Raw genomic sequence first — 48,350 nt, forward strand, 5'->3', positions numbered from 1 at the left:
GGCGACGGCGAGCGCGTCGCAGCCGGTGCGCTCGACGAAATCGGCGGCCTGGTCGACGTTGGTATAGAGATCGGAGGTCTGGCCGTCGCCGTCCGCGGCGGTGCCCACGTGGCCAAGCTCTGCCTCGACGCTCATGCCAACGGAGTGCGCGACCTTCACGAGCTCGGCGACCTCCGCGACGTTCTGCTCATAGGGGAGCGAGGAGCGGTCGACCATGATGGAGGAGAAGCCGGCGCGCACAGCTTCGATGTGCTGCTTGAACTCGCCACCGTGATCGAGGTTCAGCGCCACAGGCACGCTCACGCGATCGGCGAGGTACTTCACGATGTGGGCGAGAAGGGTGATGTCGGGACTGGCGGAATAGATGAGATCGAGGATGATGGGCGAGTTGGTCTCGGCGGCAGCCTCGATGGCAGCGCGAGCGCTGTCCTCGTTGCAGATGTTGGGCGCGATGACGCCGTAGTGCCCCTCGCGGGACTTCTGCAGGATCTCGGTCATGGGTACGAGCATGGATTCCTCCTTCTCTCGAGATGGCAATAATGCCATCTCACAATAAGAACCACAGGTGATTGAGTAACCGTTATTGTCTCTCAATCCATCACATAGACTATTTCTCAGTTCTCTTTTGTGTCAATATAAAACTAGAAAATGTTTTAGTTTCATATTAATATAACAAATAAAAAAGATACAACGTGAAGAAAAGACCAGCTAGAAGCAAGGTCGATTCGGGAACGACCGTCTCACTCGCTGTCGGTCTCGGGTATCTCCGCAGCTCCGTTGGCGATAGCGGCCTCCTGAGCCTCATCGACGACAGGCATGTTCTTCGGCTTCTTGACATGCTTTGCCATCTTGTTCGCCATGAGGATGACGTCGAGCGAGCTGATCAGGTTGCCGAACTTCGATCTGCTCATGCCTTTCTGTTGGAAGTATGCGACGTTTTTACCGCCGAAGTCTGCAAGGCAGCCGAACTCATTCGCGCGAACGCGCTTGAGATCTTGCAGAGGGTACGCGCCGACCTCTTCGCCATCTGCCGTCACGCGTACATAACTATCGGTGAACGTCGTGACGCATTTGGTATTGACGATCTTGCTGAGGGAGGATTTCCCGATCTTCTTGCGTTGTACGCGCGCCCAGCTCGTCGCGAGCGTCGAGAACCCTGCTACGACAACAGCGCAGATACCGAGCAAGATAATCTGATCCGGAAGCGCGAGAGCAAGCAGGATAAGAATGACGAGCATGGCCAGTGAAAGAACAGAGCTCATGCTCTTCAAGCGAACGCTACCATACAGCTCGCTAGCGTCATCAAGTGTTAGCTCTGTGGCGCGATACTTTGAGGTGAAGAGCGTTTCCTCTTCATGACGGTCAACACTGTCCTGACCTGCGGAACTCTTTTCAACAGTCGACATATTGCCACCCTTCTCAAGAAATAATGACTCTAGAATGTACTGTCATAGTGCATAATAACAGATAATAATGTATCTTATATACATGTCCATAGAAGAAAAAAATAGAACCATTTGGAGGAAAGATATTGACAAAAGAAAGGGATTATAACTACCGTATGTTAAGACCAGAAATAGATACAAGAGAAGCTGCCGATTAAGCATATAGAAGAATCATTCGTTTTTCTATCAAAGGTGCAGGTAATGAGGTATCCGCCTCGTTCGAAAGGAAGGAATTGAGATGGCTGAGAGCAACGTTGCAATGACGCGAGTCGATTTCCGCTTGGTTCACGGGCAGGTTGCAGCGCGGTGGACGCGCACGCTTGCCGCCACGAAGATCATCGTGATTGACGATGGCACCGCGAAGGATCCCTTCATGCAGAAGCTCTTCTCGATGACTGCTCCCGCAGGATCGAAGATCTTCGTCTATACCATCAAGCAGGCAATCGAGAAGTGGAACAAGAACAAGTTCGGCAAGGGCCCGATCATTGTCATCTTCAAGGATATCGCGAGCGCGAAGAAGGCTTACGACGCCGGCTTCCAGTATGAATCGCTGAATATCGGACAGGTGCCGAAGGCCGAAGGCCGTGTCCAGGCTTATAACACGGTGTGCCTTTCCGACGAAGAGCTCGATACGCTCGTCAATCTCGGTGACTCGGGGGTGGAGGTCTACTTCTGGCCCACTCCTGACGACAAGCGTGAAACGCTTGAAAACGTTGTCAAGAAGCTGCGCGGATAGAAGAAGGTGGTTGCGAAGAGAACAGGTCTTCATGAAGAGCGACGGGTCTTTGCATCCGCCTGCTCGGCAAGCAGTCTTATGTACGCATAAGACATCAGTGTTTCCTTGAAGGAGGTAAGCATGAGTTTAGGCATTGCCTTTATTGCCGCCCTGTACTACTGGTTCGCCTGGTGGGACATGGGTATGGTGGGCAACATCACCACGAACTGCACCTTTATCGGTTTTATCTTCGGTGTCATTCTTGGTGATGTGACGACCGGTATCATCATCGGCGCTACCATCAACTCGATGTATCTGTCTACGGTTGCTGCTGGCGGCAACCTGCCCAACGACCCCGCGCTTGCGTGCTGCATCGCGCTGCCGATCGCGCTCACCACGGGTCTCGACACGAACGCTGCGGTGGCTCTGTCCATCCCGTTCGCCGTTCTGGGCACCTTCCTTGACAACATCCGTCGTACGCTCAATGTGTACTGGAGCCGTCGCGCCCCCAAGGACGCTCGTGCGCTGAACATCAAGATGTTCAAGATCGATGCCATGTACGGCCCGATTGCGACGCAGTTCATCGTCCGCGTGCCTATCATCACCGCTGTGCTCTTCCTGCTCGGCTCGGGCGCCGATGCCATTATGTCCAGCATCCCCGCGTGGGTCATGGCTGGCTTCACCGCCATCGGCGGCATGCTCCCTGGCATGGGTATGGTGCTCTGCGCGACCATGATCGGCCGCACCGAGCTCCTGCCGTTCTTCGTCATGGGCTTCTTCCTGTTTGAGGTTTCCGGCGTTTCGCTCGTCGTGCTCGCTATCCTCGCCGCGATGGTCGCCATCGTGTACGTCATGCTCGCCTTCCCAAAGTCCGCTGTGACCGACGATGACGAGGACGACGAGGAAGAGGAGCAGATCGCGACTGCCGAGCAGCACCTTGGTGGCGCTTTCGACACCGCGTTCCAGATCAAGACCGCTATGCGCGTCCTGTTCTTCCATCGCTTCTCGAACAACATGGAATCCCAGTTCGGCCCCTCCCTCTGCAACGCCCTGTATCCTGCGCTCAAGCGCATTTACGGTGACGACAAGGAAGGCCTTGCCGAGGCTCTCGAGCGTCATACCCAGCCCTACATCTCCGAGATGACCTGGGGTAACGTGATCATGGGCGTCGTACTCGCCATGGAAGAGCAGAAGAAGGCTGGCGCTCCGATCTCCGGCGAGGACATCACCGCCGTCAAGTCCGGCCTCATGGGCCCGTTCGCCGGCTTCGGCGACAGCCTGAACTGGGCGACGATCGCCCCGCTCATCCGCGGCCTGTTCCTGCCCTTCGGTATGTCCGGTAGCTTCATCGGCGTCCTCATGGAGCCCTGCGTCCGTCTGTACGCCATCGTGCTCGGCGGCATCACCTTCCACCTCGGCTACACCCGCGGCCGCGACGCTCTGACCGACCTGCTCCAGGGTGGTTGGTTCGAGAAGGTCATGACCGGTGCTGGCGTCATGGGTATGTTCATGCTCGGCGTTATGGCGAACAACTACACCTCCATCACGCTCGCTCCCGTGATCACCCTTGCTACCGGTGAGTTCGTCCTCAACGACCTCATCAACAGCGTGGTGCCCGGCCTCCTGCCGTTCATCCTCGTCATGTCCACGTTCGCGTACCTCAAGAAGGGTGGCTCCTTCATCAAGGCCCTGCTCTTCATCGTGGTGCTCTGCTTCGTCTGCGCGTTCCTCGGCATCTTCTAGTCGAAATAACGTGTCGGATGTAGGCGCCCTTGCCCTGTGCGAGGGCGCCTTTTTTATCATGTAGGAGGGATTCGAATCAATGAAAGGGGCAACCATGTCGAAGCATCTGCTATGTCCGAGTATGAACTGCGCGAATTTCGACTGCCTTCGTGACGAGGTGCGCGAGCTCACCGAAGCTGGCGCAGATATCTTCCACCTGGATATTTGCGACGGAGAGTTGGCTCCGCGCTGGTCAATGGGAATACGCGACGTGCAAGCCGTGCGCCGCAACACCGATGCCCTGCTCGACGTGCACCTGTACTGCTATCATCCAACGCCCTATATCGAGGAGTTTGCCAAGGCCGGTGCGGATATCATCTACGTGTTCCCCGAGGCGGAGCACTTTGCGGCTACGGCGCTTTGCATGATCCGTGAGTTGGGCAAGGCTCCCGGCCTTGCCGTCGGTTGGGGCGCGTCGGTCGAAGCGCTATCCGGGCTGCTTCCGCTGGTGGACTACGTAATGGTAAACGTAGCCAACCCGGTCTCGAAGAAGCGGATCTTCATGCCCTCCGCTTGGACGACGCTGCAGAAGCTCGTCGATGCGCGCGAGGCGTTGGGTAATCCGTACAAGATTCTCATCGATGGCGCGGTATCGCCCGAGGTTATCGTACGCGCGGCGGCAATGGGCGTAGACGGCTTCTCGATGGGTACGCAGTGCCTCTTTGGCCAACCGGGAACATACGCGGAGATCTTCCAGCGCATCCGTGCCTCACTTGGCGACGAGTAACACACGAAATATAAGAGTGGACGAAGTATCCATGTTGCAATAATTATAAGATGTACTATTATTGCAACATGGATAACCTACATCATATAAAGAAAATCGAGGAACTCGCCTCTTCGGAAGGTGGCGTGTTCACAAGCGGCCAGGCTGGGCGCCAGGGAATCCCCCTCTATGCGCTGTCCTATGCTCACAGGGCTGGCCGCATCGAGCGTGTGGCTCACGGTGCCTATCGACTTTCGTCTTCGATCTCGGATGGGCTCGATACGCTGCGTGCTGCATATAAGCTAACCGCTCCGCGTGTGTTCACCTATGAACGGATGGGATCCGGGTTCGACGGCGTTGCAGCTCGAGGAGCATCTGCAGCATATGTGCTCGAAGTGGGAGACATACGGCCGCGCCCGTGGGATCTTGCGGTTCGCCAGCGGTTTAACAGCCGGATGAAGGATGTACGGTTTCGGGTTGAATATCTGGAGCGACAGGATGTAACGTGGGAGTCGGGGCTGCCGGTAACGAGGCCGGAGCGTACCATAGCCGATCTCCTGCGCGATGACTGGGATGTTTCGCTCGTTTGCGACGTCTTCATCGATGCGGTTAAAAAATACGGTGCAACCTCATTCGATATGCGCTACCTGCAGGAACTTCTTGGAACAGCTGGTATGGAGGCTCTTTTAAGCGCGTCCGGTTTATGTGATGATGGACCCTACCAGTTGATTGCGCTCGACAATGGCGGGCATGTTGCAGTATCCGAGGCAAGGTGATGGTGCTGTACGCATCTCCTAAGGCTCTTGAAATGGCTGTCAAAGAGGCGGCGAAGGCGTCGCCGTTGAATACGAGTGAGGCCATTTCGAACTTCTACTACCATCGATTGCTGTATCGAGTGTTTTCCAATGGGAATTCGCCCTTTGTTCTGAAGGGTGGCCTTAGCGTGCTTGCCCGCACGCTCGATGCGCGAACAACTAGGGATATAGATCTTGTTACCGATCAGCTCGATATCGATAAGGCGGTCAAGGAGCTTATCGAGCTTGTTTCGTACGACGCGGGCGACTTCATCACCTTCGAGTTCATTTCGGATAGAGCTATCAAGCAGGAAGACGATTATCGCGCCGGCAGATCCGTTCTATTCGATGCATATCTTGGCGCAAAGCGCATCATGCCGGTTTCCGTCGATCTAGTGTCTGATGAGATTCCGCTCGAGTATATCGATATACTCGAGCCGATCGATAGGATGCAGGTAGGCGATTTGGATAGCTGCGACTATCCAGCGTATCCCGCCGAGCGCGCGATTGCCGATAAGGTGTGCGCTATCATCGAGCGCCATGGAGGCAGGCCATCGTCGCGGGTTAAAGACTTCGTGGATATCATCATCTATGCCATGTCGGTCGATTTTTCATACAACGCGCTTGTCCGTGCATTGTCTCGGGAGGCGGCATCGAGGCACCTTGCACTAGGGGATGAGTTTTTGCTTCCTGCTGAGTGGGGAGCAATGCATGAGCGGCAGTATCGATCTCTGTTTGTAAATAATCGTCTGTTCGAAGCGGCACCTTCTTTTGAAGAAGGGCTTGCTATAGCGAAACGATTTCTCGACCCCGCCATTCGAGGGATGGATAAGTGGGAGTTCTGGAGCCATGTAGAGCTTCGATGGCTCCCTGATGGATGCGCGTGAGCGATACGAGCGATTATCTCGCGATGACATTGTGAAAGAAGACGATGCGGGGAGCAAATAGATAACGTCGACTCATGTTGTTGTGGAGTAACTCCTGCTATGCGTGCGCGGCGTGCGATGCTTCGGACTTCCAGGTGAAGACGAAGTCCATGACGTCGGTGTTCGCATGGAGATCCGAGTACTTCACCGCGCGCCCGGAACGGTCGTGCGTAGTGCTCTGGATAGAGAGCAGGGGCTTGCGCTGGCTAACGTTTAGGAGCTGAGCCTCCTCCTTTGTGGGGAAGATGGGCGTGAGCACCTGCGAGGAAAACGCGATGTCGATGTGGAACTGCTCCTGCATGATACGCAAGATGGATTCGTGCTCGAAGATGAGGGGATTAAGTCCCTCGAACATATCGGCGGGGAATACCGTGAGTCCGTAACCGTATGGCACGTTATCGATCATGCGCAGGCGATGCATACGTATCACGGAATCACCGGGATTGAGGTCAAGCCTAATCGCCTCTTCGGGCGTGGCGTCGGTGATCTCTACAGAGAGGATTTTTGCCGAGGGCTCGCGGCCGGTCTCGCGCGCTGCGTCGAAAAGGCTGAGGTTGCGGATCTCACTGCTCTTATTAACAGGGCTTTTAACAAAATGACCGCGCTTACCCCTGTGTTCGGTGGAACCCGACTCACAGAGCTCTTGGAGCGCTTTGCGCACGGTGGTGCGGCTCACGCCGTAGCGCGCCATGAGCTCACTTTCGGTCGGAAGTTTCTGTCCGGGAATGAGGGTGCCGTTATCGATGGAAGCCTGAACATCGAGAACGATCTGATAGTACAGGGGTTGAGAAGAGGTCTGTTCTGTCATACCAATGCCTACTCAGTGGATAAAACGCCTTGTAACGAGTTTAACACAGCCGCTCACGGATGCTGAGGTGGGTGAATCAAATTCTGATACTTTTTGATGGAAATGTATCAAATATTGTTGTTTCTATGTCACGAGATAAGTTGTAAAAACGTAATCGATATTTACGCTCAGAAAGTATATATTAGATACAAGCTGGTAGCTAAATCGACAAAGGAGGATACCGTGGATCTGAATCTGAAGGGGAAGACCACCATCGTTACTGGTGGCTCGAAGGGCATCGGCGCCGGAATCTGCGAGGTGTTCGCTCAGGAAGGCTCCAACCTTGTGATCAACTACCATAGCGATGCCGCTCCTGCCGAGCAGATGTGCCGTGACTTTGCCGAGAAATACGGCATTAAGGCCGTGTGCGTCAAGGGCAACGTGGGCAGCGAGGAAGACGTCAAACGGATCTTCGATGTGGCCGAGGAGAATTTTGGAACCGTTGATGTTCTCGTGAACAACGCCGGACGCGGTGGCACAAAGCTCGTTCAGGACATGACCATCGAGGAATGGAACGCGTCGCTTAACGACAACCTCACCGGTCAGTTCCTCATGTCGCGCGAATTCGCTCGCCGCATCATCCCCACCGGCAAGCCCGGTTCGATCGTGAACATTCTCTCTAAGGCAACCAGGACCTCCACCACCAAGGGTCGCGTGGGCTATGTTGCGAATAAGGCTGGCGAGGAAGGCCTCGTGCACGCGCTCGCCGTGGACCTCACCGAGCACAAGATTCGCGTGAACGGTGTGATGCCCGGCTTCGTGCTGGCGCACACCCTTCTCGACCAGCAGCAGAACAATCCCGAGGAGTTCGAGCGCCGCGTGAACCGCGTGCCCATCAAGCGTGTCGGCCAGCCGTGGGAGATCGGCACCATGTGCGCCTTCCTCGCGAGCGACAAGTGCGAACTCGCCGTGGGCACCGTCGTCGATATGACCGGCGGACTGCTCTTGGGCTTCTAGTTATGTCGTTGGAATCCAGCGTCATCTGTTGCGATCTTGACGGGACGCTCCTTACCTCAAGTAAGGGGATCACGCCGTATACGCGTGAGGTGATTGCAGAAGCGCGCGCTCGCGGGTGCCGCTTCTGCCTTGCCTCCGGTAGGAGTCCGGGTGTCATCAGGGCGTATCACAAGATGCTCGGCCTCGATACCCCCGTTATAGCTCACAGCGGAGCGGTCGTCTGGCTTCCAAACGATGGTCGCGTGCTGTCCGAGCGGCGTCTTCCTCAGAAACCCGCTCTCGACTACATCGACTTTTGCATTGAGGAGGATCTCGACTGGAAGCTCTTCACCTTTGATGCCGTGTATTATCCGTCACGCGAAGGCAGGCATGGTTTCTATGAAGACTACAACGCCCTCGCCCGGAAATATGGTGTGCCGGAGTTCGCGTATCACGATGGACTTACGCGCGATCAAGCAGCCGAGCTTGTAGCGCATGATGCATTTCGCATTTCTGTCGTTAACCCAACGGAGCGGCAGAGGAGCGTGCTGGAAGCGCATGCTGCCGCGCATGCCGAGATGACGTTCGTCTATTCGATGCGCACGTCGTTCGACGCGCTTCCGCTGGAAGTAAACAAATGGCAAGGCGCCCTGAAGCTGTGCGACTACTTTGGAATAGATGCGAGCGAAGTTGTGGCATTCGGTAATGACGAGAACGACATCGAGATGATCCGTAACGCTGGTCATGGATTCATCGTCGAGAATTCCGACTCCAAGCTCTTGGCCTGTCAGGCCACCGTTATTGGTAGCAACGACGCGGATGGCGTCGCACATGCGATCCGCTCGTTCGTTCTACAGGAACAGTAAGAACCGCTAGCAAGGAGGAACAAGATCATGCAAGATTTCCAGTTCTATAGCCCCACGCGCTTCGTCTTCGGCCGTGGAAAGGAGAACGAGGTCGGCGAGATTCTCTCGCAGGCTGGCGCCACCAAGGTCATGCTCTGCCACTACGGCGAGGGCGCCGACTACGAGAAGCCCATCATCGAACGCGTCGTTGCGTCGCTCGAGAAGGCCGGCCTCGCCTATGTCGACTTCGCCGGCATCCAGGCGAACCCCTCCGCAGATCGTTCGCAGGAGGGCGTGGAGATCGCCCGCTCCGAGGGCGTCGACTGGATGCTGCCCGTGGGCGGCGGCTCGGTCATCGACACCGCCAAGTACATCGCCGTGGGCTACTACTACGAGGGCGATATGTGGGAGGACCTCTACGCCGGCAATGGCAAGGTCGAGAAGGCGCTTCCCGTCTGCACCATCAACACCCTGCCCGGCACGGGTTCCGAGGGCTCGAACAGCTCCGTCATGGGCAAGGGCGTGCTCAAGCGCTCGCTCAACGACGACATGATCCGCCCGAAGATCGCCATCATGGATCCCGAGCTCGCCTTCACGCTGCCCCCGTTCCAGACGGCAAGCGCTGCGGTCGACATCATGGCCCATGCGCACGAGCGCTACTTCACCATCACGGACGATAACTTCCTCACCGACGGCCTGGGCGAGGCGGTCATCAAGACCGTTATCAAGTACCTGCCCATCGCGCTCGAGGATCCCACGAACTACGAGGCGCGTGCGCAGCTCCATTGGGCGAGCGTGCTCGCGCACAACGACTCCTGCGGCGTCGGCCGTGGCTTCGTGGACGGCACCGTGCACGGCATCGAGTCTGAGATCGGCGGCATGTACCACTCCGCTCACGGCGCCGGCTGCGCGTGCGTGACGCCCGCGTGGATGAGCTACGTGTGGAGCGAGCATCCCAGCCGCTTCGTGCGCTACTTCGAGAAGGTCTGGGGCGTCGAGAACGACCCGTTCGACCAGGAGGGCATGATCAAGGAAGGCATCAAGCGCATCAAGGACTTCTATGTCTCCGTGGGCATCCCGGTGCACTACGGCGAGCTCGGCGTGAAGGAAGAGGACATCCCCACGCTCGCCTCGACCGTGCGTCGCGGCCCGGACGGCATGGCCGGCCATTTCAAGAAGCTCTCCACCGAGGACATCATCAACATCTACGCCCTCATGAAGTAGCTTCTAGCCATAGCTGGGCTACGGCAAGCGCCGGCTAGACGCAGTGTTCTAGCCGGCGCTTTTTATTGAGCTGAAGTGCTGTGCCGCGGGCACAGCCGTTTTGGTGCCTACCAGTTGAAGCGGAAGACGTAAGGCGTGACGTCGGTGTTGATCCACGACCGCGTGAAGTCGACGGGCGTACGGTCTTCCTTTGTGCAGACCATCGTGGTCTCGAGCAAGAGCGACCGAACGGGAATCTCGAGCAGCTCGGCCTGTTTCTTGTTGGCGGTTATGGGAACGACCTTGCGTACCGAGTTGGTAATCGTGATGCCGTAGCGCCCGCGGTACACCTCGATGAGGGAGGTGTCAGTGAGTTGCCAGGGATCAAAGTCGGGGGCATAGCGCTCGGGAATGAAGGAGTGGGTGATCATAATGGGGACATCGTCCGCATAGCGCAGGCGGTGAATCTCGAACGCGATGTCGCCTGCTTCGCTCCCCAGGATGTTGCGCAGCTCACCGTCGATCTCCCGGCGTGCGAAGTAGAGGATCTTAGATGAAGGCTTGACGCCGATCCTTGCGAGTTCGGCAGAGAGGCTCAAGGGGTGGTCGAGATCCATGAGGCGGCTGTAGCGAACGTAGACGCCCTTCTTCGGCCGGCGTTCGACAAGTCCCTCTGCTACGAGCTCATCGATGGCACGACGAAGCGTTGCAGTGCCCACATGGTAGGTTTCGCAGAGCCACTTCTCGTTGCCCAAGCGCTCGCCATAGCGGTACTTCTGGGCGAGAATGTCGTTCTTGATGTCGTTATAGACATTCAAGTATTTCGGATTTGGCGAAGCAGTTGTCATCGATACAAACTTTCATTCGAGCGAACGGAAGCAGATGCATACCATACAGCAGTATAGACGTTCGAGCGAGAATTCGGCATCGCCGTGCAAACCAAAGCCGAGAAATATCGAAAAGAGCGAACTAAAGAATCCGGATACGTTCCCACGCTCCGTAGCAGAAAGAGGGGGCGTGGCGCGTGGCGATACGACGCGCATGTCACGCCCCCTGGGAACGGTGGACGCGCAATTACAGCATGTTGCCGCCACTCACATCGACGATCGAACCGATGCACTGGCGAGCCCGGTCGGAGCACAGGAAGGCGATGACGTTCGCGATATCGATGGGCTTGGCGAACTCACCGGTGGCAAGGAGCTTGCGATTACGCTCCGTGCGCGGGTCTCCATCGGGGTAGGTATGCTCGGTCTGGACGTAGCCGGGCACGACGCCGTTAATGTAGATACCTTTCGCGGCATATTCGTGCGCTGTGCCGCGCGTGAGTCCGGCGACACCCGCCTTTGCCGAGATGTACGAGGTGTTGTTGAAGCCATTTGTAGTGAACGCAGACTTCGAGACGAGGTTGCAGATGCGTCCGCCGCGATCATGCTCGCGCCAATAGGTGATGACCTCGCGACTCATGAAGTAGGCACCATTCAGGGTGATCTCCTGCACGCTGCGCCATTCCTCGGTGGTGAGCGTATGGAATTCCTTCTGGATCGACCCCTTGGCAGCGTTGTTCACCAAGATGTCGACGGTGCCGAAGCGCTCGAGTGCGGAGGCGACGATGCGTTTCACGTCGTCCTCGTTGCTGATGTCTCCGCGAACGGCGAGCGTCTCTACGCCGTAAGTGTCGGCGAGCTCTTGCGCAAAATCCGGCCCTTGGTTGCTATCGACGAAGTAGTTCACCACCACGTTGGCGCCTTCTTCGGCGAACAAGCGGCTCGTGGCACCGCCGATGCCCTCGCTACCGCCCGTGACGATGACAACTTTTCCTTTAAGTCCCAGATCCATGACATCCTCCTCAACAAAACGGCCGCGCGTAAGCGCGCGGTCGCGGAGGACGCGGTGCGGTTTCAACAAGATAGGCAACCTTTTTGTACCACAGGATTACAGCGACAACAAGCGCGATTTCGCAGGTTTCACACGCCTACTCATAGTGGCATGAACCTTGCTTGCTAGGTGAGTGCGGGCGAAACGGGATGCGAGGAAATGCGGCGGACGCGGCGTGGTTTCCAGATAGACAAAGCGCATCCCGTGCGCCTTTGATCGGACGAGGAGAGGAGACGATCCGCCGTATGAAGCGAATCGATCGAGTCCTTGAATTCGTGAAGAGCGAATACGAGTCTACGGGTGCGGGGGTAACTGCAACACAGGTCGCTGAAGCTCTTTCGTGTTGGCCAAACGATGCCTCAGCCGATTTGAATCGGCTGTACGAGCGCGGCGATGTCGAAAAGCAAGGCAAGAAGCCTGTGTATTACTCACCGACGCAGACTGTGGACGAGCGTGACGCATCGGTTTCCGTGGACGACCCGTTTGCTTTGGTGGTAGGTGCCAACGGGAGCATGAAAGCTCAGGTTCAGCTTGCGAAAGCGGCTATAACCTATCCGCCCCATGGATTGCATACACTCATCAGTGGTAATTCTGGTGTGGGTAAGACGCTGTTCGCCGAGACCATGTGGAAGTACGCGAAAAGCATCGGGGCGTTCGGCGGGAAGGACGTTCCATTCGTCACGTTCAATTGTGCCGAGTATTCCGATAATCCCCAGCTGTTGTTGGCGACGCTCTTTGGGTATGCGCGCGGTGCATTTACCGGTGCTGTGGGAGAGAAGGAGGGCATTGTCGAGGCTGCGGATGGCGGCGTCCTCTTTCTCGATGAAGTGCACCGTTTGCCCCCAACAGGCCAGGAAATGCTATTCGTGCTCATCGATAAGAAACAGTTCCGCAGGCTCGGCGAGACACGAGATCGCACCGCTGAACTCATGATCATCTGCGCCACGACGGAAGAGCCTTCGAGTGCACTTCTCACGACGTTCAAGCGGCGCATACCCGTGCAGATCAACTTGCCCGACTTGGACGAGCGGCCGCTGCGCGAGCGCGTGGAGATGGTCGAGTTCTGCTTCACGCGGGAGGCGGCGCGTCTGCAGACGCCGATTTTCATCGCAGGGAAAGCGCTAAGACGCTTCGTGAACGGAAGATATCGCGCAAATGTCGGCGATTTGAAGAACGCGGTACAGCTTGCCTGCGCGAACGCGCTTTTGCGTGAGCGCTTGGATTCGTATCGCACGATAGATGTTCTGCGCATCGATGCCTACGATATCATGCAGCCGTTTGTGAACGAATCGAGTGAGGTCGCCCGGCTGAACCCGTTGCTCAAGAACGAGGTCTTCAAAGAGGGCATGATGATTCAGCCCGGCCAACAGCGTGAGGGTGCGGTGCTGGCGGCGGAGGACGAATCGGGGCAGGACATCTTCGATTTCCTTGCGACGCGCGTTGGCCAATATCAAGAGCTATCGCTTGCGCCGGAGGACATCGCCTACTTGCTTGCTCAGGATATTGAGACCTATTGCGAGAACGAGATCTCGATACTGCTTTCCGACACCTGGCAGGAGCGCGACGCCTTGGAAAGCACGCTTTCTAGTGAGGTTATAGAGGCCGCTGGCTGGCTTATCGCTCGCGCGGGAAGATACTTCGATAAAGATTTCTTCACGGCAACATCGACAGCGCTTGCGCGGCATCTCCAAGGAGTGCGCAGGCAGCGGAGGGCGACGCTCAGCCTCGATGCCGGCAGCCTGTTGAGGCTCGATCAGATTGTGCAAGAGCGCTACCCAGACGAAGTGGCATTCCTAGGTGAGCTGCAGCCCCAGCTCGAACGGCGCCTAGGCGCGATGCTGCACGATCAAGATTTAACAATTCTTGCGGTATACCTCGGCATTGCAAACAACCTTACCGTTACCACGTATGCGGTTATCGTCGTCGGATTCGGCGTTGGGTCTGCGAGCGGAACGGCACGATTCGTGAACACCCTGCTCTCGACGCATCATATCTATGCCGTTGACGTGACGAGCAGCATGACCGAGCCCGATATCATTGCCGCCATTGAGGCCCTGCTTGCAAAGATCGTTCCCGTAAAGGGCGCGCTCATCCTTTCCGACATGGGTGCCGTTTCGAACGACGAGCAGAAGCTCCGGCGCCTAACGGGTGTCGAATGCATCGTGCTGCCCAGCGTGAGCACAGAGCTCGTCATGGAAGCGGGAAGGCTTACGCTTGATCCCGAGAATAGTCTTGCGCAGATTGCGGAGCGCGTCGCGCAGCGGTTCTATTCCTACGTGCGCTCTGCGTTCAATCGCTTCGACCTCGAGCGTGCGGATGATGCTCTTGCGAAGAGAGGCGCGGGACAGGATGTCATCATCGTGCTGTGCACGACGGGGGTGGGGACAGCCGAACGGGCGAAGAACATCTTGATGGAGAACGTTCGCCGTGCTCATGAGTTCACCGTTGTATGTGCAAGCGCAGTTGACGGCTTCGACAATGCCATGGCGACCTATGGCGACCGGGTCAAGCTCATCATCAGCAACCTGCCTGTGCAGCTCAAGCACACGATACCGGTGCTACCTCTTGATCGTTTGTTTATGGAAGAGAATCTACACCTCATCGACACCCTGCTCGGCCAGATCCAGCGTTTCGACGAGGCTCAGAGCTGGGATGAGGACGGCCTTGGAATTACGACGCGCGGTCATGCGCGGCAGCTCATCGAGCGCCAACTGCCGAATCTTGCACCGCACCTCATAGGTCGTGATGCGATCGGTGCGGTAGAGCGGCTCGTGGATGAGTTCGATCGGGGGTATTTCGATGGTGCTATGCCCATCGACCTCTATACCAGCCTGTTTATCCACTGCTTATGTATGTTTGATCGCGCTGAGGAGGGCGAGGAGGTTCAGATGCCGCAAATCTCGGAGCGGGAACGGGCGCGTTGCGAGCGCCGCATCCCATCGCTGCTGCGAATGCTTCGAGACACCGCTTCCGAACTCGGCATATTTGAAGTCGCTGAGGCGGAGGCGTACTACCTCCTGCTCAGTTTCCAACAGGCTATTGATGCCGGGGCTTCGTGAGGCACGACTCGTAGTGGCATGAATCTTGCTACAAGCACAGGCGAACAGCTCAACGGTTTCAATCGAAGGGAACGATATGACTGTACAGGAAAAACCGGCCGTAATCGTCGTCTCGCATGGAACGCTCTGCGAGGGGCTCGTTTCCGCGACGTCGATGATTTACGGGCAGCTCGACCGCGTCGAGGCATTACCTTTGCGCGTTGGCATGGATCCAGAAGAGTATCTCGGCGAACTTCGTGATCTCGTCGCATCATACGGCGGAAACGTTGTCTTGCTCGCCGATATCATGGGGGGAACCCCGTTCAATTCAATCATGAAGCTTGGTCGTGAGCTTCCGCTGTATGCCGTGGCCGGTATGAGCATGCCGCTTTTGCTTGCTGTGCTTGAATACCGCGAGGCTGGATCCGATCCAGCGACAATTTGTGCCTCGGCGTCTGCAGATGGTGCGAGCGCGGTAGTCGATATGACGCCGAAGCTGAAGCAATTCCTGGATATGGCGAACGAAGAAAGGTGATCGTATGAAAACGGTATCGGTAACCGTCATCAACCCCTCCGGCCTGCATGCTCGTCCTGCGAGCCTGCTCACACGCGAGGCGGCGCAGTTTTCATCGACGATTACGCTTGTGACCGATGAGGGCGAGTACAACGCCAAGTCGATTCTAAATGTGCTTTCCGCCGGTATAGCCTGTGGCACGAAGATCTCTATTCGAGCCGAGGGAGAAGACGAGGATCAGGCCGTCGAGGCGCTGTGCGCCGCAATAGAGAGCGGGCTGGGAGAATAAGACAGCAAAGCGGCATGGAGCTCGAGTTTCGGCAGCGTCATGCGCAGATCCTGTCGATGCAGATGCAGCAATCGCTGCGGATCCTTCGCATGAGTGAAATCGAGCTTCTTTCGTATATAGCGCAGGTTGCGGAAGAGAATCCACTTGTCGATCTTGAGCAGGTCGACGAGATAATAGATGATGGCGTACGCGAGTTTGACGCGTTCGAAGCTGATTCGCTGGGTGATGCCGCCGAAGATGATGATGGGAACTACGGATATCTTCGCGAAAGCTCCGAAACAGCTGAAGATGTGTGGGATATGCGCCGCGCCGCCGCATCTCTTCAGGACGATTTGATGTTCCAGCTTGGTGCGCTCGACGTCACTCCTTCTGTTGCGCGCGTTGCTGAGTTCTTGATTTACAGTCTCGATGAGCGCGGATACCTGCCATTTTATCATGAGGAACTTGCAGCTGATTGCGGCACGGACACCGCGTTAGTAGACTACTGCATCGGCCTCATACAAGGATTCGAACCTGCTGGTGTCGGCGCACATGATCTTCGCGAATGTTTGATGCTGCAAGTCCCACCAGACAGTCTCGAGGCTCGCGTCATTGCCGACGGCCTAGATGACCTTGCCTGCGGGTGCATTCGATCACTCGCGGAGCGCTATGACGTCTCAGAGCGAGATATCGATATAGCTCGCGCTGCGATTGCGGCGCTGAACCCTTTGCCTGCTCGCGGTTATCCGGGAGATGATATCGCCTTCGCGATTCCCGAGGTGGTCGTATTCACTACGGGAAGAGATCTAGACGTGAAGTACTGTGGTCGCTTTTCCGAACCTTTAAGAATCGTTGAGTTTCCCGTGACCATCCCCGGTACCGAAGCGACCGATGTTTCAGCGTATCTTGATCGTCATCGCGAGCAGATTCGCTGGCTCAATCAAAGTATGAATATGCGCGCACGCACGCTTCTCGCGTGCTGCCGCGCCATCGTTGCGTTTCAAGAGCCGTTTTTCCGCGGTATTACCTCACATCCAAGAAGCATGACCCTTGCTGATATTGCTCGTCGTGTAGACATGCATGAGTCGACGGTGAGTCGCGCCATGCACGGAAAGTATGTACAGTGCGAGCGAGGTTGTCTGGCACTCACGAGCCTCTTTTCACGGAGCGTTGGAGGCTCCGACGGTAGCCATACACAACGCGAGTTGTGTGACGAGATTTCTCGCCTCATTCTTGGCGAGGCAAAAGATAAACCCCTGAGTGATATGAGCATCTCGAAGATGCTTGCCGAGAAAGGCGTGCGCATCTCGCGGAGAACGGTGGCGAAGTATCGTGACGCGATGGGCATTCCCGCCGCTGCTGCACGCAAGCGGGGCTGATGCTTCCAACACGCCGGAGCCTAGAGGATTGCCGCTTACGAAGTATGCGCGAGAGTTAGAAATAGCGTTTTGTACAAGGTGCAATTACCGCTTCTTCTGCTTAGATGCTGCTTTGCTTTTGGCCGAGATGCCGTCCACATTATTTATGAGATGCGTCGTGGGTTTGATGGACTTGAAAAGATCGGCGATCGGCTGGAAGGGAAACTGCACCGTCGAGAGGGCGAGGGCTCCTGTGAGCTGTGAAAGCGCCGATGCCGCTTCAGGTTCCAGTGCAAGTTCGCGGCGTGCGTATGCCTCGGCGCGGCGTGTGACCGAGCATTCGAGCGGCAGGCAAATGAGGGCATAGAGGATGCCGGCGGCGTAGATGGAGATCCCTGCAAGCAGTCCGGGGCGCCATTGGGCAATCGCGCAGATCACGATGAGCAACGGCGCCACCATGCTCGCGAGGCGCAAGATGAACCCGACGAGGTTTTGCGCTTTGTAGACGCCTCGATGCCAATCGAAGCTCTGCGCCCTGCCCAGCTCGCGCAGTACCGTGCCGTATTCGAAGAGGTTCCTCGCATGCGCCGCCCTCTGTGCGATGTAGAGGGTGTTGCGACCCATATGAAAGACAACGCCAGTGCCCGTATGCTCGACGATGGAGCACGAGAGCTTCTCTTGTTCGCAATACGCACGCGCAAGTGCGAGCGGATCGGGGCATGAATCGCTCGTGGAGTTGCCTACCGCAAGTTTCGATGATTCACGCAGGTAATAGGACGAGAACAAAGCGATGACGATGCCGCCGACAACGATATAGAGCGGCGGGAACGATACGAGGGATTCCATCGGTTTCTTTCACTTCCCATACGTTAGGCATATGTCATGACGCGCTGTCACAACCATTTTTCTTGTAGCAAATGCCATGCCACTACGTTTCGCATGAGTAGTGTCGATGCTTCGCGAGCCATTTGCTCCAATGATAAGGAAGCTATTTATTTCCGCTGGTAGATGGTTTGTAAAAGCCAGTTGTGGCCTCCTTCGAACAGTAGTGGCACGCAAATTGCTGCAAAGGAGGGCATTGGTAACCTCCACGATTTTTACGAAGGGAGGAGGGTGATCATGGGGACGATTGTCATGACCCGAATCGACGCCCGTTTGGTACACGGTCAGGTTGCTGCGCGTTGGACGAAGTATCTGAACGCATCGAAGATCGTCATCGTGAGCGACCAAGTTGCATCCGATCCGTTTATGGTCGAGCTGTTCAACTTGGCTGCGCCGATGGGCACGAGCGTGATCTGCTATTCGCTCGACGAGGCGGTCGCGGAATGGGAGAAAGATCAATTCGGTGACGGAAGGATCATCATCCTGTTCCAAGATGTCCCGTTCGCGAAGAAGGCGCTCGAAAGTGGCATCGGATACGAACGCATCAATGTCGGGCAGGTGCCCGGCGGGCCTGGACGTCAACACGCCGTCGAAACGGTGAGCTTGAGTCAGGAGGAGTTCGAGATGCTTGCGGCAATCGAGCAGGCAGGTGTCGAGGTGTACTTCCAGTCCGTGCCCGATGTGGCAGAGACGCCGCTATCGAAAGTCGCGCCTAAGTTCAAAGCGTAAGTAAGGAGGAGAAGGCAGATGGAAGCTATTCTTGAAGCGTTGATGATTGGCGCGCTGTACTATCTCGCAGTGTGCGACATCACGCCGTGGAGCCGTGTGTTCTCGCAGGCGGTGTTCTACGGATTGATCTTTGGTCTCATCTACGGCGACCTCACCCAGGGTATCATCCTGGGCGCAACCATCAACGCTCTGTATCTGGGTTTGTTTGCAACGGGAGGCAACCTTCCGAGCGACCAGGGCATGGCGGCGTGCTTCGCCATTCCTATCGCGCTTAAGTACGGCTTGTCCGCTGAAGTCGCCGTCTCGCTTGCCGTTCCGTTCGGCGTCATTGGCACCTTCCTCGACAACCTCATCCGCACTATCAATGGCGTGTGGAACCGCATGGCTCAGAAGCACATCGAAGAAGGCAAGTACGGCATGCTCAAGTACGACGCCGTGATTCTGCCTACCGTGCTTCGCTTCGTGCTCAATACCATCGTGATGGCGATCATCGCTTATCTCGGCATGAGCAATGCAGAGCTCGTGCTCTCGTACTTCCCGGATTGGCTCATGCATGCCCTTACCGTTCTGGGTGGCGTGCTGCCTGGTCTCGGCTTCGTGCTCGCGACGATCTACCTCGGCCGCCGCAAGCTCCTCCCGTTTGCAGTGCTGGGCTTCTTCATCTACACCATCAGCGGTGCGAGCATCGTGGTGCTCGGTGTGATCGGCGCCATGATCGCGCTGATTTACGTTGGCATGATGGACGACAAGAAGGCTGTTGAGGCCTAAGGCCCCGAGAACCCAAGAAAGGAGATGCACTATGGCCGAGAACGAGACCATGACGGCGCAGCAGGATGCCCCGCAGATAGAAGAGCAGGCACAGCCCAAGAAGACAATCAGTTCAAAAGCGATGCGCAAGGCGTGCTTCCGCATGCTGACCTGGCACCGCGTCGCGAACAGCTTGGAATATCTCTATGGTACGGGCGTCGGGTATGCGATGATGCCGGTGCTCGAGGAGCTTTACGGCGATGATCCCGATGAGCTCAAGCAGGCTGCTCAGCGCCACATCGCTCCGTATATCTCCGAGATGAACCTCGGTAACTGCATTATCGGCGCAGCGGTTGCCATGGAAGAGGACCGTGCAAACGGTGCCCCCATTCCTGCTGAGCTCATTTCCGCTACCAAGTCCGGCCTCATGGGTCCCTTTGCGGGCTTCGGTGACACGCTGCTGTATGCGACGCTTGCACCCATTCTGCGTTCGCTGTTCCTCGCGTTCGCGCTTCAGGGTGCGGTCATCGGTTGCTTCGGCGAAGTGGTCGAGCGCGTGATCTGCTTCATTATTGGCTGGATCACCTACTTCCAGGGATACAAGCTTGGTCGCACGTCGCTGCTCACGATTCTTAAGAGTAACAAGATTGAGCAGGTGCTCGTGTTCGCGGCGGTTATGGGCATGTTCATGCTCGGCGCCATGGGTGCCCAGTATACGAAGCTCACCACTCCGCTTGTCCTGAACATCAGTGGTGGCGAGTACGTGCTCCAGGACATGATCAACAGCTTGCTGCCCGGCCTCATGCCGTTCACGCTGCTTGCATGCTGCTATGCCTACATGGCAAACGGTGGCAAGTATCTGCGCATGCTGCTGATCGTGCTCGTGGTGTGCATTGCGGGTAGCTTGGTGGGAATCTTCTAATCGAAATCTCGCACCTCCGAGAGCCCACCCGAAGCAGGCGGTCGACATCGCGTCGGCCGCCTGCTTGCGTTTCTGGCCAAGGTTCACGGCTCGGGCATCCTGCACCATGATTAAATATATTTAATTTCTTGAATCATGATGGAAGGCTGGGACTTCCAAGCCAGAGAGCGCTTAGATATTCCGCGAGCGCAAGAGATGGGAAGAACCCATCTGACTGATAATGCTTGTCGCACCCCTACAGGTACTCAATCTGCGCTCCGGCGTTGTCGCAGGTGAGAATGTGCGTCTCGCAGTCGGGGAACTGCTCGCGCAGGCGTACCTGGAGGAACTTCGCCACGATGGTGTCGTCGGTCACGGCCATGAGCGTCGAGCCGGAACCGGAAATCCAAAGCGTCTTCGCTCCGCCCTCGAGGCAGGTTGCGCGGATGGCCTCATAATCGGGAATGAGCGCGCGGCGATACGGCTCTTGCAGACGGTCGTCATTCGCGGCGGCGATGAGGTCGGTATTGCCCGTTTCGAGCCCGCGCGTGAGGCCGGCGATGCGCCCCATCTGCCACACGGCGGTGGAGAGCGGCACCTCTTGCGGCACCACCTTGCGCGCCTCGCTCGTGTGCACCTCGTACGGTGGGATGATGGTCACGAAGCGCAGGCGATCGCTCACCTCATAGCGTAGGCAGCGCGGCAGCTCGCCCGTGGGCGTGAACGAGCACACAGCGGCACCGAGGAGCGCCGGCGCGACGTTATCCGGGTGGCCTTCCATCTGCGCGGCAAGGGCGACGAGTTCATCGCGCGTCACCGTGCGGCGCGCGAGGGCGGCTGCTCCCATGATGCCCGCGACGACGCAGGTCGAGCTCGATCCCAGGCCGCGCGCGACGGGGATGTCGGTCTCGATGTGGATGGAGATGGGGAACGGCTCCAGTCCCCAGGCGTCAAGCGCCTGCACGAAGGCCTGGTAGACCATGTTGTCTTCGTTTTGGAACTCTTCGGGGCACCCCGTGATGGCGAGCGTGTCGGCATGGTCGAAGGTGAAGTGCGCATAGAGTGACACCGCCATACCGAGCGTGTCGTAGCCAATGCCCAGATTCGCGCTGGTAGCTGGTACGGTGACTTTGATCATGAGAGCTCCTTTGAGACCGTGGAGCCTCTATCCTAACAGGGCTTAGCTGAGCGTTGTCGCGCGCTAAACGAAATAACAAATTGATAATGTGGACAGTATGGAGGCGAATTGTACTACCCCATTGCTTGGCCAGATAGGTTGCTGCCGTCTACGCAAGGGTAGAATGCATGTATCGCGTAGACTTCGGTCGTAGGAAAGCGGGGACGTATGCCAGTTATCTCGCTCTTTTTCGGAATCAGGATCACCATGTATTACGACGAGCATAATCCGCCGCATTTCCACGCAGAATATGCGGGCAAATCGGTGTCCGTGGATATTCTAAATGGATATGTGACGCGTGGCGCCCTGCCGAATCGGCAGCTGAAATTCGTTCTTGCATGGGCGGAGCTACATAAAGATGAGCTTATGCAAAACTGGGAGCTTGCCTCTGAGGGCAAGCCGCTCAATCCTATCGACCCGCTGATGTAAGGGGGATGCCGTGGAATACTTGCCGCGTGTTGTTCAGGCGGTCGCCGGTGACGACTACACAGTATATGCTTACTTTTCTGATGGGTCGGTGCGGCGCGCAGACATAAAGCCTCTCATTGAAAAAGGCGGCGTGTTTTCTTGCCTGCTAGATAAGGAATTATTCATCGATAGGTTGACCGTTATGAATGGCGCGGTTGCGTGGGACGTGGCGGGAAATCGCGACGAGACTGTCTGCATAGATCTCGACCCATGGAATATGTATGAGAAGAGCGAGCTGGTCGATGACCCACTCGCTGAGGACGCCGCGTAGATTCGGAAACCTGTTGGGGTCGGGCACATCGTCTGCCATGAATTCTGCAGCGGGCGAAACAATCGAGGGCTGATTGAAGTAGCAGACAATATGCCCGCCCCCCCCACGCGGGCTTACAGCTTCAGCGTCGCCTGCTCGACGAAGCCTGCCATGCCGTCGATATCGACAACGTCGTTGTGCAGCACGGGTGCCTCTTGCAGGGAGGCGAGCTGCACGGGCGGCGTCGTGCCGGTGGCCTCGGCGAGCACGTCCATGCAGGCGAAGTCGTCCGTAGGCACGTCGAGGCCGATCGCCTCGGCAACGGCGCGCGGGAACTTGTAGGGGCTCGCGGTCGAGAGCAGCACGCGGGCGCGGGAGCCGGGCGCGGGCGCGACCTGCTCGAGCGCATGGTAGCCGCATGCGGTATGCGGATCCATCAGGTAGCCGTGGCTCTCCCAGCAAGCGTGGATCGCCGCCGCGACCTCATCCTCGCTCGCCCAAGCACACGCGAACACCTCCTGGATGCGCGCAAGCAGATCCTTCGGCACCTCATAGCGTCCAGTCTCGGCAAGGCTCTGCATGAGCGAGGCCACGAGTTCGCAGTCGCCGCCGCTCAGGTAGTAGAGCATGCGCTCGAGGTTCGACGAGATGAGGATGTCCATAGAAGGCGACGTGGTGGTGAAGAAGGGACGGTTGCGGTCGTATACGCCCGTGGTGAGGAAGTCGAAGAGCACGTTGTTCGCGTCGCTCGCCACGATGAGCTTCGCCACAGGGAGCCCGAGCAGCTTCGCGTAATAGCCAGCGAGCACGTCTCCGAAGTTGCCCGTGGGGACGCAGAATTCGACTTCGTCGCCCGTTTTGATCGTACCCGCGCGCAGCAGCTGCGCATAGGCGGCGAAGTAGTACACGACCTGCGGCACGAGGCGTCCCACGTTGATGGAGTTCGCGCTGCTGAGCGTCCAGCTTGCGTTACTCAGCCGTTCGGCGAGCGCGCGGTCGGCGAAGATGCGCTTCACGGCGCTCTGCGCGTCGTCGAAGTTGCCGCGCACCGCGCATACGTTGACGTTGCCGCCGGTCTGCGTGGTCATTTGCAGTTCCTGCACGCGGCTGACCTTGCCTTCGGGGTAGAACACGGTTATGCCGCAGCCGCTTGCGTCGGCGAAGCCGGCGAGTGCGGCCTTGCCCGTGTCGCCGGATGTAGCGGTGACGATCATGACGCGCTCGGCAGTGCTGGCAGCGCCGGAGCCGCTGGCGGGCGCGGCGCCGGAATTCGCACGCGCCATGAGCCGCGGGAGCATCTGCAAGGCGACGTCTTTGAACGCGCTTGTGGGGCCGTGGAACAGCTCGAGCACGGAGACGGGGGCGAAGGAATCGCACTCATGCGCTTCATTACGCCCAACGCCTGTCCCCTTTGTCATGCCATTGGGGACTGTCCCCAGTGGCAGGAGGGGGGTGACTTCGGGGCTTGCGAAGGTGCCGTCGTAGGCTTCGCGCACGCACGCGGCGATCTCGTCTGCCGTGTAATCAGGAAGTAACAATTGCAGTACAGCACGGGCGATGTCGTGATACGACTGTTCGGCAAGGCCTGTTACCTCGATCTTTTCCGAACCGAGCGTGTCGCAGACGTACAGACCGCCGTCTGGTGCCAGCCCTTCGCGAATCGCCTCCTTCGAGGTGCGAGAAATAGCCCGTGAACGTGTACTATGATACAAATTCATGTGGAAGCTCCTCGTGTACGCTGGAGTTCTGCCCATGTCATGGTATCAGAGCACGTCGCGCACGTGGTGGTAGGCACAAGAAAGGTAACCTTCTCGTTATGATTAAGATCGCCAAGTTCGGCGGCTCATCGGTCGCCGATGCCAAGCACTTCCGACAGATCAAGGCAATTGTCGACGCGGATCCCGCGCGCCGGTTCATCGTCGTGTCCGCGTGCGGTCGTCGCTGGAAGAGCGATGCTAAGGTCACCGACTTGCTCTACCTGGTTTCCGCTCATATGCGCTATCACGTTTCGTGCGACGACCTGCTCGATGATATCGGCAGCCGTTTCTTTGCCATCGCCGACGAGCTAGGGCTCACGTATCCTATCCGCGAGGAGTACGCGAAGTTCTGCGAGCGCGTACACGCGAACGAGCTCACCCAGGAAGAGCTCGTGAGCCGTGGCGAGTACTTCACCGGTCGTCTCATGGCCGAGTACCTTGGCTTGCCCTTCCTCGATGCGGCGGATGTCGTTGCCTTCCATCACGACGGATCGCTCGACATGGAGCGCACGAATGACCTCATCCAGGAGAAGGGTATCCCCGGCGGCTTCCTCATGCCGGGCTTCTACGGCGCCACGCGCGAGGGTCGCATCATGCTGCTCGACCGCGGCGGCGGCGACATCTCTGGTTCCATTTTGGCGAAGTGCCTCGGCGCGGACCTGTACGAGAACTGGACGGATGTCTCGGGCTTCCTTTCCGCGGATCCTCGTATCGTGGACAATCCGCAGCCCATCGGCCGCATTACCTATCAGGAGCTGCGCGAGCTCTCCTACATGGGCGCGTCCGTCCTGCACGAGGAGGCCGTATTCCCGGTCATGGAAGCGGGCATCCCCATCGCCATCAAGAACACGAACCGCCCGCAAGACCCCGGTACGATCATCTCGGATCGCGACGACTACGTCTCGGGTGAGCCCATCATCACGGGCGTGACCGGCAAGCGCAACTTCGTGGCCGTGCACGTACTCAAAGACCACCTCACCAACGAGATCGGTTACTATCGCCGCGTGCTTTCCGTCTTCGAGCGCTACCGCGTGAGCGTGGAGCACATTCCCTCGGGCATCGATTCGTTCGCCGTGGTCGTGCGTGGCGAGGACGTGAAGGACTCGCTGTGGTCGATCGTCGCGGACATTAAGCGCGAAGTTGAGCCCGATAAGATCAAGGTTGTGGACGATCTGGCGCTCGTTTCCACCGTGGGTCGCAACATGGTGGGACGTCCCGGCGTATCGGGGTCGCTCTTCGCGGCGCTTGGCCAGGAGGGCGTGTCCATCCGCATGATGTCGCAGGGCTCGGACGAGATCAACATCATCGTGGGTGTGCGCGACAGCGATTTCGAGCGTGCGATCCGTGCGATCTACCGGGCATTTTCCGACGGCGACCATCTATTGGAGCTTTCCGACCTCAAGCGCGCCGAAGAAGAGGCGCGTATCGAGACCGCAGGCTTGGCTAGCAGGGAGTAGGAGGAACTATGAAGCAGTACACCATCGCTATTCTGGGCGCGACGGGCGCCGTGGGAACGCAGATGCTCCAGTGCTTGGATGAGCAGGGTATTCCCGTGGGCGAACTGCGTCTCCTTGCGAGCGCTCGCAGCGCGGGCAAGACGGTTGAGTTCCAAGGTCGCGAGGTTACGATCCAGGAGGCTCGCCCTGAAGCGTTCGAGGGTTGCGACTTCGTGCTTGGTGCGGCGGACGACGCTATCGCCCGTGAGCTTTTGCCGAAAGCCGTGGAGGCGGGCGCCGTCGTGGTGGATAACAGCCACGCGTTCCGTCTCGATCCGGATGTGCCGCTCGTGGTCCCCGAGGTAAATGGCGCGGACGTCGCTTGGCACAAGGGCATCATCGCGAACCCCAACTGCGCGACGATCATCGGACTCGTGCCCACGTGGCCGCTACACCAGGTGGCGGGCGTGACGCGCATGGTCGTTTCCACCTATCAGGCGGCGAGCGGCGCGGGCGCTCCGGGCATGGCCGAACTCGAGGCGCAGATTGCCGCCATGGGTCGCGGGGAGGAGATTCCCGCACCCCAGGCGTTCGCGGCGCAGCTGGTGAGCAACCTCATCCCACAGATTGGCGGCTTTGACGGCGAGGGCTATACCTCGGAGGAGATGAAGCTGCAGAACGAGGGTCGCAAGATCATGCACCTGCCCGAGCTCCGCGTGAACTGCACCTGCGTGCGCGTGCCGGTACTGCGTTCGCATTCCGAGAGCATCACGCTCGAGTTCGAGCGCGATATCACGCTCGATGAGGCACGCGAGGCGCTCGCTGCCGCTCCTGGCGTGAAGCTTGTGGACGACCGCGCCGCCGAGAATGCGCACGATCGTTTCCCCATGCCGATCGACACTTCCGACCAGGATCTTATCTGGGTCGGCCGCGTGCGTCGGGATATCTCGAACCCCAATCCCAACCGAGGCATCACGTTTTGGTGCTGCGGCGACCAGATTCGCAAGGGCGCTGCGACGAACGCCGTCCAGATTCTCAAGCTCCTCACTGAGTAAAGGTAAAAATACCCCAGGGGTTTTTAACATTGCGCCCCCGAGCAGGCTTTCTGTTCGGGGGCGTTTTCCATCGCAGGCTCTGGTTATTCGACACTCTTGAGCGCTTCGATCATGTCGATGCGATTGAGCGTGCGGTTCGTGATGAGGTTCACGGCGAGTGCGAATACGAGCGGGAGTACCGCCGCGAACACGTAGCTCAAGGGCGTGACCACCGTCAGGAAGCTGATCGACGGCATCTTGAGCGCGTGAAGCAGCATGTCGCCCAGCACGTATCCAAGTGGCAGGCCGCACACGATGCCGATCATCGTGAGGATGATCGTTTCCTTGTTCACATAGTGGTGCACCTCGCGCGGGCGGAAGCCGAGCACCTTGATGGTTGCCAGTTCGCGTTCGCGCTCGGAGATGTTTGTCGTGGAGAGCGTGAACAGTACGGCGAACGCGAGTGCCGCCGCCATGCCGAGCACGATGGCCACGACGGCATTGATGAGCATGAACGACTGCGAGAAATCGTCGGCGAGCTCGTCGGTGCTCGTCACCGAGAGGAAGCGTGAATCGTCCGCGAGCTCTTCGGTGAGCGAGGCTTCGGCATCGTCACCAGTACAGCGCACGAGCACGCCGTTTGCCTGGAACGCACCGGTATCGTCGAGGGCGCTCGCGCGGTCGCCAAACGCTTCGAGGTAGGCGCTCTGTGTCATATACACGTAATTGCCCAGGTAATTCCGGGCGATGCGCGCAACGTCGATCTCCGTCTGCTCGAGGTGCGAGTCCTGGAGCTCAACGGTGTCCCCCGCGGAAAAGCCCAAGACTTCGGAAGCGTTCTGCGTTATGACCGCGCCGTGCTCGGGCAGATCGACGCTCGCACTCGTATCGAGGTCGGTGACGCTTACAAAGCGGGAGAAGCGGTCGGAGCGGGCGTAGTCATCGGGGAGGACGATGAGCTGCACGCTTTCCTCGCCACCGTCGTACTTGAGCGTCGTGGTATCGATATAGATGGAAACGACTTCGTCCACGCGAGCATCTTCGGCGAGCTCGGCTATGGCATCGTTGTGGTCATCTGGCTCCATGGCAGCGAGGATGCTGTAATGCGCGATGCGTTCGTACTGTTCGGGTACGAGCTCGGCCACGGAGTCCTTGATGGCAAAGCCGCACACGATGAGCGCCGTGCAGCCGAGGATGCCCGCAACCGTCATGAAGAAGCGCCGCTTGTAGCGGAAGAGGTTGCGCGCCGTGACCTTGTTCAGGAACGAGAGGCGACTCCACACGGCAGGAATATGTTCGAGGAAGATGCGCGAGCCAGACTTCGGTGCCTTGGGGCGCATGAGCTCGGCGGGCGTGCGGCGAGATAGGCCGTGCCGCCGATCGCGACGATGAAGATCGCCATACCGCCGAAGCCGTAGAGCGGCTCGAATGAGAAACCGTAGCTCGGCAGCAGGTACATGATGTCGAAGATGGTGAAGATGAATGCCGGCAGCGCGATGAAGCCCAGGAAGAGGCCGAGCAGGCAACCGGAGATGCAGGCGGCGAGCGCGTAGGTGAGGTACTTGGCGAAGATCTCGCCGTTGCGATACCCGAGCGCCTTGTACGTGCCAATAAGCCCGCGTTCCTCCTCGACGAGGCGCGTGATCGTGGTGAGGGAAACGAGCGCCGCCACCACGAGGAAGACGATGGGGAAGAGTGTGCCGATGGCCTCGATCGAATCGGCATCGCTCGAGATCGATGAATAGCTCGAGAGCGACGACCGCGTTTGCACGTACCACGTGGCAGCATCGATGTCGTCGATTTCTGCCTGGGCATCGGCGAGTTCAGCCTCCGCCTCTGCGAACTGTTCGTCTGCCTCCGTGCGTCCGTCCTGCCATTCTGCAAGGCCGTCCTGGTATTCCGCCATGCCGTCTTCATATTCCGCACGCCCGCGATCGAGCTCTACTTGGGCGTCGATAAGTGCTTGACGTGCGGCGGGAAGGCTCGCGGCGCCCGCTTCGAGCTCGGCTTCCGCGCGTTCAAATTCTCTGCGGCCGACGGCGACGCCATCATCAAACGCGCGCCAGGAATCCTCTTCGATCTGAGCGAATTCCTCTTCTGCGCGCGCTTCGGCAAGGGGAAGCGCTTCATCGAGTGCCGCTTGAAGCGCGGCGCCCATGGCCGCGTCGATGGCAGCCCGACGGCCGCTCTTTAGGCGTTCGTCGATGGTGTTTACCGTGTTCCAGAGCTCTGCCGCCTCGGTCTGCTGCTCGAGCATGGCTTGAAGCGCCTCTAAGCCACCGACCTGCGCGTTGAGCTGGTTGATCGTTGCCTGGTACCCGTCACGCTGCTCTTCGAGCCCGCCGATTTGTTGTTCAAGTTCGGTTTTGGTGTTTTCGTATGCAGGGTCTGCTGGGTCGAGCGCGGCGATTTGCTGCTCGATCTCGCCAATCTGGCCGTCGAGCTCCTCGATTGCCTTTTGAGCCGTGGTATAGGCAGTGACGTTTCCGCTTGTCTGCTCGATGGCTGCTTCGAGCGCTTCGAGCGTACCCCATTGCGCTTGGATAGGTTCGAGCTTTTCGGCGTACATCTCGCGTATGGCGAGCGCCTGCTTGACTTCTTCCTGATCCTCGAACGCGGCGAGCGCCTGCTGTTCGATGACGGGACGCATCTGTTCGACCTGCGCCTTCGCAGCCGCGGTCGCTTGTGCACGAGCAGCTTCGAGCGCTTGCTCGCGCCCGTCTTCGAGCATGCTTGCAAGCTCGGCGCGCGCCTCGGATGTGCTCTGTTCGAACTCCGTCCAACCCGCAGCAAGCTGGGCACGTCCGTCGGCGATTTCGGCCTCACCCGCATGGAGCTCCGCCCAGCCATCGTCGATTTCCGCCTGGCCGCTCATGAGCTCCTCGAGCGCATCGCCCAGCTGGCGCGCCGCGTCTTCGAGTTCCGCCCAACCGTCGGCAAGTTCCGCCTCGGCATCGGCGCGCTCCGCTTCGAATTCCGCGCGCGCGTCGTCGAGTTCTGCCTGAGCCTCGCCCTTGACGGCTGCCGTGCGCGCGGCCTCGCGGTCGGCGCGGATCTCGTCCTCGATGCGATCGGTTACCACACGGACGTGCTCGGTATACGCGTCTGAGTACGCGGCGAGTTCGTCCGCGCCCTCCACGGTGAGGTACGCGACGGTGTACGCATCGCCCTCGACGGCGTCCGGCGTCACGAAGAACGTGTAGTCGGAGCTCGAGCTCGAGCGGAACGAGAGCTCGGGGTTGCTCACGTCCATGGCGTCGACCACGATTCCGCAGATGCGGTAGGGATGGCGAGCAAACACCGCCTCGTCCTCGTTTTCGGCTTCAGATATCTCGACGGTGTCGCCGATCTTGAGACCGCTCGCGTCGATGAACTTCTGCGTAACCGCGACCTCGTCGGCCGTTTCGGGCAGTTCGCCGTCAACAACGTAGGGCACGTTCAGCCCGCGTGCGGAAAGCGCCTTCACCTCGACGGACGCGCGGGCGCCTTCGACGTCGGTGTACGTCGCTTCCGTCCACCCGCCCTCGGCGGCCTCGACGCCTTCAACCGAGGCGAGTGCGGCGATGTCGTCATCGTCCAGGCCGAGCGTCGAGAGCACCTGCACGTCGAAGAGATGCTGGGTATCGAAGAACGAATCTGCCGCGTTGTGCAGGTCGGTGCAGGCGGCGCGCAGTCCGCAGAACATGGCGACGCCGAGCGCGCAGATCACGGCAATCGAAACGAAGCGCTTGAGATTGCCTCGTATGGTGCGCGTTGTGTCCTTCCGAAACGCCCCGGTCATGATGCGCCGCCCCTACCACTCGATCTCTGCGATGGGTTTCGGCGCAGGGTTGAGCGACATCTCGGTCACCTTGCCGCTCTTGAAGCGGATAAGGCGATCCGCCATGGGCGCGAGCGCGGAATTGTGGGTGATGATGATGACGGTGATGCCGTCCTTGCGGCACGTGTCCTGCAGAAGCTGCAGGATCTGCTTGCCCGTTTGGTAGTCGAGGGCGCCCGTGGGCTCGTCGCAGAGCAGGAGCTTGGGGTTCTTCGCGATGGCGCGCGCGATGGAGACGCGCTGCTGCTCGCCGCCGGAGAGTTGGGCGGGGAAGTTATCGAGACGTTCGGCCAGGCCTACCTTCTCAAGCGATTCGCGGGCGTCGAGCGCGTCCGGGCACACTTGCGCCGCGAGCTCCACGTTTTCGAGTGCGGTGAGGTTCGGCACGAGATTGTAGAACTGGAACACGAAGCCCACGTCGGTTCGGCGGTATTCCACGAGTTCGCGCTCGGTGGCATGGGTGATGTCGTTGCCGTCGACGAGCACCTCGCCCGAGGTCGCCGTGTCCATGCCGCCCAGGATATTGAGTGCTGTGGTCTTGCCCGCGCCGGATGCTCCCAGGATGACCGCGAGCTCGCCGCGTTCTACCTCGAACGTCGCTCCGTCGAGTGCGTGGATGAGCGTCTCTCCGGACCCGTATGCCTTGATGACGTCGTTGAACTCGATGTATGCCATACGTCGCACCGATTCTGTATTCCGAGCCGCGTTGGCGCGCGGCACCATTACTCGACAGCGTGTTGTCTAGTAGTATAGTGAGGACGCGGGAAGGGTTCGAGATGCGCTCGACACCCATAGACGAATTGTCGACCGCGCGATACCGGCGTCATGCGACGGCGGTGCCTGGCGCATTTGCCACAGGGCACCCGGTAATGTCATCGAGCGCAAGGAGGGCACATGAACAGGCAGCCACAGGTCACCGAGCAAACGCGCGCCCATCTCATGCAGGCATTCTGGGAGCTCTACCTCGAAAAGCCCATCGACAAGATCACCATTCGCGAGATCACCGACCGCGCGGGTTACAATCGCGCGACGTTCTACCTGCACTATCGCGACGTGTACGACCTCTTCGAGCAACTCGAGAACGGTATCCTCACGCAGATTGGCAAGCTCGTGAACGACCGCCTGCTTACGGAGGAGACGCTCGATTTCTCGAACCACATGGGTTTCATCGTGCAGCTCGCCGAGCGTTTCAACGGTTTCATGCCGCGCCTGCTGGCGAGCGATCCCTCGTTCGCCGCGCGCCTGAAGGCCATCATCACTCCGCTGCTCGACCACTTCATCATCCCCGCCGGGACGCTTACCCCCGATGAGCAGGACATCCTGCGCGAGTTCTATGCAACCGGCCTGTTGAGCGCCATCACGGCATGGATGTCCCTGCGTGAGCGCATGCCTATCGACCAGTTCGTCGCGCTCATCGTGCGAACGCTCGCTCCCGGGGCGGATTCCGGTGATGCCCCCGCGCAGTGAGCGTGCCACGATGCTATACAATGCATTGAGCAGGCACGTGTGGCCGAAATACCGCGAGAGAGGGGTTCCCATGGCAGAGAAGGCGCAGGTTTATTTCACGAATTTTCGCAGCTACGGTCATGAGAGCCAGCTCGACAAGCTCAAGCGTCTCATTCGCCGTGCCGGCATCGATCAAATTGACTTCGAGAACAAGTTCGTCGCCATCAAGATTCACTTCGGCGAGCTCGGCAACTTGAGCTTCCTGCGCCCCAACTACGCGCGCGCCGTCGCCGACGTGGTGAAGGAGCTCGGCGGCAAGCCATTCCTTACGGATTGCAACACGCTCTATGTGGGCAGCCGCAAAAACGCGCTCGAGCACATCGACTGCGCGTACCAGAACGGCTTCACGCCCTACGCCACGGGCTGCCACGTGATCATCGCCGACGGCCTCAAGGGCACGGACGAGGCGCTCGTGCCGGTGAAGAACGGCGAGTACGTGAAAGAGGCGAAGATCGGCCAGGCGCTCATGGACGCGGACATCGTCATCTCGCTTACGCATTTCAAGGGGCACGAGCAGGCAGGCTTCGGCGGCTGCATGAAGAACCTCGGCATGGGTGGCGGCAGCCGCGCGGGCAAGATGGAGCAGCACGCGGCGGGCAAGCCCGATGTCGCGGCGGAGAAGTGCATCGGGTGCCATGCCTGCGAGCGCATCTGTGCGCACGGCGCCGTAAGCTTCGAGGATACGCGTGAGCGTGAGCTGCCGAACGGCCAGACGCGCACGGTGCATGTGGCGAAGATCGATCACGACCGCTGCGTGGGCTGCGGGCGCTGCATCGGCGCGTGCAACCAAGATGCCATCGCCCCCGGGTACGACGCTGCCGTCGATGTGCTCAACTGCAAGATCGCCGAGTACACGCAGGCCGTGGTGCAGGATCGTCCGAACTTCCATATCTCCATCGCCATGGACATCAGCCCCAACTGTGACTGCCATCCCGAGAACGATACGCCCATCGTGCCGGATCTGGGCATGTTCGCGAGCTTCGATCCCGTGGCGATCGACCAGGCGGCGATCGACATGGCGCTCGCGCAGCCAGCGCTGCCGAATACCGAGCTCACGGACATGCGCGCCAAGCTCGAGGCGGCGGGCGGTATCCCCGAGCACTGCCAGCACGACCACTTCAACATGACGCACCCGAACACGAACTGGCGCTCGTGCATCGAACATGCCGAGAAGATCGGCTTGGGTACGAGCGACTACGAGCTCATCGAGGTGAAGTAGGGACTTATCTGACGGACGCTTTGGGTCTGATACCGTGGTATTACCCGCGCCAGTACGCGATGGCGATCTGCGTACGGTTCTTGAGGCGCATTTTCATCAAGATTGAACTGATGTGGTTGCGGACGGTGCCTTCACTCATGTAGGCGGCGGCTGCGATTTCCCGGTTGTCGAAACCATCGGCGATAAGGCGAGCTACCTCGAATTCGCGGTCGGTGAGGCAGGCGAACGTTGCAGGGCGCGATGGCGGTTCGTTCTGAGTTCTTTGCGGTTGCCGAGCAGGCTGTTCGTCCAGGGCTGCTAGACGCGCCTCAAGCGAGCGATTTTCATGCAGAAGCTGCTGCGCGCGATGCATCATGTCATCGCGCGTCCGGTAGAGGGTTTCCTGGCGCGCAAGCATACGATTCGTGCGCATAGAGAGCAAGACGGCGAGCGCGCTGCAAGCGGCGACTAGGAAACTCTCTGCAAATCCTGTGCCGTGCAGGGGCAACGCCGCTGCGAGCGCGACGGCGGGCACGGCAATGCAGGCGCGCAGCCAGTCCACGCGGTGCAGCTCGCGCGCCGCATCGTAGCAGGCAAGGGGCAGGAAGAGGAAACCTGTCGGCGAGAAGATGGCGATGATGCCGAGCGCGATGGGGGCGAGCGGCCGCGTGCGCGTAGGCAGCGCCTCGTTAAGCGCGGTCGCGCTGACTGCGGCGAGTGCAACGACGACATCCGTGGCGCCGATGCCGAGCATGCCGCCATGAGCCGCGGCCGTCGCTGCCGCCACGTCGGCGGCGCCTGCATCGCCGAGTGCGCGCATCGCAAGCAGAGCGAGGCAGGCGAAGTATATGAAGAGCTTGTCGGTCGAGCGTTCCATGCGCCGTATGGTATCAGAGGAATGTTAGGGGAGCGTCAAGCCGCGAGGCGTGGGACGCATGTCGCTCCTTTCGCGACATTCCCTTTCCGAAATGCTCACGTTCCAGCCTTAGTCCGCGCGTGGTTACACGTCCTCTACCAGCAAATGTACAACTCATGACATTTGTCACTGGTGCAATGTGCGCATGTTCTTCATAATGGGCGCAGGAATTGGGACAAGGTTTTCGCGCATCGACGTTCGCCGGGCTGTCGGGTACATAGCCGACGTGCAACTCGTCGCACGAAAGTCTGTCTCCAAATGCAGCAAGAGGTAACGTTTTGAACCCGTCCCAAAATGGCTCACGCGGGGGAGCGAGGCGCTATGGATATTGTGGCAGTCGATGGTCTGGTGAAGCGCTATGGCGAGGTGCTGGCGCTCGATGGATTCAATCTGCATATAGAGCAGGGTGAGATTTTCGGCCTGCTCGGACCCAACGGCAGCGGCAAGACCACAGCCATCAACTGTATGCTGCAGTTGCTCACGTACGACCGTGGTACCATCCGTCTGTTCGGCGAGGACATGACACCTGTGCGCTACGACCTCAAGCGGCGCATCGGCATCGTGCCGCAACAGGTCGCTGTCCTCGACGAACTTACCGTACGCGAGAATATCGATTTCTTCTGCTCGCTATATGTAACGGATCGCGCGCGCCGCAGACAGCTTGTGGACGAGGCCATTGAGTTCGTGGGAATCGAGGACTACGCGCGCTTTCGCCCCAAGAAGCTCTCGGGTGGTTTGCTCCGCCGACTCAACATTGCGTGCGGGATCGCGCATAAACCCGAGCTCATCTTCTTCGACGAGCCTACCGTTGCCGTTGATCCGCAGAGCCGCAGTGCCATCCTCGACGGCATCAAAGGTTTGCGCGACGGTGGAGCCACGGTGGTTTATACCAGCCACTACATGGAAGAGGTCGAGCAAATCTGCTCGCGTATCATGATTATGGACGGCGGCCGCGTGCTCGCACAGGGCACGAACGATGATCTCAAGCGCATGGTCGCGGTGGGCGAAAGGATCGTGGTAGAGACCGCGCAGGTGTCACGAGCGGTGTTCGACCGCCTGCGCGCGTTATCGCACGTGCTCGAGGTGTCGTTCGACGCGGGCATGCTCACCATTCGCTGTGAACCCAGCGAACACAACCTTACCGACGTGTTGGGTGTGCTGAGCGCGGCTCGCGTTCGGTTGGGACGCGTATACGCCGAGCCGCCCACCCTGAACGACGTATTCCTCGAACTTACCGGCCGCGAGCTGCGCGATTAGGAGAAGAATATCATGCTCAGCACGTTCCGCGTGACCGTTCGCATGCTTCTGCGCACGCCGAGCGCACTTGTGTGGGCGCTTGCGTTTCCCATTATCATGTCGACGCTTTTCATCTTCATGTTCTCGGGCATGCGTACCGCCGAGTCCATCGAGCCGGTGCCCGTGGCCGTGGTCCACGACGATTCCTGGGACGTTTCGCCGTTCTCGTTCGTGGTCGAGGCTCTTTCCGTCGGCGACGAGGCTGAAGTCGGCGAGGCCGAAGGGACGGTGTCCGCCGCTGCGCCCCTCCTCGAGGTCGTGGAAGCACAGGACGAAAAAACCGCTCGTGACCTGCTTGCCTCAGGCGAGGTGGACGGCATCTACATGGTGGATGAAGAACTCAGGCCGCAGCTCATCGTCGCGCCGGAGACGAGCTCCGCTCATCTGGATAGCGGTAGCGGCGCGGGGTACGCCGTGAACCGCACGATTCTCGAGGAGGTTGCGAGCTCCTATACCCAGTCCCGCGCACTCATCGAAGAGATTGCGCGCACGAACCCCTCCGTTCTCATCGATTACGAGGCAGTTGCGCGTGCCCTGTCACGCTCCGCTTCGGCCGAACGAGTCTCGTTCACGCGCGCCGCGCCCGACCAGACGGTTCGCTTCTATTACGCGCTCCTAGGTATGGCAACGCTTTTTGCTGCCCAGCTCGCTATGCTCGCTGTGGCGAACATCCGCCCCACAGCTTCGGCCACCGCCGCGCGCCGCTGTATCGCGGGCGTGAGCCGCATCCGCCAGCTCATCGGCGCGCTCGTCGGGTCGTGGCTCCTCTCGCTCACCTTTCTCACTGTGGCCTTCGTCTACATGCGCTTCGTGGTGGGGATCGATTTCGAGGGTCGCGAAGGCCTGTGCTTGCTCGGTCTTGCGGGCGGCGCGGTCCTCGCTACAGGCATCGGCGCTGTGGTGGGTTCGCTGCCGCTTCAAGGCGGCGCTAGTGCCGGCTCGGGCATCCTCACAGCACTCACCTGCGTGCTCGCCATCTTTGCTGGCCTCTACGGCGAACCTACCATGGAGCTTGCCGATTCCATCGCCCGCGCGGTTCCCATCTCAACGTGGGTTAACCCGGCGAAGCTCGTGTGCGACCTCTTCTATAGCCTGTACTTCTACGAATCGATTGTGCCGTTCGCTGCCCGCCTCGCCGCGTGCGTGGGCTGGGGCGTGCTTTTCTTCTTGATCGCGGCGCCGATGTTTAGGAGGCAACGCTATGCGCATCTGTAGATCTGCCCTCGCCATCGGTCTGCGTCATCCCATATACCTTGGTGTGTATGTGCTCTTTCTCTCTTTACTGGGTATCTTTCTCACCATCGGCTCGAATGATGAGACCGCTGCGACAAGCGGCTACGCGCCTGCGCACGCGAGCATCGCGATAATCGATCGCGACGGTTCGGCGCTTGCGGGCGAGCTCGGTGCCTATCTCGCAGAGATGCACGATGCTGTAGACATCGAGGATGAATCCTTCGAGCTGCAGGACGCCCTCGCTACGAACCTTGTCGACGCAGTCGTAATCATTCCAGAAGGCTTTGGAGCCGAATGCCTCGATCGCGGACGTGCAGGAGGGGAGCTGCCAACTATCCAGATCGCTTACGGAAGCTACACGCAGGGTTCTGCGCTCGTTGAGACGCAAGCGGTGCGCTGGGTTGCGCTTGCCGGGGCTGCCGCGGAGCTCGAGCCGGATGCGGACGCTGCACGTGTTGCTGAGCTCGTAGCCGCTGCAGCACCAGTGCGCGCAGAGACGCATGTGGAGAACCTCGCGCAAGCCGACGGTCCCGCCAAGCCGTTCCAGGCGTACCTCAACTTCAGCACGTATTCCATCACCTGTTCGGTTGTGGTGTGCGCAGGCTTGGTGCTTACCACTATGAACGGGAAACGGCTGCGGGCGCGCGCACTCGCATCGCCCATGCGGCCCCGGCGGCTGGGTGTCGAAACCCTAGCCGCCTGCTTCGTGCTCGTCGTGTGCGTATGGGCAGTTTCGGGCGTGGTCGGCGTCGTGGCGAGCGGCGTACTCACGGCGGGCGTCGGGTTTGCTCAGGTTGCACTCGCGCTTGCGGCCATGCTTGTGTTTGCACTGGTGCCGCTTGCGCTCGCGTTCGCCTTGGCGCAGCTGCGCATGTCTGAAGAGGGGCTCAATGCGTTCGGCAACATCGGCGGCATGCTCATGTCCTTCTTAGGCGGCGCGTGGGTGCCCCTCGATGTGCTGAGCGAATCCGTGCAGGTCGTAGCACGCTTTGCACCGACGTTCTGGGCGAACGACGCTATCGCGGCGGTGCTTGCCGTGCCCGAGCTCACGGTCGAGGTGCTCACCCGCTACGCTATCGGCGTAGGCGTTACGGCGCTCTTTGCCGTGGCGATCACCTGTGTGGGCTTCGCTGCCACCCGTTCACGTGAGGCGTGACTTTGAAAGTCTCTGCTTGTGGGTTGTTTTTCGCATGGTGGATCACTGTCGCTGGAAGGTCTTCATATACTCACTCGCGACAGGCCGAGAGCCCTTCCCCACCCGAGGTGCCTGCCCCCGCGTTCCTGCCCCGTCGCTTTGCCGCCGCTGCCCAGCCCCTCTCGTTTTCGAAAGCGTCGCATAACGGCCGACACCTCGGTCAGGCTTCCCGGCCCGCCGATCGAGCCCAGCCCCTCTCGTTTTCGAAAGCGTCGCATAACTCGGCGGTGAGCCCGGAATAGAAGGTTCACCGTCGAGTTATGCGACGCTTTGCTCTCCGTCAGCCTATATAGAGAGCGTCGGCCTATGTAGAGAGCGGGTAGCAAAGCTCCTTGTTGCTTTTCCGAGAGCATGGTGCAACGCTGTTCACCCCTGCATTTTCACTGATGGTTATGAGCGCGCGTGTCCGCGGACAGCAATCGGAGACGGTATGGATATTCCAGTTGTGCTTTCCCATAAAACAGCATGGCTGCTTCGTCGCACGAAGCATTTCTCGCAATTATGCGACCGTGCTCGTCAGCGAGGTTCAGAATGTGGCGAGTCGCCGTTTCTTGAGGATGAAGACCTTTTGGATATCGGACTTGGAGAGCTGGGATTGCCTGCTCACACCATCGTCCAACGCGTAAGGGATGCGCTGCATTCATGGGGTGTCCCTGTCGAGGAGCTTAACAGCGTTGATGTACTTGTTCCATTTGCCAATGACCGTGTGAGGACGGAGCATCTTGCATGTCATTCACATGGGCAGATTGTCCACGAGGAAAATGTGATTCCCGTCGCCCGTGGATTGCTTTCTGTGGGGAATCCCCTTTGTTTTGCGCAGGCGGCAACGTGGATGAATCGACGCGAGCTTATTGAGTTCGGCTACGAGCTGTGCGCGGATTACTTCACGCCGTTTGATTCGTCTTATGTGGAGCACAAGCCGTACTCATCGTGCGATGAGTTGGAAGCGCGCCTCAAAGGGCTTGGTGGCGTGCGCGGAACAGCTGCGGCGAGCAAAGCCCTTGCGTCTGTGAAGGACGGATCGCGTTCACCCATGGAGACGGCGACAGCGATGATGATTGCATGCCCACGGCTGCTGGGCGGGCTCGAATATCGGAACATAGCGCTGAACGGCCGCGTCGATGTTCCGCATGAGCAGGCACGATACACCTCTTCAAGCTATTACGAGGTTGACATACTCGCCTCGATGAAGAAGGTTGGCGTGGAATATGATGGCGGCGGGCATGACGAGCGCTCTCGAAGGGGTCATGATGCCGAACGACTCAACGCGCTCTCGCTCATGGGGTTCGACATAAAGATTCTCACCAGCGTTCAGTTTTCAACAAAGCTGAACATGCATCGAGCCATGAACGCCATAGCTCGATCTTTGGGCATCAAGGCAGGCCAATCTATTCGGTTCCAGCGCGATCAAGACGATTTGCGCCGCTTCGTGATACGCCATTGGGATAGGTATGGTGAAATGCAGGAGGAAGGGTGCTAGACGTATCGACCTTTGCGTTCTCTACATTGGCTCATGCCCGGTAGGTTCAAAAGCTCTACGAAATATGGCGGACGGCGGCTTGCAGTGAGCTCCGGGAACAAGACGCCCTGCCTGGGCAAGCGTCGCACAACTCGACAGTCAGACCGGAATTGAGGGTTCATCGTCGAGTTATGCGACGCCTTGCTGAAGAGAAGAGGTGGGTGGGCGGGTGCGGCGCGTAGGGCGGTGCGCTGCGGGCGGGCATGCGAGGTTGATGCACGTTCGACTTTTGTGGGCTGCGGCAGGCGACCTGCCTTGTATGCCTGTCCGCTTCTTTGCTAGAATAGCGAACAGTCTATTTTGGAGGAAAGCTCTACGCAGATGTCTGCATCTAGCGACAGTTCCACACCGCGAAGTACGACGGGCGCGCCCGACGCGCCCGGTTCCTGTATCCCGCCCGATGACGTTTGCGCAACGTGTCGCAAACGCCGGAAGTCGTGTCCGAAGTTCCCGCTGGCAGAAGACGGTGACGCCGCGGCGAAAGCGAGCCGCAAGGAGCCTCCGCATTACACCCTGGGTGAAGAGATCGCCAATTCCATCACGCATGGCATCGGCTGTTTGTTCGCCATCGCCGGCCTCGTGCTGCTCATCGTGAAGGCGGCGCTCGGCGACGGTGAGCCCACACACCTCATCTCCGCTATCGTGTGCGGCGTGACGCTCATCTTCGAATACCTCGCCTCGACGCTCTACCATGCCATTCAGGTGCCGGCGGCGAAGCGCGTGTTCCGCATCATCGACCACAGCAGCATCTACCTGCTCATCGCCGGGTTCTACACCCCGTTTTGCCTCATCACGCTCATCGACGCCGGGGGTCTCGTGCTCTTCGTGGTGGTGTGGGCGCTCGCCTTCGCCGGCGTGTCGTTCGAGATCATCGGGCGTCAGCGTCAGCCGCGATGGGTCACCATCACCATCTACCTCATCATGGGGTGGCTCGTGGTCTTCCGCCTGCCGCAGCTCGCCGCCGCGCTCGACCCGGTGGCGCTCACACTCCTCGTCGTCGGTGGTCTGTGCTACACCATTGGCACCGGCTTCTACCTTTTGAAGAAGATCCCGTATATGCACAGCATATGGCACCTCTGGGTGCTCGCGGGCAGCATCTTCATCTTCATGGCGGTGATCCTTTTCGTGATCTAGCGCTCGTAACGCACTCTATCGCCGGGCTCGTCGCCTCGGCACCGCGTGCTCGCCTGCGGCTTGGTATCCAGTGGAGCATTCGGCATTCGCACTGTTCCCCATCTTTGGAGGTTCGAACTCGTCCCTATGGGCATATTGATTTCCATCGTCGCAACACTGCTTCTTACGATTCTGAACGGCTACTTCTCCATGAGCGAGATGGCGCTCACCACTGCCAAGCGCGCCGCGCTCGAGCACGACGCCGAAGAGGGTGACAAACGCGCCAGCCTCGCGCTCGACCTCGCGAACGACTCCACGAACTTCCTGGCTACCATTCAGGTCGCCATCACGCTCGTGGGCTTCTTCTCCGCGACGGTCTCATCGAACACGCTTTCCGACCCACTCACGAAGTGGGTTGAGTCCTTCGATATCGCTCCGCTCTCGGCTATCGCGCCCGTGGCGTCGCCCATCGTCATCACGCTCATCGTTTCCTACCTCTCGATCGTGATCGGCGAGCTCGTGCCCAAGCGCATCGGCCTTTCCGACGCGGAGGGCATGGCGAAGTCCGTTGCTGGCACCATTTCCACGTTCCGCAAGATTGCCAAGCCGCTCGTGTGGCTCACGCAGGTGAGCGCGAACGGCATCTCTGCACTTCTGGGCATTAAGAGCGCCGACGACCGGCAGAACGTCTCCGAGGAAGAGATCAAGTACATGGTCTCCGAGCAGGACACCCTGCTCGACGAGGAGAAGCGCATGATCCACGAGATCTTCGACCTCGGTGACGCCGTGGCGCGCGAAGTCATGGTGCCGCGTGTTGACGTGACTATGGCCGAGGACACAGACGCCATCCAGCAGGTGCTCGACGAGATGCGTCGCACCGGCTACTCGCGCATTCCCGTGTACCACGAGGACACCGACAATGTTGTGGGCATCGCGCACATCAAGGACCTCATCGAACTCGCGCTCTCGAGCCGCGGCACGGAGCCTGTCTCCTCCTGCCTGCGCGACGCGACGTTCGTGCCGGACACGAAGGACATCCTGCCTCTGCTTTCCGAGATGCAGACCGCACACGAGCAGATGGTCGTCGTGGTGGACGAATACGGCGGTACTGCCGGCATCATCACCATCGAGGATATCGTCGAGGAGATCGTGGGCGAGATTGAGGACGAGTTCGACCCCGACAACAAGTACCTCACGCGTCTCTCGCGCCGCGAGTGGCTCGTCGATGGGCGTTTCAGCTGCGATGACGCTATCGAGCTGGGTTGGCCGATCGAGGAGAGCGACGAGTACGAGACCATTGCCGGCTGGATTCTCGAGGTTTGCGACGGCGTGCCGAGCATCGGCGAGGCGTTCGAGGTCGAGGGTTACCGTTTCCGCGTGCAGTCCATGCGCGGTCAGCGCATCTCGCTCATCCGCGTGATCGCGCCGGAAGAGCCGGTTGTGGTGGAGAAGGATGCCTCCGGCGATGCCGCCGAGGGTTCAGGGCAAGCATGATAATTTCGGTACCGGGTACTGAAAGTATCATTGGATGCGCTACGATGGCAGAAGTGTGACCCAAGCCGCCGTGCCGTATACGGCGGTAGGAGAGGGAGAGACATGGCAAGCCTGTTCAACATCATGAAGATCACGGTCGATGCGAAGAAGCTCCGCGCCCGCGTGCTCGTGAACCCCGGGATGCCGGTTATGACTTCGGAAGACATCGAGGCGACGGCGCGCGTGTACTATCTTGCCCCGGCGATCGCCAAGCATGTGTGCCTGGGCGACGCCGGTCGTGAGTTTCAGGATTGCATGGGCGATACCGAGCTCGCGCACCTGCTCGAGCACCTTACGGTCGAGATTCTGAACGAGACTGGCCTTGCGGGCGATATCTCGTGCGGCCGCACGCGCGGCGTGGCGGGTGACGAGCGCCTCTTCGAGATCGAGCTTTCGTGCCCCGACGACGCGCTTACCATCGGCGCGCTTTCGTCTGCGGCATTCATGATGGAGTGGGCGTTCTTGCATCCGGAGGCCGCGGCGCCCGATTTCGCCGGAACCGTGGAAGCGCTGCGCCAGATGGTGCTCGCGCTGCGCGGTGAGGCGGACTCCCGTGACGCGGATGGCGACTCCGGCGACCTGGCAGAGATAGCGGCAGATGTCGCGGACGAGCCCGCAGACGCGCGTGCTGCCGAAGAGGACGGTGTCTCGGCGCAGCCGGTGTACGGCGGCGCGGCTGCCGTCCGTCATGAGGGCGGCGATGAGTAACGCGGCAAAATAGCCTCGATGAGCAAGTTGTGTGATTCCATCTGAGTGCCGTTGTGTTGGCTGCGCGAACATCTCTCATTTCGAGTTGGCGATGAGCGTCATCGCTTTATATTGCGTGTAAGACGATGTGCAGACGGGCTTCGACGCGATTATGTATCTGAGCGATACGGAGCGCGCCCCTATCTTGTGTTTGCGGGCGCCGCAGCGCTTGCCTGCGGCACCGCCTCGCGGAGGCGGGCGGCTCGCTAGGTTTATTCCGTCTCCACCCATGATGAGGGAGATGCGCGCCCCGTGCACAGGTATAATGGAGAGCAACTGTACGCCGCCTCTGGCGAAGCCAACAGAAGGGAACGCTCATGGGTAAGGGTTTCAGCTTCCTCGTCGGTGCCACACTTGGCGCTGCTGCCGGTACGATCATCGGCATCCTCATCGCGCCGCGCGCCGGTGCGGAGACGCGTGCCATGGCCGCCGATATGGCAAACGATGCCTGGGATAACGCACGCGACATGTACGAGCAGGGCGCCGAGCAGGCTCGCGCCGCTATGAACGACTTCGGCCCCATGGTCGATGCGAAGACCGATGAGCTCCGCGCCAAGGTCGACCTTGCCCGCGAGCGCATGGACCAGCTGCGCGAGACGCTGAACGAGGCTATCGCCGGCGGCACCGTGACGCCCGCCGCCGATGTCGAGATTGAGGTCGCGCCCGAGGCCGAGGCAGCTTCCGAGGCGTAATGCGCACCCAGGATTTCCAGGGGCTGAAGATCTACCGCATCCCAGCGGAGGCAAAGCGCACCCGCAAGGACGGTACCCCGCGCGACCCGAAGAAGATTGGCAAGATTCATTTCCCGGTGTTCACGCCGGACGGCACGCGCGTCGTGGGCTTCATGGTCTCACCTCCCGATGTCGCAGGCATGATCAAGCAGTCGGATCGCTTCGTCGCGCGCGATGTCGTTCGCGTATACGAGGGCGTACTCGCCGTTCCAGATGCGAAGGACTCCTTCGACGCTGCGGCAGCCAAGCGGCTTGGCATCGATCTAGACGCCTGCATCATCTGGACGGGTATGGACGCCGTGACGGTTTCCGGCAAGAAGCTCGGATACTGCGCAGATGCGGAGTTCGACCCTAAGACGGGCAAGGTCTCGACATTCTCGCTCACGAGCGGAATGGCCGCGACGGCGCTCGTAGGTACCATCGATATGCCGGCGACCTACCTCAAAGGCTATGGGAACGGTGCGATGATCGTCGCCGATGAGGCCGCCGAGCTTGGATTCTCTGGCGGCGTGGCTGCGAAGGCGGGCGAGGCGAGCGCGAAGATCGGCGTGAAGGTTCGTTCCGGTGCCGAATCGCTCGACGAGAAGGGTGCCGCAGCGCTCAAGCGCGGAAGCGCGACCATGGAGAAGGGCGGTCGCGCCCTGGGCAAGCAGATTGGTAAGACGCGGGGCATGTTCTCGGGCTTCGCGCGTGAGTTCAAAAAGGCTTCCTCGTCCTCTTCGACGAAGAAGCATAGCTAGTGTATGGCGCGGCGCATCTGTTTGCGTGGCACCCATGCACGATAGACAGCACGTAGCGCGCGGTGTTCGGTGTCGGATGCCGCGCGACGGGGAGGAGCACCATTGCTCAATCACACCACCTCCTACCCACCGAAGCGCCCACATCCCAGGCGCAACCAAAAGACGACCGGCTACCAGCTTTCTCGATCGCGCAAGAAGGCACCGCACAGACCGGGTGCCTCATACGTTCGCCATTCACAGGGCTTCGGAAGCGACAACCGGCGTTCGCGCACGCACGTCCGCCGAGGCGGTCAGGGTAGCAGTCGTCGCAACGCCCGGCGCCCGTATGCGTTCGTGATCGTTGGCTGCGCGGCGCTCTTCTTCGTGGCAAGCCTCATCTGGTACCTCAACCGTAGCGTCGGCATCACCCTGAACGGCAGCGATGCGAGCGTTCATATCGGCGCCACCATCACGCAGGTCATAGAAGACGAGGGGTTCGAGGACTCCTGCCGGCCTGGCAACTTGCTCGCGGTCGACGACAGCGTGATCACGCGCGGTGGCGGTGAGCGCTACAGCGTAACCCTCGACGGCGAGGAAGTCGATCCCGACTCCTACGACACCGTGAAGCTCGAGGGCGGCGAGGAGCTTGAAATCCACGATGGTGCGGACGTCTACGAGGAGCACAAGGTTGAGGCGACGACGATCGAGCCGACCATCACCGTTGAAGGTAACGGCGCCATCGGATACGTGAGCACTTGGGGTATCCCCGGCCGCTCCGAGGTGTGGACGGGCGAGCTCACCGGCATCACCGCCGATCGCGGGGTGGTGCAGAAAGTGCAAGATTGCGTGGTCACGTACCGCTCCGTCTCGCCCGACGCCGAGGATGCGCGCTACATCGCGCTGACCTTCGACGAAGGACCGAGCGCCTATACCCAGCAGATCCTCGACATTTTGGAGGAAAAGGGCGTCTCCGCGACCTTCTTCTTGCAGGGAGATGCCGTCGAGGAGAATCCGGCCGCGGCGAAGGCCATCGTCGAAGCGGGTCACGAGATAGGCTCGAACGCATACAACGACGTCGACCTCTCCACGCTCTCGGGTGAGGAGCTTCGCTCCCAGCTCACACGCGGATTCGACGCCATCGAGAACGCCACAGGCGAGCGCGTGAACCTCTTGCGCGCGCCTTACGCCTCCTTCAGCACGGAGAACTGGGCGGAGAGCATGGACATCGTGGGTGCTGTGGTCTCGTGGAACATCGACTCTGGCGACTGGTTGCTGCCAGGTGCGGAATCCGTGCAGGAGAACGTGGTGGGTGCGGCGCGCAACGGCAACATCGTGTTGCTTACCGACAACGACGTTACGGGCGAGCAGCTCGTCGAGGCGCTGCCCGGGATTATCGACCAGCTCAAAGAGGACGGGTACACCATCGTGACGCTCAGCGAGCTCATCGCCACGGATGAGGATTTCGCCGAAGAACTCGACCTTGCACACACCTCGATGCCCGAAGACGCCGCGCTGCCCGTTATGCCGAGCGACGACGAGGACGAGTGAGCATGAGGCCTGAGCCCCGAACCAGCCATTGGGGACAGTCCCCAATGGCTGGTGGAATCTGAGCCCTGGACGAAAACCATCGCCGAACGTGAACGGGGATCCGAATCCTAGACGAAAAGCATCGACACGCGTGCGCCGACCTCGACGGCGAGCCGCCGCCCCGCGATCCGCGAAGCCGGGCGCCGCGCGCCCTTCGGAAGGCGTCTCGGCGGCCCGAAGACCCAAATCGCGCCAGGTGAACAGTTTCCACGCCATCTCCGAAGTAGCCATGCGATTTCGTAAAGGAAAACAGCAGGTACGGTGTTCGGGTATGTCCGCGCAACTTCAATGCCCCACCGAAAACCGTTCACTTGGCGCGATTTGGGAATCGGGGCTCCGGGCTGAGGATCCCACGGTTTCTTAAGGACGCCTTATGGTCTTGTCAACCTTGTATTGAATCACGCGCGGTTTTCGACTGGAGCACTCGGTGCGCATCCATGGGCTCATGCGATTTAGTAGACTGCTCGCGTGACATATCTACATCTACAGACCGCCGGCTTGCGGCGTCTGCATGGGGAAGCGAAGTACCGTGAGCGACCGAAAAAAATATATTCAGCCGGGGAAGGCGACCCACCTCCACTACACCACGACGGCAAGGGGCAAGCGCTACGTCGCCTCAGCGTCACGCGCCAGACGCGGCCGTCGTCCATCCCGTCGTCCGCGCTTGTCCAAGGCGGTCGTCGTGGCAGTCGCTGCGGTGGCGCTTGTTATCGGCTCCGCGAGCGCGTGGTATTTCCTATTGCGCGACGTGGCGATTTCGGTGAATGGCGAGCAGGTGGTGGCTCGCGTGAACGCGCCGCTCGCGGAGGTTCTCGAAGAGCACGACTACTTCGGTGCGGTGCCAGGACGGCTGCTTTCGGTGGGTGGTAACGTGATCGAGGAGCGGGGCGGAGAACCCTGCGCAGTGAGTCGACAGGGTGAGCAGCTAGCACCCGAGCAGGTCGAGGGTGCGCGCATCCAGGAGGGCGATGTCTTCACCGTTGCGGACGGCACGGATACCGAGGAGGCGTCGACGGAGGAAACGCAGGAGATTGCACCGGGTATCCACCGCGAGACGGGCGGCGCGATCCAGTTCGTCTCGCAATGGGGCAAGGCGGGCAGCAAACGCGTGAAAACCGGTGAGGTCTCTGGCGAGACGGCGGAAGAGGTGCTCGAGGAGCCGCAGGACATGGTGGTCTCGTCGGTGAATCCCCGCCCGTCAAGCGGCAAGTATGTGGCGCTCACCTTCGACGATGGCCCGAGCTCCTACACGCCTCAGATTCTGGAAATCCTGAAGGAAAAGGGCGTGCGTGCCACGTTCTTCAACCTGGGTTCTCAGGCGCAGAGCAACCCGTCGGGCAGCAGGGCGATCGTAGAGGCAGGACAAGAGCTGGCGAGCCATACCATGGCGCATCGTAACCTGCCGACAGTCGACCGCGACACGCTCCGCTCGGAGATTTCGACTGCGGCTGATGCGTTGAGCGAAGCGAGCGGTACACATCCGCAGATGATACGCGCTCCCTACGGGGCGTTCGGCGACACGGAGTGGGCGCGCTCGGGCGACCTCATCTCGTGCAACGTACTATGGAACGTCGATACGTGCGACTGGGAGCGGCCGGGTGCGGATGCCATCCGGGCGGAGGCAGTGAACAGCGCGTTCAACGGCGCAATTATCCTCATGCACGACGGCGGCGGCAATCGTGAGCAGACGGTCGCGGCGCTGCCCGGGATCATCGACGACTTGCGGGCAAAGGGCTACGAGTTCGTCACGGTGAGCGAGCTCATGAGCATGGACGACCGCATTCCCGAAGACGTGGCGAACGGTACCGTCTCCATGCCCGAGGAAGCCGTGCTCCCTAGCGTCTAGCGCACGGTGCCTCGGACGCCAGCCAACAACCCCCGTCCCCAATGACTGGCGCCGTTGCGCTGCGCGATGTCACGGTCCATCGCGAATTTCTGCTATAGTTATCCCTGCATTATGGGTCACGAGAAAGGCAACAGGTGAAATCGAAACCTCGACCTCACAGTCGGTGACCCCTGCGGGTGCTCTTTGCGCGCGTATGGGGTGAAGACCCGGCACGCCACCTCAGCGTCGCCGCATCGCGCAAACGCTTTCCGCGCCGCCCGTCGGCCGCGCCCAGGAAACGCAAAGGAGCACCATGAACTATCTTTCTGAGATGCTCAAGCTACCCGTTCTCGATGTGAACGGAGAGAAGCTCGGAGTTGTGAACGACCTCGGCATCGCCACGGGCGAGGTCTTTCCGCATGTGACGTCGCTCGCCTTCCAAGGGCCGGGCAAGACGCCGTTCATGATCAGCTGGCGCAAGTACGTCGACCACGTGGACGATGAAGGCGTGCACCTCAAAACGCGCGACACCGATGTGCGCTTCTCGTATCTGCAGCCCGATGAACTGTTGCTGGCGCGCGATATCCTGAACAAGCAGATCGTGGACACGCAGGGACTCAAGGTCGTGCGCGTGAACGACCTCAAGCTCTCGAGCTCTGGTGAGAACCAGCTGCGCCTGCTCGGTGCCGAGGTGGGAAGCCGGGGCCTTTTGCGCGCGATGCACCCCGCGCTCGAGCGCATCGCCGCACGGCTTGCCCGCGCGGTGGGAAAGCCCCTCG

General features: G+C 59.7%; 45 protein-coding genes. 33 read left to right on the forward strand and 12 right to left on the reverse strand.

The window, feature by feature from the left end:
• On the reverse strand, positions 1–510 hold a 510-nt coding region (locus QZ079_RS00345), incomplete at its 3' end, for a class II fructose-bisphosphate aldolase (RefSeq protein WP_297033561.1).
• A 230-nt stretch (positions 511–740) separates the two neighbouring features.
• Positions 741–1,406 (reverse strand): hypothetical protein, encoded by a 666-nt coding sequence (locus QZ079_RS00350; RefSeq protein WP_297033563.1) that lies wholly within the window; start codon positions 1,404–1,406, stop codon positions 741–743.
• A 277-nt stretch (positions 1,407–1,683) separates the two neighbouring features.
• On the opposite strand from QZ079_RS00350, the gene QZ079_RS00355 reads away from it, so the two are divergent.
• The 5 genes from QZ079_RS00355 (at position 1,684) to QZ079_RS00375 (ending at position 6,329) form a co-directional block, all read left to right on the forward strand.
• Entirely contained in the window at positions 1,684–2,181 is a 498-nt protein-coding gene (locus QZ079_RS00355; protein ID WP_297033566.1) for a PTS sugar transporter subunit IIB, read from the forward strand.
• A 120-nt stretch (positions 2,182–2,301) separates the two neighbouring features.
• Positions 2,302–3,903, forward strand: a complete 1,602-nt coding sequence (locus QZ079_RS00360) for a PTS system mannose/fructose/sorbose family transporter subunit IID (protein ID WP_297033569.1) — start codon at positions 2,302–2,304, stop codon at positions 3,901–3,903.
• A 94-nt stretch (positions 3,904–3,997) separates the two neighbouring features.
• Complete coding sequence (locus QZ079_RS00365; RefSeq protein ID WP_297033571.1) at positions 3,998–4,669, forward strand: ribulose-phosphate 3-epimerase; 672 nt, start codon at positions 3,998–4,000, stop codon at positions 4,667–4,669.
• A gap of 68 nt (positions 4,670–4,737) precedes the next feature.
• Entirely contained in the window at positions 4,738–5,424 is a 687-nt protein-coding gene (locus QZ079_RS00370; protein WP_297033574.1) for a type IV toxin-antitoxin system AbiEi family antitoxin domain-containing protein, read from the forward strand.
• A 32-nt stretch (positions 5,425–5,456) separates the two neighbouring features.
• Complete coding sequence (locus tag QZ079_RS00375; protein ID WP_297033577.1) at positions 5,457–6,329, forward strand: nucleotidyl transferase AbiEii/AbiGii toxin family protein; 873 nt, start codon at positions 5,457–5,459, stop codon at positions 6,327–6,329.
• Positions 6,330–6,426: 97 nt separating this feature from the next.
• Here QZ079_RS00375 and QZ079_RS00380 read toward each other — a convergent pair whose 3' ends face one another.
• Positions 6,427–7,176, reverse strand: a complete 750-nt coding sequence (locus tag QZ079_RS00380; protein WP_297033579.1) for a GntR family transcriptional regulator — start codon at positions 7,174–7,176, stop codon at positions 6,427–6,429.
• 222 nt (positions 7,177–7,398) lie between these two features.
• Here QZ079_RS00380 and QZ079_RS00385 point away from each other — a divergent pair, with 222 nt between their 5' ends.
• The 3 genes from QZ079_RS00385 to QZ079_RS00395 are packed head-to-tail and all read left to right on the forward strand — an operon-like array spanning position 7,399 to position 10,220.
• Positions 7,399–8,172, forward strand: coding sequence for an SDR family NAD(P)-dependent oxidoreductase (locus QZ079_RS00385; RefSeq protein WP_297033580.1), 774 nt, complete (start codon positions 7,399–7,401; stop codon positions 8,170–8,172).
• Between the two features lie 2 nt (positions 8,173–8,174).
• The gene (locus tag QZ079_RS00390) at positions 8,175–9,017 is read left to right on the forward strand and encodes an HAD family hydrolase (RefSeq protein ID WP_297033582.1); all 843 of its coding nucleotides are present in this window, start codon (positions 8,175–8,177) and stop codon (positions 9,015–9,017) included.
• A gap of 27 nt (positions 9,018–9,044) precedes the next feature.
• Entirely contained in the window at positions 9,045–10,220 is a 1,176-nt protein-coding gene (locus QZ079_RS00395; protein WP_297033584.1) for an iron-containing alcohol dehydrogenase, read from the forward strand.
• A 107-nt stretch (positions 10,221–10,327) separates the two neighbouring features.
• Here QZ079_RS00395 and QZ079_RS00400 read toward each other — a convergent pair whose 3' ends face one another.
• Positions 10,328–11,047, reverse strand: a complete 720-nt coding sequence (locus QZ079_RS00400) for a GntR family transcriptional regulator (RefSeq protein WP_297033585.1) — start codon at positions 11,045–11,047, stop codon at positions 10,328–10,330.
• 226 nt (positions 11,048–11,273) lie between these two features.
• Positions 11,274–12,035 carry an SDR family NAD(P)-dependent oxidoreductase gene (locus tag QZ079_RS00405; protein WP_297033587.1) on the reverse strand — a complete coding sequence of 254 codons (762 nt, stop codon included), beginning with the start codon at positions 12,033–12,035 and terminating at the stop codon, positions 11,274–11,276.
• 284 nt (positions 12,036–12,319) lie between these two features.
• On the opposite strand from QZ079_RS00405, the gene QZ079_RS00410 reads away from it, so the two are divergent.
• The 4 genes from QZ079_RS00410 (at position 12,320) to rpoN (ending at position 17,273) form a co-directional block, all read left to right on the forward strand.
• Positions 12,320–15,133, forward strand: a complete 2,814-nt coding sequence (locus QZ079_RS00410) for a sigma 54-interacting transcriptional regulator (protein WP_297033589.1) — start codon at positions 12,320–12,322, stop codon at positions 15,131–15,133.
• A 76-nt stretch (positions 15,134–15,209) separates the two neighbouring features.
• Positions 15,210–15,647 (forward strand): PTS sugar transporter subunit IIA, encoded by a 438-nt coding sequence (locus tag QZ079_RS00415; RefSeq protein ID WP_297033591.1) that lies wholly within the window; start codon positions 15,210–15,212, stop codon positions 15,645–15,647.
• A 4-nt stretch (positions 15,648–15,651) separates the two neighbouring features.
• Positions 15,652–15,915, forward strand: a complete 264-nt coding sequence (locus QZ079_RS00420; RefSeq protein ID WP_297033593.1) for an HPr family phosphocarrier protein — start codon at positions 15,652–15,654, stop codon at positions 15,913–15,915.
• A 14-nt stretch (positions 15,916–15,929) separates the two neighbouring features.
• Positions 15,930–17,273, forward strand: coding sequence for an RNA polymerase factor sigma-54 (gene rpoN, locus QZ079_RS00425; protein WP_297033595.1), 1,344 nt, complete (start codon positions 15,930–15,932; stop codon positions 17,271–17,273).
• A gap of 84 nt (positions 17,274–17,357) precedes the next feature.
• Here rpoN and QZ079_RS00430 read toward each other — a convergent pair whose 3' ends face one another.
• Positions 17,358–18,098, reverse strand: a complete 741-nt coding sequence (locus QZ079_RS00430; RefSeq protein WP_297033597.1) for a zinc metallopeptidase — start codon at positions 18,096–18,098, stop codon at positions 17,358–17,360.
• A 273-nt stretch (positions 18,099–18,371) separates the two neighbouring features.
• Between QZ079_RS00430 and QZ079_RS00435 the strand changes: the two genes are divergently transcribed.
• From QZ079_RS00435 to QZ079_RS00445, 3 genes are read left to right on the forward strand one after another with little or no spacing between them, the layout of a single operon-like run.
• Entirely contained in the window at positions 18,372–18,863 is a 492-nt protein-coding gene (locus QZ079_RS00435; protein WP_297033599.1) for a PTS sugar transporter subunit IIB, read from the forward strand.
• A gap of 18 nt (positions 18,864–18,881) precedes the next feature.
• Positions 18,882–19,631 (forward strand): PTS sugar transporter subunit IIC, encoded by a 750-nt coding sequence (locus QZ079_RS00440; RefSeq protein WP_297033601.1) that lies wholly within the window; start codon positions 18,882–18,884, stop codon positions 19,629–19,631.
• Positions 19,632–19,662: 31 nt separating this feature from the next.
• Positions 19,663–20,532: a PTS system mannose/fructose/sorbose family transporter subunit IID gene (locus tag QZ079_RS00445; RefSeq protein WP_297033603.1), complete on the forward strand. Its 870-nt coding sequence runs from the start codon at positions 19,663–19,665 to the stop codon at positions 20,530–20,532.
• A 235-nt stretch (positions 20,533–20,767) separates the two neighbouring features.
• Here QZ079_RS00445 and thrB read toward each other — a convergent pair whose 3' ends face one another.
• Positions 20,768–21,649 carry a homoserine kinase gene (thrB, locus tag QZ079_RS00450; protein WP_297033606.1) on the reverse strand — a complete coding sequence of 294 codons (882 nt, stop codon included), beginning with the start codon at positions 21,647–21,649 and terminating at the stop codon, positions 20,768–20,770.
• Positions 21,650–21,856: 207 nt separating this feature from the next.
• Between thrB and QZ079_RS00455 the strand changes: the two genes are divergently transcribed.
• Together QZ079_RS00455 and QZ079_RS00460 are read left to right on the forward strand one after the other, a co-directional pair.
• Entirely contained in the window at positions 21,857–22,117 is a 261-nt protein-coding gene (locus QZ079_RS00455; protein WP_297033608.1) for a DUF4160 domain-containing protein, read from the forward strand.
• A gap of 10 nt (positions 22,118–22,127) precedes the next feature.
• A complete protein-coding gene (locus tag QZ079_RS00460; protein ID WP_297033611.1) occupies positions 22,128–22,427 on the forward strand; it encodes a DUF2442 domain-containing protein in 300 nt (99 codons plus the stop codon).
• A gap of 113 nt (positions 22,428–22,540) precedes the next feature.
• Here the strand turns inward: QZ079_RS00460 and thrC are convergent, their stop codons facing one another.
• On the reverse strand, positions 22,541–24,124 hold the full coding sequence (gene thrC, locus QZ079_RS00465) for a threonine synthase (protein WP_297033613.1): 1,584 nt from the start codon (positions 24,122–24,124) through the stop codon (positions 22,541–22,543).
• A gap of 98 nt (positions 24,125–24,222) precedes the next feature.
• On the opposite strand from thrC, the gene QZ079_RS00470 reads away from it, so the two are divergent.
• Positions 24,223–25,620 carry an aspartate kinase gene (locus QZ079_RS00470; protein ID WP_297033615.1) on the forward strand — a complete coding sequence of 466 codons (1,398 nt, stop codon included), beginning with the start codon at positions 24,223–24,225 and terminating at the stop codon, positions 25,618–25,620.
• Between the two features lie 8 nt (positions 25,621–25,628).
• The gene (locus QZ079_RS00475; protein WP_297033619.1) at positions 25,629–26,654 is read left to right on the forward strand and encodes an aspartate-semialdehyde dehydrogenase; all 1,026 of its coding nucleotides are present in this window, start codon (positions 25,629–25,631) and stop codon (positions 26,652–26,654) included.
• A gap of 83 nt (positions 26,655–26,737) precedes the next feature.
• Here the strand turns inward: QZ079_RS00475 and QZ079_RS00480 are convergent, their stop codons facing one another.
• Genes QZ079_RS00480 through QZ079_RS00490 form a run of 3 tightly spaced genes read right to left on the reverse strand, consistent with a single transcriptional unit; the run spans position 26,738 to position 31,128 of the window.
• On the reverse strand, positions 26,738–27,973 hold the full coding sequence (locus QZ079_RS00480) for an ABC transporter permease (RefSeq protein ID WP_297033622.1): 1,236 nt from the start codon (positions 27,971–27,973) through the stop codon (positions 26,738–26,740).
• Positions 27,892–30,414 carry an FtsX-like permease family protein gene (locus QZ079_RS00485; RefSeq protein ID WP_297033625.1) on the reverse strand — a complete coding sequence of 841 codons (2,523 nt, stop codon included), beginning with the start codon at positions 30,412–30,414 and terminating at the stop codon, positions 27,892–27,894. The genes QZ079_RS00480 and QZ079_RS00485 overlap by 82 nt, the downstream gene beginning before the upstream one ends.
• 12 nt (positions 30,415–30,426) lie before the next feature.
• Positions 30,427–31,128: an ABC transporter ATP-binding protein gene (locus QZ079_RS00490; protein ID WP_291288170.1), complete on the reverse strand. Its 702-nt coding sequence runs from the start codon at positions 31,126–31,128 to the stop codon at positions 30,427–30,429.
• Positions 31,129–31,347: 219 nt separating this feature from the next.
• Here QZ079_RS00490 and QZ079_RS00495 point away from each other — a divergent pair, with 219 nt between their 5' ends.
• Together QZ079_RS00495 and QZ079_RS00500 are read left to right on the forward strand one after the other, a co-directional pair.
• Entirely contained in the window at positions 31,348–31,920 is a 573-nt protein-coding gene (locus QZ079_RS00495) for a TetR/AcrR family transcriptional regulator (protein ID WP_291288171.1), read from the forward strand.
• Between the two features lie 70 nt (positions 31,921–31,990).
• On the forward strand, positions 31,991–33,178 hold the full coding sequence (locus QZ079_RS00500) for a DUF362 domain-containing protein (RefSeq protein ID WP_297033630.1): 1,188 nt from the start codon (positions 31,991–31,993) through the stop codon (positions 33,176–33,178).
• Between the two features lie 40 nt (positions 33,179–33,218).
• On the opposite strand, the gene QZ079_RS00505 is transcribed toward QZ079_RS00500, so the two are convergent.
• Positions 33,219–34,034 carry a LuxR C-terminal-related transcriptional regulator gene (locus QZ079_RS00505; RefSeq protein ID WP_297033632.1) on the reverse strand — a complete coding sequence of 272 codons (816 nt, stop codon included), beginning with the start codon at positions 34,032–34,034 and terminating at the stop codon, positions 33,219–33,221.
• A gap of 360 nt (positions 34,035–34,394) precedes the next feature.
• Here QZ079_RS00505 and QZ079_RS00510 point away from each other — a divergent pair, with 360 nt between their 5' ends.
• The 12 genes from QZ079_RS00510 to QZ079_RS00565 form a co-directional block, all read left to right on the forward strand.
• On the forward strand, positions 34,395–35,330 hold the full coding sequence (locus tag QZ079_RS00510; RefSeq protein ID WP_297033636.1) for an ABC transporter ATP-binding protein: 936 nt from the start codon (positions 34,395–34,397) through the stop codon (positions 35,328–35,330).
• Positions 35,331–35,342: 12 nt separating this feature from the next.
• On the forward strand, positions 35,343–36,584 hold the full coding sequence (locus QZ079_RS00515; protein WP_297033638.1) for an ABC transporter permease: 1,242 nt from the start codon (positions 35,343–35,345) through the stop codon (positions 36,582–36,584).
• Positions 36,571–37,758, forward strand: a complete 1,188-nt coding sequence (locus tag QZ079_RS00520) for an ABC transporter permease (protein WP_297033641.1) — start codon at positions 36,571–36,573, stop codon at positions 37,756–37,758. Before QZ079_RS00515 ends, QZ079_RS00520 begins: the two co-directional genes overlap by 14 nt.
• Positions 37,759–38,227: 469 nt before the next feature.
• On the forward strand, positions 38,228–39,277 hold the full coding sequence (locus tag QZ079_RS00525; RefSeq protein WP_291288177.1) for a hypothetical protein: 1,050 nt from the start codon (positions 38,228–38,230) through the stop codon (positions 39,275–39,277).
• 360 nt (positions 39,278–39,637) lie between these two features.
• Positions 39,638–40,450, forward strand: a complete 813-nt coding sequence (locus QZ079_RS00530; RefSeq protein ID WP_297033646.1) for a hemolysin III family protein — start codon at positions 39,638–39,640, stop codon at positions 40,448–40,450.
• 126 nt (positions 40,451–40,576) lie between these two features.
• Positions 40,577–41,923 carry a hemolysin family protein gene (locus QZ079_RS00535; protein WP_297033649.1) on the forward strand — a complete coding sequence of 449 codons (1,347 nt, stop codon included), beginning with the start codon at positions 40,577–40,579 and terminating at the stop codon, positions 41,921–41,923.
• A gap of 102 nt (positions 41,924–42,025) precedes the next feature.
• Positions 42,026–42,670 carry a cyanophycin synthetase family protein gene (locus tag QZ079_RS00540; RefSeq protein WP_297033652.1) on the forward strand — a complete coding sequence of 215 codons (645 nt, stop codon included), beginning with the start codon at positions 42,026–42,028 and terminating at the stop codon, positions 42,668–42,670.
• A gap of 356 nt (positions 42,671–43,026) precedes the next feature.
• Complete coding sequence (locus QZ079_RS00545; RefSeq protein WP_297033654.1) at positions 43,027–43,401, forward strand: YtxH domain-containing protein; 375 nt, start codon at positions 43,027–43,029, stop codon at positions 43,399–43,401.
• Positions 43,401–44,180: a PRC-barrel domain containing protein gene (locus QZ079_RS00550; RefSeq protein WP_297033658.1), complete on the forward strand. Its 780-nt coding sequence runs from the start codon at positions 43,401–43,403 to the stop codon at positions 44,178–44,180. The genes QZ079_RS00545 and QZ079_RS00550 overlap by 1 nt, the downstream gene beginning before the upstream one ends.
• Before the next feature lie 102 nt (positions 44,181–44,282).
• Complete coding sequence (locus QZ079_RS00555; protein ID WP_297033660.1) at positions 44,283–45,707, forward strand: polysaccharide deacetylase family protein; 1,425 nt, start codon at positions 44,283–44,285, stop codon at positions 45,705–45,707.
• A gap of 721 nt (positions 45,708–46,428) precedes the next feature.
• Positions 46,429–47,592, forward strand: coding sequence for a polysaccharide deacetylase family protein (locus tag QZ079_RS00560; protein WP_297033663.1), 1,164 nt, complete (start codon positions 46,429–46,431; stop codon positions 47,590–47,592).
• Positions 47,593–47,884: 292 nt separating this feature from the next.
• Positions 47,885–48,350 (forward strand): PRC-barrel domain-containing protein (locus tag QZ079_RS00565; protein ID WP_297033665.1); only part of this gene is annotated, 466 nt, incomplete at its 3' end.

It is taken from the genome of uncultured Enorma sp., from assembly GCA_905210055.1.
Taxonomy (GTDB): Bacteria; Actinomycetota; Coriobacteriia; order Coriobacteriales; family Coriobacteriaceae; genus Enorma.

Bases quoted from the DNA above. Each gene is read 5' to 3' on its own strand.
- QZ079_RS00350 (WP_297033563.1), bottom strand. From the start codon at position 1,406: ATGTCGACTGTTGAAAAGAGTTCCGCAGGTCAGGACAGTGTTGACCGT.
- QZ079_RS00355 (WP_297033566.1), top strand. From the start codon at position 1,684: ATGGCTGAGAGCAACGTTGCAATGACGCGAGTCGATTTCCGCTTGGTT.
- QZ079_RS00360 (WP_297033569.1), top strand. From the start codon at position 2,302: ATGAGTTTAGGCATTGCCTTTATTGCCGCCCTGTACTACTGGTTCGCC.
- QZ079_RS00365 (WP_297033571.1), top strand. From the start codon at position 3,998: ATGTCGAAGCATCTGCTATGTCCGAGTATGAACTGCGCGAATTTCGAC.
- QZ079_RS00370 (WP_297033574.1), top strand. From the start codon at position 4,738: ATGGATAACCTACATCATATAAAGAAAATCGAGGAACTCGCCTCTTCG.
- QZ079_RS00375 (WP_297033577.1), top strand. From the start codon at position 5,457: ATGGCTGTCAAAGAGGCGGCGAAGGCGTCGCCGTTGAATACGAGTGAG.
- QZ079_RS00380 (WP_297033579.1), bottom strand. From the start codon at position 7,176: ATGACAGAACAGACCTCTTCTCAACCCCTGTACTATCAGATCGTTCTC.
- QZ079_RS00390 (WP_297033582.1), top strand. From the start codon at position 8,175: ATGTCGTTGGAATCCAGCGTCATCTGTTGCGATCTTGACGGGACGCTC.
- QZ079_RS00395 (WP_297033584.1), top strand. From the start codon at position 9,045: ATGCAAGATTTCCAGTTCTATAGCCCCACGCGCTTCGTCTTCGGCCGT.
- QZ079_RS00400 (WP_297033585.1), bottom strand. From the start codon at position 11,047: ATGACAACTGCTTCGCCAAATCCGAAATACTTGAATGTCTATAACGAC.
- QZ079_RS00405 (WP_297033587.1), bottom strand. From the start codon at position 12,035: ATGGATCTGGGACTTAAAGGAAAAGTTGTCATCGTCACGGGCGGTAGC.
- QZ079_RS00410 (WP_297033589.1), top strand. From the start codon at position 12,320: ATGAAGCGAATCGATCGAGTCCTTGAATTCGTGAAGAGCGAATACGAG.
- QZ079_RS00415 (WP_297033591.1), top strand. From the start codon at position 15,210: ATGACTGTACAGGAAAAACCGGCCGTAATCGTCGTCTCGCATGGAACG.
- QZ079_RS00420 (WP_297033593.1), top strand. From the start codon at position 15,652: ATGAAAACGGTATCGGTAACCGTCATCAACCCCTCCGGCCTGCATGCT.
- rpoN (WP_297033595.1), top strand. From the start codon at position 15,930: ATGGAGCTCGAGTTTCGGCAGCGTCATGCGCAGATCCTGTCGATGCAG.
- QZ079_RS00430 (WP_297033597.1), bottom strand. From the start codon at position 18,098: ATGGAATCCCTCGTATCGTTCCCGCCGCTCTATATCGTTGTCGGCGGC.
- QZ079_RS00435 (WP_297033599.1), top strand. From the start codon at position 18,372: ATGGGGACGATTGTCATGACCCGAATCGACGCCCGTTTGGTACACGGT.
- QZ079_RS00440 (WP_297033601.1), top strand. From the start codon at position 18,882: ATGGAAGCTATTCTTGAAGCGTTGATGATTGGCGCGCTGTACTATCTC.
- QZ079_RS00445 (WP_297033603.1), top strand. From the start codon at position 19,663: ATGGCCGAGAACGAGACCATGACGGCGCAGCAGGATGCCCCGCAGATA.
- thrB (WP_297033606.1), bottom strand. From the start codon at position 21,649: ATGATCAAAGTCACCGTACCAGCTACCAGCGCGAATCTGGGCATTGGC.
- QZ079_RS00455 (WP_297033608.1), top strand. From the start codon at position 21,857: ATGCCAGTTATCTCGCTCTTTTTCGGAATCAGGATCACCATGTATTAC.
- thrC (WP_297033613.1), bottom strand. From the start codon at position 24,124: ATGAATTTGTATCATAGTACACGTTCACGGGCTATTTCTCGCACCTCG.
- QZ079_RS00470 (WP_297033615.1), top strand. From the start codon at position 24,223: ATGATTAAGATCGCCAAGTTCGGCGGCTCATCGGTCGCCGATGCCAAG.
- QZ079_RS00475 (WP_297033619.1), top strand. From the start codon at position 25,629: ATGAAGCAGTACACCATCGCTATTCTGGGCGCGACGGGCGCCGTGGGA.
- QZ079_RS00480 (WP_297033622.1), bottom strand. From the start codon at position 27,973: ATGCGCCCCAAGGCACCGAAGTCTGGCTCGCGCATCTTCCTCGAACAT.
- QZ079_RS00485 (WP_297033625.1), bottom strand. From the start codon at position 30,414: ATGACCGGGGCGTTTCGGAAGGACACAACGCGCACCATACGAGGCAAT.
- QZ079_RS00490 (WP_291288170.1), bottom strand. From the start codon at position 31,128: ATGGCATACATCGAGTTCAACGACGTCATCAAGGCATACGGGTCCGGA.
- QZ079_RS00495 (WP_291288171.1), top strand. From the start codon at position 31,348: ATGAACAGGCAGCCACAGGTCACCGAGCAAACGCGCGCCCATCTCATG.
- QZ079_RS00500 (WP_297033630.1), top strand. From the start codon at position 31,991: ATGGCAGAGAAGGCGCAGGTTTATTTCACGAATTTTCGCAGCTACGGT.
- QZ079_RS00505 (WP_297033632.1), bottom strand. From the start codon at position 34,034: ATGGAACGCTCGACCGACAAGCTCTTCATATACTTCGCCTGCCTCGCT.
- QZ079_RS00510 (WP_297033636.1), top strand. From the start codon at position 34,395: ATGGATATTGTGGCAGTCGATGGTCTGGTGAAGCGCTATGGCGAGGTG.
- QZ079_RS00515 (WP_297033638.1), top strand. From the start codon at position 35,343: ATGCTCAGCACGTTCCGCGTGACCGTTCGCATGCTTCTGCGCACGCCG.
- QZ079_RS00520 (WP_297033641.1), top strand. From the start codon at position 36,571: ATGCGCATCTGTAGATCTGCCCTCGCCATCGGTCTGCGTCATCCCATA.
- QZ079_RS00525 (WP_291288177.1), top strand. From the start codon at position 38,228: ATGGATATTCCAGTTGTGCTTTCCCATAAAACAGCATGGCTGCTTCGT.
- QZ079_RS00530 (WP_297033646.1), top strand. From the start codon at position 39,638: ATGTCTGCATCTAGCGACAGTTCCACACCGCGAAGTACGACGGGCGCG.
- QZ079_RS00535 (WP_297033649.1), top strand. From the start codon at position 40,577: ATGGGCATATTGATTTCCATCGTCGCAACACTGCTTCTTACGATTCTG.
- QZ079_RS00540 (WP_297033652.1), top strand. From the start codon at position 42,026: ATGGCAAGCCTGTTCAACATCATGAAGATCACGGTCGATGCGAAGAAG.
- QZ079_RS00545 (WP_297033654.1), top strand. From the start codon at position 43,027: ATGGGTAAGGGTTTCAGCTTCCTCGTCGGTGCCACACTTGGCGCTGCT.
- QZ079_RS00550 (WP_297033658.1), top strand. From the start codon at position 43,401: ATGCGCACCCAGGATTTCCAGGGGCTGAAGATCTACCGCATCCCAGCG.